Annotated in this window: 48 protein-coding genes and 1 pseudogene (2 of these 49 running past the window's edge); 21 read left to right on the top strand and 28 right to left on the bottom strand. The window is 56.1% G+C overall.

Features of this window, described 5'->3' with window-relative positions:
• From dnaE to rpsB, 16 genes are all read right to left on the bottom strand, one after another.
• On the bottom strand, nt 1-706 hold the 5' end (the start) of the coding sequence (dnaE, locus tag ACSIPU_RS21290) for a DNA polymerase III subunit alpha (protein WP_016807405.1). It extends 2,777 nt beyond the left edge of the window; the window shows 706 of its 3,483 coding nt (coding positions 1-706); its start codon is at nt 704-706; its stop codon lies off the left edge, out of view.
• A 38-nt stretch (nt 707-744) separates the two neighbouring features.
• On the bottom strand, nt 745-1,341 hold the full coding sequence (gene rnhB, locus ACSIPU_RS21285; protein WP_023320356.1) for a ribonuclease HII: 597 nt from the start codon (nt 1,339-1,341) through the stop codon (nt 745-747).
• Complete coding sequence (gene lpxB / locus ACSIPU_RS21280) at nt 1,338-2,486, bottom strand: lipid-A-disaccharide synthase (RefSeq protein ID WP_004107922.1); 1,149 nt, start codon at nt 2,484-2,486, stop codon at nt 1,338-1,340. Before lpxB ends, rnhB begins: the two co-directional genes overlap by 4 nt.
• A complete protein-coding gene (gene lpxA, locus ACSIPU_RS21275) occupies nt 2,486-3,274 on the bottom strand; it encodes an acyl-ACP--UDP-N-acetylglucosamine O-acyltransferase (RefSeq protein WP_004110721.1) in 789 nt (262 codons plus the stop codon). Before lpxA ends, lpxB begins: the two co-directional genes overlap by 1 nt.
• Nucleotides 3,275-3,277: 3 nt before the next feature.
• Complete coding sequence (gene fabZ, locus ACSIPU_RS21270) at nt 3,278-3,733, bottom strand: 3-hydroxyacyl-ACP dehydratase FabZ (RefSeq protein ID WP_004098761.1); 456 nt, start codon at nt 3,731-3,733, stop codon at nt 3,278-3,280.
• Between the two features lie 102 nt (nt 3,734-3,835).
• Nucleotides 3,836-4,861 carry a UDP-3-O-(3-hydroxymyristoyl)glucosamine N-acyltransferase gene (gene lpxD / locus ACSIPU_RS21265; RefSeq protein WP_004107927.1) on the bottom strand — a complete coding sequence of 342 codons (1,026 nt, stop codon included), beginning with the start codon at nt 4,859-4,861 and terminating at the stop codon, nt 3,836-3,838.
• Nucleotides 4,862-4,864: 3 nt separating this feature from the next.
• On the bottom strand, nt 4,865-5,350 hold the full coding sequence (gene skp, locus ACSIPU_RS21260; RefSeq protein ID WP_004098757.1) for a molecular chaperone Skp: 486 nt from the start codon (nt 5,348-5,350) through the stop codon (nt 4,865-4,867).
• A 130-nt stretch (nt 5,351-5,480) separates the two neighbouring features.
• Entirely contained in the window at nt 5,481-7,910 is a 2,430-nt protein-coding gene (gene bamA, locus ACSIPU_RS21255) for an outer membrane protein assembly factor BamA (RefSeq protein ID WP_032728922.1), read from the bottom strand.
• Nucleotides 7,911-7,941: 31 nt separating this feature from the next.
• The gene (gene rseP / locus ACSIPU_RS21250; RefSeq protein WP_004107932.1) at nt 7,942-9,294 is read right to left on the bottom strand and encodes a sigma E protease regulator RseP; all 1,353 of its coding nucleotides are present in this window, start codon (nt 9,292-9,294) and stop codon (nt 7,942-7,944) included.
• An 11-nt stretch (nt 9,295-9,305) separates the two neighbouring features.
• Complete coding sequence (gene cdsA / locus ACSIPU_RS21245) at nt 9,306-10,163, bottom strand: phosphatidate cytidylyltransferase (RefSeq protein WP_004107933.1); 858 nt, start codon at nt 10,161-10,163, stop codon at nt 9,306-9,308.
• A 12-nt stretch (nt 10,164-10,175) separates the two neighbouring features.
• Nucleotides 10,176-10,934 carry a (2E,6E)-farnesyl-diphosphate-specific ditrans,polycis-undecaprenyl-diphosphate synthase gene (gene ispU / locus ACSIPU_RS21240; protein ID WP_004107935.1) on the bottom strand — a complete coding sequence of 253 codons (759 nt, stop codon included), beginning with the start codon at nt 10,932-10,934 and terminating at the stop codon, nt 10,176-10,178.
• A 242-nt stretch (nt 10,935-11,176) separates the two neighbouring features.
• Nucleotides 11,177-12,376: a 1-deoxy-D-xylulose-5-phosphate reductoisomerase gene (gene ispC / locus ACSIPU_RS21235; protein WP_196558110.1), complete on the bottom strand. Its 1,200-nt coding sequence runs from the start codon at nt 12,374-12,376 to the stop codon at nt 11,177-11,179.
• Nucleotides 12,377-12,601: 225 nt separating this feature from the next.
• Entirely contained in the window at nt 12,602-13,159 is a 558-nt protein-coding gene (frr, locus tag ACSIPU_RS21230; protein WP_004107940.1) for a ribosome recycling factor, read from the bottom strand.
• Between the two features lie 206 nt (nt 13,160-13,365).
• Nucleotides 13,366-14,091, bottom strand: coding sequence for a UMP kinase (gene pyrH / locus ACSIPU_RS21225; protein WP_004098747.1), 726 nt, complete (start codon nt 14,089-14,091; stop codon nt 13,366-13,368).
• A gap of 146 nt (nt 14,092-14,237) precedes the next feature.
• Nucleotides 14,238-15,089, bottom strand: coding sequence for a translation elongation factor Ts (tsf, locus tag ACSIPU_RS21220; RefSeq protein ID WP_004098746.1), 852 nt, complete (start codon nt 15,087-15,089; stop codon nt 14,238-14,240).
• Between the two features lie 119 nt (nt 15,090-15,208).
• Nucleotides 15,209-15,934 (bottom strand): 30S ribosomal protein S2, encoded by a 726-nt coding sequence (rpsB, locus tag ACSIPU_RS21215; RefSeq protein WP_003856207.1) that lies wholly within the window; start codon nt 15,932-15,934, stop codon nt 15,209-15,211.
• A 323-nt stretch (nt 15,935-16,257) separates the two neighbouring features.
• On the opposite strand from rpsB, the gene map reads away from it, so the two are divergent.
• The 5 genes from map (at nt 16,258) to ACSIPU_RS21190 (ending at nt 24,354) form a co-directional block, all read left to right on the top strand.
• Nucleotides 16,258-17,052: a type I methionyl aminopeptidase gene (gene map / locus ACSIPU_RS21210; RefSeq protein WP_004107944.1), complete on the top strand. Its 795-nt coding sequence runs from the start codon at nt 16,258-16,260 to the stop codon at nt 17,050-17,052.
• Between the two features lie 119 nt (nt 17,053-17,171).
• Nucleotides 17,172-19,835: a bifunctional uridylyltransferase/uridylyl-removing protein GlnD gene (gene glnD / locus ACSIPU_RS21205; RefSeq protein WP_017144947.1), complete on the top strand. Its 2,664-nt coding sequence runs from the start codon at nt 17,172-17,174 to the stop codon at nt 19,833-19,835.
• Between the two features lie 33 nt (nt 19,836-19,868).
• Nucleotides 19,869-20,693 carry a 2,3,4,5-tetrahydropyridine-2,6-dicarboxylate N-succinyltransferase gene (dapD, locus tag ACSIPU_RS21200; protein WP_004107948.1) on the top strand — a complete coding sequence of 275 codons (825 nt, stop codon included), beginning with the start codon at nt 19,869-19,871 and terminating at the stop codon, nt 20,691-20,693.
• Nucleotides 20,694-20,800: 107 nt separating this feature from the next.
• Nucleotides 20,801-21,190, top strand: coding sequence for a DUF3461 family protein (locus ACSIPU_RS21195; protein WP_004098742.1), 390 nt, complete (start codon nt 20,801-20,803; stop codon nt 21,188-21,190).
• A 185-nt stretch (nt 21,191-21,375) separates the two neighbouring features.
• Nucleotides 21,376-24,354: a putative mucin/carbohydrate-binding domain-containing protein gene (locus tag ACSIPU_RS21190; RefSeq protein ID WP_196558111.1), complete on the top strand. Its 2,979-nt coding sequence runs from the start codon at nt 21,376-21,378 to the stop codon at nt 24,352-24,354.
• Nucleotides 24,355-24,391: 37 nt separating this feature from the next.
• Here ACSIPU_RS21190 and cdaR read toward each other — a convergent pair whose 3' ends face one another.
• The 3 genes from cdaR to dgt all read right to left on the bottom strand — a co-directional run bounded on the left by cdaR (nt 24,392) and on the right by dgt (nt 28,828).
• On the bottom strand, nt 24,392-25,549 hold the full coding sequence (gene cdaR, locus ACSIPU_RS21185) for a DNA-binding transcriptional regulator CdaR (protein ID WP_004098741.1): 1,158 nt from the start codon (nt 25,547-25,549) through the stop codon (nt 24,392-24,394).
• Nucleotides 25,550-25,739: 190 nt separating this feature from the next.
• A complete protein-coding gene (gene degP, locus ACSIPU_RS21180; RefSeq protein ID WP_004107952.1) occupies nt 25,740-27,179 on the bottom strand; it encodes a serine endoprotease DegP in 1,440 nt (479 codons plus the stop codon).
• A gap of 134 nt (nt 27,180-27,313) precedes the next feature.
• A complete protein-coding gene (dgt, locus tag ACSIPU_RS21175) occupies nt 27,314-28,828 on the bottom strand; it encodes a dGTPase (protein WP_016808888.1) in 1,515 nt (504 codons plus the stop codon).
• A gap of 84 nt (nt 28,829-28,912) precedes the next feature.
• On the opposite strand from dgt, the gene mtnN reads away from it, so the two are divergent.
• The 3 genes from mtnN to ACSIPU_RS21160 all read left to right on the top strand — a co-directional run bounded on the left by mtnN (nt 28,913) and on the right by ACSIPU_RS21160 (nt 31,208).
• Nucleotides 28,913-29,611, top strand: coding sequence for a 5'-methylthioadenosine/S-adenosylhomocysteine nucleosidase (gene mtnN, locus ACSIPU_RS21170; protein ID WP_004107960.1), 699 nt, complete (start codon nt 28,913-28,915; stop codon nt 29,609-29,611).
• Complete coding sequence (gene btuF / locus ACSIPU_RS21165) at nt 29,604-30,404, top strand: vitamin B12 ABC transporter substrate-binding protein BtuF (RefSeq protein WP_024273747.1); 801 nt, start codon at nt 29,604-29,606, stop codon at nt 30,402-30,404. The genes mtnN and btuF overlap by 8 nt, the downstream gene beginning before the upstream one ends.
• 180 nt (nt 30,405-30,584) lie before the next feature.
• Nucleotides 30,585-31,208 (top strand): TRIC cation channel family protein, encoded by a 624-nt coding sequence (locus tag ACSIPU_RS21160; RefSeq protein WP_004107962.1) that lies wholly within the window; start codon nt 30,585-30,587, stop codon nt 31,206-31,208.
• An 87-nt stretch (nt 31,209-31,295) separates the two neighbouring features.
• On the opposite strand, the gene erpA is transcribed toward ACSIPU_RS21160, so the two are convergent.
• Nucleotides 31,296-31,640, bottom strand: a complete 345-nt coding sequence (erpA, locus tag ACSIPU_RS21155; RefSeq protein WP_004098733.1) for an iron-sulfur cluster insertion protein ErpA — start codon at nt 31,638-31,640, stop codon at nt 31,296-31,298.
• Between the two features lie 81 nt (nt 31,641-31,721).
• On the bottom strand, nt 31,722-33,140 hold the full coding sequence (gene clcA / locus ACSIPU_RS21150) for a H(+)/Cl(-) exchange transporter ClcA (protein ID WP_032692291.1): 1,419 nt from the start codon (nt 33,138-33,140) through the stop codon (nt 31,722-31,724).
• 180 nt (nt 33,141-33,320) lie between these two features.
• Here clcA and hemL point away from each other — a divergent pair, with 180 nt between their 5' ends.
• The 3 genes and pseudogenes from hemL to ACSIPU_RS21135 all read left to right on the top strand — a co-directional run bounded on the left by hemL (nt 33,321) and on the right by ACSIPU_RS21135 (nt 35,341).
• Nucleotides 33,321-34,601, top strand: a complete 1,281-nt coding sequence (gene hemL / locus ACSIPU_RS21145) for a glutamate-1-semialdehyde 2,1-aminomutase (RefSeq protein ID WP_004107964.1) — start codon at nt 33,321-33,323, stop codon at nt 34,599-34,601.
• 211 nt (nt 34,602-34,812) lie between these two features.
• Nucleotides 34,813-34,935: pseudogene (locus ACSIPU_RS21140) on the top strand (Rpn family recombination-promoting nuclease/putative transposase); the annotation flags it as partial.
• Between the two features lie 40 nt (nt 34,936-34,975).
• Nucleotides 34,976-35,341, top strand: a complete 366-nt coding sequence (locus tag ACSIPU_RS21135; protein ID WP_224226636.1) for a hypothetical protein — start codon at nt 34,976-34,978, stop codon at nt 35,339-35,341.
• 59 nt (nt 35,342-35,400) lie between these two features.
• Here the strand turns inward: ACSIPU_RS21135 and fhuB are convergent, their stop codons facing one another.
• The 5 genes from fhuB to mrcB form a co-directional block, all read right to left on the bottom strand.
• Complete coding sequence (fhuB, locus tag ACSIPU_RS21130; protein ID WP_004107968.1) at nt 35,401-37,383, bottom strand: Fe(3+)-hydroxamate ABC transporter permease FhuB; 1,983 nt, start codon at nt 37,381-37,383, stop codon at nt 35,401-35,403.
• Nucleotides 37,380-38,270 carry a Fe(3+)-hydroxamate ABC transporter substrate-binding protein FhuD gene (fhuD, locus tag ACSIPU_RS21125; protein WP_024273746.1) on the bottom strand — a complete coding sequence of 297 codons (891 nt, stop codon included), beginning with the start codon at nt 38,268-38,270 and terminating at the stop codon, nt 37,380-37,382. Before fhuD ends, fhuB begins: the two co-directional genes overlap by 4 nt.
• A complete protein-coding gene (gene fhuC, locus ACSIPU_RS21120; RefSeq protein WP_004107972.1) occupies nt 38,270-39,067 on the bottom strand; it encodes a Fe3+-hydroxamate ABC transporter ATP-binding protein FhuC in 798 nt (265 codons plus the stop codon). Before fhuC ends, fhuD begins: the two co-directional genes overlap by 1 nt.
• A gap of 45 nt (nt 39,068-39,112) precedes the next feature.
• Complete coding sequence (gene fhuA, locus ACSIPU_RS21115; protein ID WP_032691939.1) at nt 39,113-41,317, bottom strand: ferrichrome porin FhuA; 2,205 nt, start codon at nt 41,315-41,317, stop codon at nt 39,113-39,115.
• A gap of 274 nt (nt 41,318-41,591) precedes the next feature.
• The gene (gene mrcB, locus ACSIPU_RS21110) at nt 41,592-44,144 is read right to left on the bottom strand and encodes a bifunctional glycosyl transferase/transpeptidase (RefSeq protein WP_004107974.1); all 2,553 of its coding nucleotides are present in this window, start codon (nt 44,142-44,144) and stop codon (nt 41,592-41,594) included.
• A gap of 572 nt (nt 44,145-44,716) precedes the next feature.
• On the opposite strand from mrcB, the gene pulS reads away from it, so the two are divergent.
• Entirely contained in the window at nt 44,717-45,094 is a 378-nt protein-coding gene (gene pulS / locus ACSIPU_RS21105; protein WP_004107976.1) for a GspS family T2SS pilot lipoprotein variant PulS, read from the top strand.
• Between the two features lie 29 nt (nt 45,095-45,123).
• Here the strand turns inward: pulS and gspB are convergent, their stop codons facing one another.
• Both gspB and pulA read right to left on the bottom strand, forming a co-directional pair.
• Nucleotides 45,124-45,648, bottom strand: a complete 525-nt coding sequence (gspB, locus tag ACSIPU_RS21100; RefSeq protein WP_004107977.1) for a type II secretion system assembly factor GspB — start codon at nt 45,646-45,648, stop codon at nt 45,124-45,126.
• 71 nt (nt 45,649-45,719) lie between these two features.
• Nucleotides 45,720-48,992: a pullulanase-type alpha-1,6-glucosidase gene (gene pulA, locus ACSIPU_RS21095; protein ID WP_004107978.1), complete on the bottom strand. Its 3,273-nt coding sequence runs from the start codon at nt 48,990-48,992 to the stop codon at nt 45,720-45,722.
• A gap of 355 nt (nt 48,993-49,347) precedes the next feature.
• Between pulA and gspC the strand changes: the two genes are divergently transcribed.
• The 9 genes in view from gspC to gspK are tightly spaced (at most 20 nt apart) and all read left to right on the top strand, a layout consistent with a single transcriptional unit that may run on beyond the window.
• The gene (gene gspC, locus ACSIPU_RS21090; protein ID WP_435322263.1) at nt 49,348-50,187 is read left to right on the top strand and encodes a type II secretion system protein GspC; all 840 of its coding nucleotides are present in this window, start codon (nt 49,348-49,350) and stop codon (nt 50,185-50,187) included.
• Entirely contained in the window at nt 50,188-52,170 is a 1,983-nt protein-coding gene (gene pulD / locus ACSIPU_RS21085) for a GspD family T2SS secretin variant PulD (RefSeq protein WP_004107980.1), read from the top strand. It begins immediately after the preceding gene.
• Nucleotides 52,167-53,660, top strand: a complete 1,494-nt coding sequence (gene gspE, locus ACSIPU_RS21080; RefSeq protein ID WP_023320344.1) for a type II secretion system ATPase GspE — start codon at nt 52,167-52,169, stop codon at nt 53,658-53,660. The genes pulD and gspE overlap by 4 nt, the downstream gene beginning before the upstream one ends.
• Before the next feature lies 1 nt (nt 53,661).
• Nucleotides 53,662-54,867, top strand: a complete 1,206-nt coding sequence (gspF, locus tag ACSIPU_RS21075; RefSeq protein ID WP_023320343.1) for a type II secretion system inner membrane protein GspF — start codon at nt 53,662-53,664, stop codon at nt 54,865-54,867.
• Between the two features lie 20 nt (nt 54,868-54,887).
• On the top strand, nt 54,888-55,310 hold the full coding sequence (gene gspG, locus ACSIPU_RS21070; RefSeq protein ID WP_004107983.1) for a type II secretion system major pseudopilin GspG: 423 nt from the start codon (nt 54,888-54,890) through the stop codon (nt 55,308-55,310).
• Nucleotides 55,310-55,822, top strand: a complete 513-nt coding sequence (gene gspH / locus ACSIPU_RS21065) for a type II secretion system minor pseudopilin GspH (protein WP_023329261.1) — start codon at nt 55,310-55,312, stop codon at nt 55,820-55,822. Before gspG ends, gspH begins: the two co-directional genes overlap by 1 nt.
• Nucleotides 55,819-56,184 (top strand): type II secretion system minor pseudopilin GspI, encoded by a 366-nt coding sequence (gene gspI / locus ACSIPU_RS21060; protein WP_004110668.1) that lies wholly within the window; start codon nt 55,819-55,821, stop codon nt 56,182-56,184. The genes gspH and gspI overlap by 4 nt, the downstream gene beginning before the upstream one ends.
• A complete protein-coding gene (gene gspJ, locus ACSIPU_RS21055) occupies nt 56,181-56,777 on the top strand; it encodes a type II secretion system minor pseudopilin GspJ (protein ID WP_004110660.1) in 597 nt (198 codons plus the stop codon). Before gspI ends, gspJ begins: the two co-directional genes overlap by 4 nt.
• Nucleotides 56,774-57,671, top strand: the 5' portion of a protein-coding gene (gene gspK, locus ACSIPU_RS21050; protein WP_032728914.1) for a type II secretion system minor pseudopilin GspK. 83 nt of this gene lie beyond the right edge of the window; only the first 898 of its 981 coding nucleotides appear in the window; it begins with the start codon at nt 56,774-56,776; the stop codon falls past the right edge of the window. Before gspJ ends, gspK begins: the two co-directional genes overlap by 4 nt.

The raw sequence follows: 57,671 nt of genomic DNA, 5'->3' as shown, positions 1-57,671 counted from the left end.
GCGAATAGTTGCGCGGACGCTTTGGATCGTCGAGGGTAAAGCCGTCGTGGATGGCCACGCGGATTTCATGAGCATCGAAGTCGCCCGGTTCAAGGAAACGAACGTCGTTGGTTGCCACCACCGGTAAGCCGCGAGTTTCCGCCAGCTTCACCGCCGCATGCAGATAAGACTCTTCATCCTGGCGGCCGGTGCGAATGAGCTCAAGGAAATAGCAATCAGGGAAATGCTGCGCATAAAAATCAACGCACTGATCCACCAGTGCCATATTGCCGCGCAGCAGACTACGGCCCACGTCGCCCATACGCCCGCCAGAGAGCAGAATTAAGCCTTCTTTTAATTCGATCAGCCAGTCGCGATCGATAATCGGGCCCGCTGCGCCATAGCCGCGCTGATAGGCTTTGGAGATCAGCAGCGTCAGGTTTTGATAGCCAGTATTATTCGCAGCCAATACCGTAAGCTGGCTCAGTTCATCGCCGAGCAGATCGCTCTGGACGTGGAAATCGGCCCCGACTATGGGTTTAATTCCGGCGCCGTGTCCCGTTCCGTAGAACTTCACCAGCCCGCAGAGGTTGGTAAAATCAGTGATCGCCAGCGCAGGCATGCCGAGCGCGGCCGCCTTTTTTACTAACGGTCCGGTTTTCGCCAGACCATCGATCATGGAATAGTCGCTGTGCACCCGCAGGTGTACGAAACGTGGTTCAGCCATCTTCAGATTCCGCGTTACTTTAGTGCTTGCGTGTCAGTTCAGGACGCCAGGCCCAGCGCGCGTTTCACCGGGCCAAAACTGCGCCGGTATTGCTCGATAACGCCATGTTCCAGCAGCTTTTGCAGATGAAAAGCGGTGGGATAACCTTTATGTTGTGCAAAGCCGTACTGTGGAAATTGCCGATCCAGCGCGGCCATTTCCGCATCGCGCGTCACTTTCGCCAGAATCGACGCGGCGCTGATTTCCGCCACCCGGCTATCGCCTTTGACAACCGCCAGCGAAGGTACGGGCAGCGGCGGACAGCGGTTACCATCAATAAGAACAAATTCCGGGGAGACGCGCAAACCCGCGACGGCGCGCTGCATGGCCAGCATGGTCGCGTGTAAAATATTCAGTTCATCGATTTCATGCGGCTCCGCCCGACCCAGGCTCCAGCACAGCGCTTTTTCTTTGATCTCGTCAAATAGCGCCAGGCGCCGTTTTTCGCTGAGCTTTTTCGAGTCATTAAGACCCACAATCGGTTTGGCCGGATCGAGTATCACCGCAGCCGTCACCACCGCGCCAACCAGCGGACCGCGTCCGACTTCATCGACTCCCGCAACCAGATGGGTATGCGGATACACGAATTCCATCATTTTGCTAACTCCAGAACTGCATCCGCCGCCTGCTCATCAGCGTTGCAGCGGATCTGCTGATGCAGCGCGCGGAAGGTTTCATGCATATCGTGGCTGGTTTTACCGTCGGCCAGCAGCGGCTTCAGCGCCTCCGCCAGCGCCTGCGGTCGGCATTCATCCTGCAGCAGCTCTTTAACCAGTTCACGCCCGGCCAGTAAGTTCGGTAACGACACGTAGTCGGTCTTCACCAGCCGTTTCGCCAGCCAGAAGGTAAAGGGCTTCATCCGATAACCAACTACCATCGGGCACTTAGCCAGCATACACTCCAGCGCAGCCGTGCCGGAGGCCAGCAGCGCAGCATCGCTGGCGATCATTGCATCGCGAGCCCGCCCATCCAGTAGGTGTACGGCCAGCTCCGGCGCCGTTTCCGCCTTGATACGCTCAAACTGTTCCCGCCGCTTCGCGTTGACCAGCGGAACGACCACTTCCAGATCGGGATAATATTCTCGCAGGATTTGCGCCGTTTTCAGGAAGTCGGCGCTGAGCATCTCGACTTCTGCCCCACGGCTACCCGGCAGCAGCGCCAGGCAGTGTACGTCACGCGCGATCCCCAGACGGTCGCGCGCCGCGTCTTTATCCGGGTCCAGCGGCATCGCATCCGCCATCGTGTGGCCGATAAACCGGCAGGGAACGTTAAATTTGTCATAAAACGCTTTTTCGAAAGGCAGGAATGCCAGAACCAGATCGGTGGATCTGCCAATTTTGAAAACGCGTTTTTGCCGCCATGCCCAAACCGATGGGCTGACGTAATGGATCGTTTTGATACCCTGCTTCTTCAGATTACCTTCGAGGGTGATATTGAAGTCAGGCGCATCAATACCGACGAACACGTCTGGTTTAAGCTCGGTAAAACGTCGGGTGAGATCGGCGCGAATGTGCAGCAGTCGACGCAGGCGTCCCAGCACTTCAACAATGCCCATCACCGCCAGCTCTTCCATCTCGTACCAGGCCTCGCAGCCTTCCGCCTGCATTAACGGCCCGGCAACGCCTACAAAACGAGCATCAGGCATACGGGCTTTGAGCGCGCGAATAAGACCGGCACCAAGAATATCGCCGGAGGTTTCTCCGGCGACCAGGGCAATCGTCAGGGGACGTGATTCAGCCATTAACGAATCAGGCCGCGCGTGGAGCGAGCAAAGAAGTCGGTAAATGTCTGCACTTCAGGATACTGTGTCGCCAGTTCGGCGATCTCGGCTTTCGCTTCATCCAGCGTTTTACCGCTGCGGTACAGTAGCTTATAGGCGTTACGAATCGCAGTGATCGCCTCACGGCTGAAGCCGCGACGTTTCAACCCTTCGATGTTAACGCCAAACGGCGTTGCGTGGTTGCCCTGAGCAATAACGAACGGCGGAACGTCTTGCGCTACGCCGGAGCAGCCGCCCACCATCACATGCGCGCCAATAATGCAGAACTGATGCACGGCAGTCATGCCGCCGATGATAACAAAATCATCCAGCGAAACATGACCTGCGAGGGTGGCGTTATTAGCCAGAATACAGCGGTCGCCAAGCGTACAATCATGCGCCACGTGGGCGTTGATCATCAGCAGGTTATCGCTGCCCACCTTCGTTAATCCACCGCCCTGTACTGTGCCACGATGAATGGTGACGCTTTCGCGGATGCGGTTGCGATCGCCAATTTCCACGCGGGTCGGTTCGCCAGCATATTTCAGATCCTGGTTAACTTCACCGATGGAAGCGAACTGATAGATCTCGTTGTCGCGGCCAATTTTGGTATGACCGTTGATGACAACGTGAGATTTCAGTACGGTGCCTTCGCCGATTTCGACGTTAGCGCCAACAATACAAAACGGGCCAATGTGGACGTTAGCGCCAATAACGGCGCCTTCTTCTACAATGGCGGTAGGATGAATAAAGGCGGTTTTATCAATCACGTATCAGGCCTCCCGGCTACGGGCACACATCATCGTTGCTTCGCAAACCACTTTCCCGTCCACCGTCGCAACGCCTTTGAAACGAGTCAGGCCGCGACGGGTTTTCTCAAAAGTGACTTCCATAATCATCTGATCGCCAGGCACGACCGGACGTTTGAAACGCGCTTCGTCAATCCCGGCAAAATAATACAGCTCGCCCGGTTCCAGTTTTCCAACGCTTTTGAATGCCAGAATGCCGGTAGCCTGGGCCATCGCTTCCAGAATCAGTACGCCCGGTAAAATCGGCTTACCAGGGAAGTGCCCCTGGAAAAACGGCTCATTTACAGAAACATTTTTTACTGCGCGTAGAAAACGACCTTCTTCAAAATCCAGCACGCGATCGACCAGCAGGAACGGGTAACGGTGAGGCAGCAGTTCCAGAATCTCTTCAATGTGCAGAGTATGAGTGTCAGTAGTCAAAATACTCTTCCTGTCTAAATATACTAAAAGGCAATAATAACACGGCCTGCGGCAATCTCATGAATGCAACAGGCCGAAAATTTAAATGTGGCTGGAGAAGCACTAATCTTGTTGATTAACCTTGCGCTCAATGGCTTTGAGACGCTTGCTCATATCATCAATATTCAGTACCAGCGCAGCGGTCTTGCGCCAGACCTTATTCGGCTGCAGCGGGATACCTGAAGAATAAACGCCTGGCTCGGTGATCGGTCGCATAACCATCCCCATACCCGTGACGGTGACTTTATCGCAGATTTCCATGTGGCCGTTGATCACGCTGGCTCCGCCGATCATGCAGTAGCGGCCAATCTTGAGGCTGCCCGCCATAATCACGCCACCAGCAACTGCGGTGTTGTCGCCAATTACCACGTTGTGCGCAATCTGACACTGGTTATCAATAATCACGCCGTTACCAATGACGGTGTCGTCCAGCGCACCGCGATCGATGGTCGTACAAGCGCCTATCTCCACGCGATCGCCGATAATGACGCGACCCAGCTGCGGGATCTTAACCCAGTTGCCGCGATCGTTCGCGTAGCCGAAGCCATCTGCGCCAATCACCGTGCTGGACTGAATCAGGCAATTCTCGCCGATCTCAATGTCGTGGTAAACGGTGACGTTGGCCCATAAACGCGAGCCGGCACCTATTTTCGTATTTTTCCCAACGAAGCAACCGGCGCCGATAACCACGTTATCACCGAGGATAACACCCGACTCAATAACGGCATTCGGGCCAATCGCTACGTGAGTACCCAGCTTCGCCGTGGCATCGATGACCGCGCTCGGCGCGATATCCTGCGCCGGCTGCGGCGTGGTATCAAGAATTTGAGCCATGCGCGCGTAGGTCAGGTAGGGATTACGCACTACCAGCGCGGCGCTGTGGGCAAAAGGCAAATCATCCTGCGTCATCACGACGGCAGATGCCTGGCAAGCGGCCAGGTGTTCACGGTACTTAGGATTTACCATGAAAGTAATATGGCCCGCTTTCGCGGACTGCATGGACGCAACGCCGGTGATGACGATATCGCCATCACCGTGTAATTCTGCATCCAACTGCTGGGCTAAATCAGCCAGTCGAATTGAAGGCATTACTTATTTAACCTGTTTCAGCACATCAGCGGTGATGTCTTTTACATCGCTGCTGTTGTATGCAACGGCATTAGAGTCAACAACCAGATCGATGCTCTGATCTTTAGCGACGCTCTGCACAGCGCTCTGGATACGAGTCACCAGCTTGCCGCGCTCTTCGTTAGAACGACGTGCACGATCCTGTTCAAAAGACTGCGCTTTCTGGGAGAAGGTCTGGCGCTGAGCCATCACGTCTTTTTCCAGTTTGGTACGGTCAGAGCCCGCTTTCATGGACTGCAGACGCTGCATTTTAGACTGCAGGTCGCCTTCCATACGCTGCAGCTCGCTCGCGCGGCCTTTAAACTCGTTTTCCAGCGTGTTCGAAACGCCTGTTTTCTGGGCAACCTGCTGGAACAGGCTGTTCATGTTAACCATTGCAATTTTATCTGCCGCCTGAGCGGAAGTTACCATTGCTAAACCCAGACCTGCAGCTAATAACCACTTTTTCACAATTAACTCCTTACCATCCCATGAGTACCCAGGGGTACCGTTATTTGCGTGGCCAGGCGATAACCTCAGTTATCGCCAATAGTCAGCGCTATACTGCAACTGCACTTACATTCCATTGTAGCCAACACAATTACCAGGTTTTACCGATGTTAAACTGGAACTGTTCAGCTTTGTCTCCATCGTACTTTTTAAACGGCTGAGCGTAGGAGAATACCAACGGTCCTAACGGCGACATCCACTGCACCGCGATACCCGCAGACATACGGATATTGCTCGGATCGCTATAGTCCGGGTAACCGCCATAAGCGCTTGAATCCCAATTCGTATCCCACACGGTACCCATATCCCAGAAGAAGGAAGTACGGACCGAGTTGGCATATTTATCGCTGATAAATGGCGTTGGGGTAATCAGCTCAAGGCTGGCCACCGCCATGGCGTTACCGCCCACCGCATCATCAGATTTACACGGTGCAGACTCGCTGCTCTTACATTCGTTATCGTAGCTGTCATCATCGTCATGACGGCTGCTGGCCGGGAAATACACTGCCTTCGGACCGATAGTGTTGGACTGGAAGCCACGCACGGTGCTTGAACCACCGGCATAGAAGTTCTCATAGAACGGCATCTCTTTGCCGCCCAGACCATCACCATAACCAAAGCGGGTTCGACCCAACATGACCCATTTATGATCGTCATCGATCGGGACATAAGTCGCGGTATCCAGCGTCGCTTTGTAGTATTCGTTATCCGAACCCGGAATCGTCACTTTACCGTTCAGGTTGACGCGTGAACCTTCGGTCGGGAAGAAGCCCCGGTCGAGCTTGTTATACGTCCAGCCGTAGTTGAAGGTGAAGTCGTCAGCACTGAACGAGTTTCTGTCGTTCGTGTTGTCCGGATACTGTCCCATCGAATTCAGGTAACGCCACATGGATACTTGAGGCTGCATATTGGACAGCTTGTTATGCACATAGCCAAGGCCCGCGCGCAGCGTGTTGTACTCGTTGACCGGGAAGCCCAGCGTAATATCTGTACCATAGCTCTTGTTGGTATAGTCAGACAGATCCGCATCGTTAGCATCGAAGTCGTTATAGAAGACACGACCGCCGAGGCTGACGCCATCCACGGTAAAGTACGGGTTCGTCACCGACAGTTCAGTATAGGTCTGGTAATCGTTTTTGGTGCCGTTAATTCCCACAGAATAGCCGGTACCGAGCCAGTTATCCTGCTGAACGCCGGCCTGGAAGCTTACGCCGCTTTCCGTACCGTAACCCACGCCGAAGTTAAAGCTACCGGTATTGCGTTCTTTAACTTTATAGACCACGTCAACCTGATCCGGGCTGCCCGGCACGCGCTGCGTATCGGTATCAACCGTTTCAAAGTAGCCCAGACGATTCAGACGATCTTTCCCCTGGTCGACCAGGTCGCTGCCCAGCCAGGCACCTTCCATCTGACGCATTTCGCGACGCAGAACGGCATCTTTCGAGGTATCGTTGCCTTCGAAGCGAATTTTACGCACGTAGTAGCGGTTACCCGCATCGACGTTTACGTGCAGCTTCACGGTCTTATCACTATCGTTGATTTCCGGCTGGGACTGAACGCGCGGATAGGCGTAGCCGTAGCGACCAAGGAGTTTCTTAATGTCATTCTCCATTTTGGTCACTTTGGTGCCGTTATACAGCTCGCCCGGCTCGACTTTAGTCAGCGCTTCAATTTCTGCCGAATGCCCTGCCAGGTCTCCCGTCACCTGCACGCCAGAAAGCTTGTACTGATCGCCTTCGGTAATGTTGATGGTGATGTAGATCCCTTTTTTATCCGGAGTCAGGCTAACCTGCGTGGAGTCAATGTTGAAACGAGCATAGCCGCGATCCAGATAGTAGCTGCGCAGCGTTTCGAGATCTCCCGCCAGCTTCTGTTTCTGATATTTGCGATCGCCGACCACGTTCCACCACGGCACTTCATCGCGCAGCTGGAAGGTAGAAATCAGTTCATCGGTGCTGAATGCATGATTGCCGACGATATTGATCTGCTGGATTTTCGCTGAGACGCCTTCCTGGAATACCAGTTTCAGGTCGACACGGTTACGCGGCAGCGGCGTCACGACAGCTTTAACGCTGGCGCTATACTTACCGACGCTATAGTAGAAATCCTCCAGCCCCTTTTCGATATCAGCAAGCGTGGTGCGATCGAGAGATTCCCCTACGCGTACGCCGGATGCCTCAAGGTTTTGCTTGAGCATGTCATCTTTAACCGACTTGTTGCCGGAGAAAGTGATGCTGGCAATCGTTGGACGCTCTTTCACCTGCACCAGCAGGGTATCACCATCGCGCAGAACGCGAACGTCCTCAAAGTTGCCGGTGGCAAACAGGGCGCGGATGGTATTACTGATATCATCATCGGTTACGGTATCGCCAGGACGCACTGGCATACTGAGGAGGGCCGCACCAACAGCGACACGCTGAAGGCCTTCGAAATGAATGTCCTTCACCACGAACCCGTCAGCACCGTATACGGTTGCGCTGCTAAACAGCAGCGACGCTATGAGCAACTTTTTCATCGCCATCGTTATTATGCGTTCTTCCTAACAAACTCTCTTACAACCGAGAGAAATCATTGAAAAGTGCAAGCCCCATTAACAGCACCAGCAATATTGAGCCAATGCGATAACTAAAGTCTTGAACTCGCTCGGATACCGGTCCGCCTTTCAGCTTTTCAATCGCCAAAAACAGCAGATGTCCCCCGTCAAGAACGGGAAGCGGGAACAGGTTGATTATTCCGAGGTTCACGCTGATGAGCGCAAGAAACATCAGATAATAAATCAGCCCAAACTCCGCTGACATCCCAGCCCCCTGGGCGATAGAAATCGGCCCGCTGAGGTTGTTCAGTTTGACATCACCGGTTATCAATTTGCCCAGCATCTTGACCGTTAACGACATCAGCTGCCAGGTTTTATCCGTGGCTTCAGCGATGGCGGCAAACGGCCCGTACTGACGCACTGTCTTATATTCATCAGGCAGCGGGATGACCTTAGGTACGACCCCTGCAAACCCCTCAGCTTTACCTTTGGTAGACTTCGTATCCGGCGTCAAGGTTACCGACAGGGGGCTACCCTGCCGCTCGATGTCCAGAACTAACGCCTTACCCGGATTATCACGCACCAGATTAACAAACGTCATCCACTGCGTTAACGGTTGACCATCGACTTTAACGATCCTGTCGCCCGCTTGCAAACCCGCCTTCTGCGCCGCCGAGTTAGATTGTACTTCAGCCAGAACGGTATCAATCTGCGCGCTGCGGGGCTGAATGCCTAACGAAGCAACCGGATCTTGTTTATCCGGCTCAAACGCCCAACGCTGCAGATCGAGGATTTTATCCTGGCGTTGATTGGTCCCGAAAGGGGCGACGGTAACTATTGTTTGCCGATCGCCAATCTTTGCCACCAGCGCCATACGTACTGCATCCCAATCAGGCGTTTCGATGCCATCTATCGCTTTAAGTTCCATTCCTTTTGCAATTTGTGCTTGCGCGGCAATAGAGTCAGGAGCGATATCGGCAACGACCGGTCGCACGCCGGGGACACCGATGATAAAGACCAGCCACCAGGCAAAAATGGCAAAAAGGAAGTTGGCAATCGGCCCTGCGGCAATTACCGCGGCACGCTGACCCACGGTTTTGTTGTTGAACGCGCAGTGGCGCATCTCGGGCGCCACCGGCTCAACGCGCTCATCGAGCATTTTGACATAACCGCCCAATGGGATAAGGGCGATAATAAATTCCGTTCCCTGCTTATCAAAACGGCGCCACAGCGCTTTGCCAAAGCCAATAGAAAAACGCTCAACGCGGATACCGCAGCGGCGAGCTACCCAGAAATGGCCAAACTCATGGACGGTGATCAGCACGCCCAGCGCAATAATAAAAGCAGCCAAATTCCAGAGAACGCTCAGCATAAAACCTTCCGTCAAATCGTCCTGAAAACCAACAAGAGTAGACAAGCAAACACGGGTACCGCAGCCGTCAGGCTATCGATACGATCGAGGATACCGCCGTGTCCGGGAATCAGATTTCCGCTATCTTTGATGCCAGCTTCGCGTTTAAACATGCTTTCGGTCAGATCGCCCAGTACCGAGGCCAGGGCCGCCACAACCGAACACACCAGCAGGACCGTCGGCGTCACGTCCAGATGGGCCCACCAGCCGTAAGCCCAGGAGATAACCGCAGCCGTTAACAGCCCGCCGAAAAAACCCTGCCAGGTTTTACCCGGAGAAACCTTCGGCGCCAGCTTATGCTTACCGAACATTTTCCCGAACATATAGGCGCCGGAATCCGCGCCCCAGACCAGAATCATCACGTAAAGTAACCACAGCGCACCGCTGTAATGATCGTCGGCGTAATGCCACGCTCGCAGCGCCAGCATGCCCCAAAAAAACGGGACAATGGTCAGGATGCCGAATATCAGACGGAGCGTTTTTGAATTGCGCCAGAAGGCCGCAGAAGCGGGGTAAGTCAGAACCAGAAGCAGCGCGACTATCCACCAGCCGAATGATGCCCACAGCGCTCCCTCAACCAGCGGTTGATGAACGTCATAATGGTATTCCGGCATCAGGAATAGCATCAGCGCCAGCAGCAGACCGCAAAGCACCGACAGCCAGACTCGCTGCGTCGTTGAAGTGAAACCGCTAAATTGCCCCCACTCCCATGCGGCGAGCATACAGACCACCAGCGTGACTATGGCAAAGCCCGCAGGCGGCAATAGAAAAAGCGCCGCAATAACGACGGGGATTAAGACGAAAGCAGAAATCAGGCGATACTTCAGCAAAAGTGACCCCCATCAGGCATTGCTGCCACCCGGCTCAGTGCCGCCGAAACGACGCTCTCGATTAACAAAGGCATGGAGTGCACCTTCAAAGTCCTGTTCAGCGAAATCGGGCCAAAGAACATCCGTAAAGTAAAGTTCGGCATAGGCAATTTGCCAAATCAAAAAGTTACTAATGCGGTGCTCTCCCCCGGTCCTAATAACTAAATCTACGGGAGCCAGTTCATGCATGCACACCTGCTGGCTCAGCATCTCTTCCGTGATTTGTTCGGGCTGGAGTAACCCGTCTTGTACCTGTTTGGCCAGATGACGAACGCCCTGAACGATATCCCAGCGGCCGCCGTAATTGGCGGCAATGTTCAGAGTCAAACCGGTGTTGTTCTCAGTAAGCGCTTCCGCTTTGCGAATACGTTCCTGTAAACGCGCATTGAATCGCGTGGTCTCGCCGATGATACGCAGGCGCACATTGTGCCTGTGCAGACTTTTTACTTCGCTATCCAGTGCCCAGACAAACAGCTCCATCAGCGCGCTGACTTCCTGCGCCGGGCGATTCCAGTTTTCACTGCTGAACGCGTATAACGTCAACGCTTCAATACCATTATTAGCCGCGAATGAGACGGCGCGACGAACAGACTTCGCGCCGGCTTTATGGCCAAAGGCGCGGATTTTTCCTTGCCGTTTAGCCCAGCGACCGTTGCCGTCCATAATAATGGCGACATGACGACAGCCATGCGCAGGCAACATTTCGCTGACAGTTTGATTAGCAGACAACATAACGCGTTTTAAGTCCATAATAAGGATTAGCTAAGCTACTAAACACGGGCCACCGGTCAGCGCTGGATACGCATTTTTATCCGGTGCCGGAGCTACGGCCAATCGCAGAGAACAACCAAAAGCTTTACGCAAAAAAGCCGTGTCTTGCCACGGCCACCGTAATCTTTCACACCAAAATGCAACGATCGGATGGCGCAGACTATATCACCGAAGCCATGCGCCCACAAATATCACAACGAGTATCAGAATTTGCGCTGCGCCGCTAGCAGCCGACCTGCGCTTGCCCGGGCCATAGCGTCAATAGCCAGTACTTCATCAATACTTTGCGGTTCATTTAGCGTCTGTTGATCCAAGACCGACTGATTGATTGCCGCAATATCGGTAAAGCGAATATCACCGTTGAGGAATGCCGCGACCGAGACTTCGTTTGCCGCATTCAGCGCGGTTGTCGCCGCCTGCCCCACATCAAACGCGTCCATTGCCAGCTTCAGGCAGGGATAACGCGCATAGTCCGGCGCGGAGAAGCTCAGGTTGCTCAGTTGACAAAAATCCAACGGTTTTGCTCCTGAGTTGAGACGCTTTGGCCAGCCCATCGTATGGGCAATCGGCGTCCGCATATCCGGCTCGCCGAGCTGCGCCAGCACGCTCCCATCCTGATAGCGCACCATCGAATGAATCACCGATTGCGGATGAATCAGAACTTCCATCTGCTGCGCAGATGCATTAAACAACCAGCGGGCTTCGATATACTCCAGCCCCTTGTTCATCATGGTGGCGGAGTCGACAGAAATCTTGCGCCCCATGGACCAGTTTGGATGCTTACATGCCCGATCGGGGGTCATCGCCGCCAGTTCCGAAATCGCCGTTTCGCGGAAAGGACCACCGGAGCCCGTTAGCAGAATCGACGACACGCCGTTTTGGGTTAAATCAGCGTACCCCAGATCCTGTTGAACTGTTTCCGGCATACTCTGAAAAATCGCATTGTGCTCGCTATCTACCGGTAACAAACGCGCTCCGTATCTCTGCACGGCCTCCATAAACAGACGGCCGCAGGTCACCAGCGACTCTTTGTTCGCCAGCAACACCGTTTTACTCGCGCGAATAGCTGAAAGCGTCGGTACCAGGCCCGCTGCGCCGACAATCGCCGCCATGACCTGGTCAACGTCGTCGAGCGCTGCCACTTCCGCGGCAGCCTGCTGGCCGCTCATGACCTCAGTCCGGCTACCCTGCTCGCGCAGTTTTGACCGCAGCAGTTCAGCGCTGCACGCATCATCCATTACCGCGTAACGAGGGGAGAATTCCAGACATTGTTCAACCATACGGTCGACATTTTTCCCGGCGACCAGCGCAGTGACAGAAAAACTATCTGGATTATGGCGCACCACGTCCAGCGTGCTGCAGCCGATAGAACCGGTCGAACCGAGAACGGTTAATTGCTTCATGAGGCGTCCAGAAAAGGTAGACAGGATTAAAAGCAAAACGCCGCCAGCAAACCCTTGTGCATCAATGATCGGATGGCAGAGCGGAGGCGCAGCGCCTTTGACATGGTGCCAAAGGCTACAAGGCCAGCCGTCTGAACGCAATCCCGAAAATTGAGCGTACGGTCTCCTGTACGGCGTTTCAGATTTTACGCAGGTCGATAGTCAGACCCGCGTGTCGGCAGAGAATCAGAACTGCATCAGTTCCGCTTCTTTATCCGCCAGCGCCGCATCGACTTTTTTGATAGCAGCATCAGTCATTTTCTGCACATCTTCCTGAGAACGGCGATCGTCATCTTCGCTGATCTCTTTCTCTTTCAGCAGTGCTTTTACTTTGTCGTTGGCATCGCGACGAACGTTACGTACGGCAACGCGCGCCTGTTCAGCTTCACCACGCACGATTTTGGTCAGATCTTTACGACGTTCTTCGGTCAGCGGCGGCAGCGGAACGCGGATATCGCTTCCCGCGGAGCTTGGGTTCAGACCGAGGTCGGAAGCCATAATCGCTTTTTCAACGGCCGGGCTCATGGAGCGATCGAAAACGTTGATCTTCAGCGTGCGGGAGTCTTCTACCGTTACGCTAGCCAGCTGGCGCAGCGGGGTCGGCGTGCCGTAGTATTCCACGATAATGCCATCCAGCAGGCTGGGAGAAGCACGACCCGTGCGTATTTTGCTGATTTGGGTTTTGAACGCTTCGACGCATTTCTCCATGCGTACTTCAGCATCTTTTCTGATATCGCTAATCACGTTACGAATCCTTGAAAACTTGTCTCAGACAGACCAGACGGTCGCCCACTGCAAAAGTGAGCTAAGTATAGTCATGTTTATGCTCAGCGTCCTTCAGGCTGAGGAATCAGCCGCAGCATTCCGTCCACCGAGCATGTTGAAAACCATCGGGTCAAAAACCCGAAAAAGTAAGGCCGAATATTACCCGTATTTGGCGCCGACGGGAATTACTCCGTAATTAATGTGCCTTCTTTTTCGCCCATCACCACGCGACGCAGCGCGCCAGGCTTATTCATATTGAATACGCGAATCGGCAATTTGTGGTCGCGGGCCAGGGTAAAGGCAGCAAGATCCATCACTTTCAGCTCTTTATCCAGCACTTCGCTGTAGGTCAGCTGATCGTACATGGTTGCAGAAGGATCCTTGGCCGGATCGGCGGTAAAGACCCCGTCGACTTTGGTCGCTTTCAGCACCACATCGGCTTCAATTTCAATACCGCGCAGGCAGGCAGCGGAATCGGTAGTAAAGAATGGGTTACCGGTACCCGCGGAAAGAATCACTACGCGGTTGTTACGCAGCAGGCTAATTGCTTCTGCCCAGCTGTAGTTATCACACACGCCGTTCAGCGGAATCGCTGACATCAGGCGGGCGTTCACATAGGCGCGATGAAGTGCATCACGCATTGCAAGGCCGTTCATGACCGTTGCCAGCATGCCCATGTGGTCGCCCACAACGCGGTTCATACCTGCTTTCGCCAGACCAGCACCACGGAAAAGGTTACCGCCACCAATCACTACGCCAACCTGAATACCCAGCTCAACCAGTTCTTTAATTTCCTGAGCCATGCGGTCAAGTATGCTCGCATCAATACCGAAGCCTTCTGAGCCTTGCAGAGCTTCGCCACTTAACTTAAGCAGAATACGTTTGTAGACGGGTTTTGCATTGGTAGCCATGTTTCTTTCCTGAGACTGTCAACGAATGAGATGAGTTAATTCCGGCGACATTGTACGTCGCTTTTCAGCGTGCCCACTATAGCGGTTGGCTGAATTTACACATTAGGCGCAAAAAGAAGCCGCCCTCAGGCGGCTCCTTTTGAAAATTAAGACTGCTTGGACATCGCAGCAACTTCTGCTGCAAAGTCAGTCTCAACTTTCTCAATGCCTTCGCCCACTTCAAAGCGGATGAAGCCAGTCACGTCAGCGTTATGCTCTTTCAGCAGCTGAGCAACAGATTTGCTCGGATCCATAACGAACGGCTGACCGGTCAGAGAAACTTCGCCGGTGAATTTCTTCATGCGGCCTTCAACCATTTTCTCTGCGATTTCTTTCGGCTTGCCAGACTGCATGGCGATATCCAGCTGAACCTGGTACTCTTTTTCTACCACTTCAGCGGAAACGTCTTCCGGCTTAACGAATTCAGGCTTGCTTGCAGCGATGTGCATAGCCAGCTGTTTAACCAGCTCTTCGCTCGCGCCTTTAGCAGCAACCAGAACACCGATACGCGCGCCGTGCTGGTAAGAACCCAGTACTTCGCCTTCTAGGGAAGACACGCGACGGATGTTGATGTTCTCACCGATTTTAGCAACCAGCGCAACGCGTTCTTCTTCGAACTGTGCTTTCAGAACTTCAACGTCGGTGATTTTGCCAGCAACTGCAGCATCCAGAACTTTGTTAGCAAATGCCTGGAAGCCACCATCTTTAGCAACGAAGTCAGTCTGGCAGTTAACTTCCAGAATGATGCCGTAGGTGCCATCGATTTTGGTAATGATGACGCCGTCAGCTGCAACGTTGCCTGCTTTTTTCGCTGCTTTAATAGCACCGGATTTACGCATGTTTTCGATTGCCAGCTCGATGTCGCCGTTCGCTTCAGTCAGCGCTTTTTTGCAATCCATCATGCCTGCGCCAGTACGCTCGCGCAGCTCTTTTACCAGGGATGCGGTAATTTCAGCCATTCTTTAATCCTCGGGAGATGTGATCTGCCCGGTTCCAGGAACCAGACAGATTTGAAAGTGAAAAAGGGGCCGCTAAGAGGCCCCTATTTATACACGGTACTAAATAAGGGTATGCCTTATTATTCAGCTTCTACGAAGCTTTCTTCCGCCTGAGAAGCCAGATCCTGAGAACGGCCTTCACGAACGGTAGCAGCAACAGCGCTCAGGTACAGGCTAACTGCACGGATTGCGTCGTCGTTACCCGGGATAACGAAGTCAACGCCGTCCGGATCGGAGTTAGTATCAACGATAGCAAATACCGGAATACCCAGGTTGTTTGCTTCTTTGATTGCGATGTGCTCGTGGTCAGCGTCGATAACGAACAGCGCGTCCGGCAGGCCGCCCATGTCTTTGATACCGCCCAGGCTGTTTTCCAGCTTGTCCAGCTCACGAGTGCGCATCAGCGCTTCTTTCTTGGTCAGCTTGTCGAAAGTACCGTCCTGGGACTGAGTTTCCAGGTCTTTCAGACGTTTGATAGACTGACGAACGGTTTTCCAGTTAGTCAGCATACCGCCCAGCCAGCGATGGTTCACGAAGAACTGGTCGCAGCTGTTAGCAGCGTCTTTTACCGCTTCGCTTGCAGCGCGCTTAGTACCAACGAAAAGGATTTTACCTTTGCGAGAAGAGATCTTGTTCAGTTCAGCCAGCGCTTCGTTGAACATCGGTACAGTTTTCTCAAGGTTGATGATGTGAACTTTGTTACGCGCGCCGAAGATGAAAGGCTTCATTTTCGGGTTCCAGTAACGGGTCTGGTGACCAAAGTGAACACCAGCCTTGAGCATGTCGCGCATGGAAACAGTTGCCATGTTTAAAACCTCTATAGATAAAAGTTGGGGTTATGCCTCCACGTATCCCATATTACCGACCCCAAAGGGCACCCCGGAATATGTGCCGATACGTGTGTGTTGTTACACAAAGTGAGATTTGTCGCTTCAGTCCATCTTGTGTATCTGAGAATGGAACAGAAGTCCGGCGCGCTTTATATCACAAAACAGGACCGGACACCAACTGTTGTTGACGTCGCGTGCTGTTAATGATTCTCAATTTGGCAGCAGGACGCCCGGACTGTTAACATTGCTCAGACATAATCTATTATTGTCGAAAAAATCGACACTGCTGGACACAATCCATGGCTATTTCTATTAAGACATCTGAAGACATCGAAAAAATGCGCGTTGCCGGCCGCCTGGCCGCTGAAGTGCTGGAAATGATCGAGCCCTACGTGAAACCGGGCGTCAGCACCGGCGAACTGGACCGCATCTGCAACGATTACATCGTTAACGAGCAAAAAGCCGTTTCTGCCTGCCTGGGCTATCACGGTTTTCCCAAATCCGTCTGCATCTCTATTAATGAAGTGGTGTGCCACGGGATCCCGGACGACGGCAAGCTGCTGAAAGATGGCGATATCGTCAACATTGACGTCACCGTCATTAAAGATGATTTCCACGGCGATACGTCAAAGATGTTTATCGTCGGCAAGCCGACTATTCTTGGCGAGCGCCTGTGCCGCATTACCCAGGAAAGCCTCTATCTGGCCCTCAAAATGGTCAAACCGGGAATCAATCTGCGCACCATCGGCGCAGCTATTCAGAAATACGTTGAAGCCGAAGGTTTCTCCGTGGTGCGCGAGTATTGCGGACACGGTATCGGCCGCGGTTTTCATGAAGAGCCGCAGGTGTTGCACTACGATTCTCCGGAAACCAACGTGGTGCTCAAGCCAGGCATGACCTTTACCATTGAGCCGATGGTCAACGCCGGCAAAAAAGAGATCCGCAGCATGAAAGACGGCTGGACGGTAAAAACCAAAGACCGGAGCTTGTCTGCGCAGTATGAGCATACTATTGTGGTGACAGACAACGGCTGTGAAATACTGACGTTACGCAAGGATGACACCATCCCGGCGATAATCTCGCACAACGATTGATGAAAAGCCGGCGCCAGCCGGCTTTTTTATGACGAGCACCCTGTGGGCCGCCGCAAGCGACGTTAAAAATCGCTCCCGGCGATTTTTTATGGGCGATAGTTTTTTCTTATGGTGGCGCGATGAGCAACTCTTTATCTGATACTGTCTCCCCTTCCCTGGCCGGACAGCCCGCTAATCCGGGCCGCTGGCCGCAGAGTGATTTCAACTGCGCGGCTATCAAGACGCATATCGACGCTTTCCAGCGCTGGCTGGGCGAGGCTTTTGACCAGGGCATCGTCGCAGAGAAGTTGATTGAGGCGCGGACCGAATTTATCGATCAACTGCTCCAGCGGCTGTGGATTGAGTACGGTTTCGGGTCAATTAACGACATCGCGCTGGTCGCCGTCGGCGGTTACGGTCGCGGCGAACTCCACCCGCTGTCAGATATCGATCTGCTTATCCTGAGTCGTAAAAAGCTGCCCGATGAGCAGGCCCAGAAGGTCGGCGAGCTGCTGACGCTGCTGTGGGATATTAAACTGGAAGTTGGCCACAGCGTGCGCACCCTCGAAGAGTGCCTGCTTGAGGGGCTATCAGACCTCAGCGTCGCCACCAACTTGATCGAATCGCGTCTGCTTATAGGCGACGTCGCGCTGTTCCTTGAACTGCAAAAACACATCTTCAGCGATGGCTTCTGGCCATCGGAAAAATTCTTTGCGGCAAAAGTTGAAGAACAGAATGTCCGCCATCAGCGCTATCACGGAACCAGCTATAACCTGGAGCCGGATGTGAAAAGCAGCCCCGGCGGCCTGCGCGATATTCATACTCTGCAGTGGATCGCGCGCCGCCATTTCGGCGCCACCTCGCTTGATGAAATGGTCGGTTTCGGCTTCCTGACCGAAGCCGAGCGCAACGAGCTTAATGAATGCCTGCATCAGCTGTGGCGGATTCGTTTTGCGCTTCATCTTGAGCTCAACCGCTACGATAACCGCCTGCTGTTCGACAGGCAATTCAGCGTCGCCCGTCGCCTGCGCTATGAAGGCGAAGGCAACCAGCCGATCGAACATATGATGAAGGATTTCTTCCGCGTCACTCGTCGGGTCAGCGAGCTGAACCAAATGCTGATCCAGCTGTTTGAAGAAGCGATTCTGGCGCTCACCGAAGATGAGAAACCGCGGCCGATTGATGATGATTTTCAACTGCGCGGCACGCTTATCGATCTGCGCGACGACACGCTGTTTATCCGCGAACCGCAGGCGATTCTGCGCATGTTCTTTATGATGGTGCGCAACAGCAGCATCACCGGTATCTACTCCACCACGCTTCGCCATCTGCGCCACGCCCGGCGCCATCTGACGCAACCGCTTTGCTATATTCCCGAAGCGCGGACCCTGTTCCTCAGTATGCTGCGCCATCAGGGCGCGGTTAGCCGGGGACTGCTGCCGATGCACCGCCATAGCGTGCTGTGGGCCTATATGCCGCAATGGTCGCATATTGTTGGTCAGATGCAGTTTGACCTGTTTCACGCCTATACCGTCGATGAACACACTATCCGCGTACTGCTCAAGCTGGAGAGCTTCGCCAAAGAAGAGATCCGCAGCCGTCACCCGCTGTGCGTTGAGCTGTGGCCGCGCCTGACGCATCCGGAGCTGATCTTTATCGCCGCCCTCTTCCACGATATCGCCAAAGGGCGCGGCGGCGACCATTCAATTCTCGGCGCGCAGGATGTGTTGAAATTCGCCGAGCTCCACGGTCTTAACTCTCGCGAAACCCAGCTGGTCGCCTGGCTGGTGCGCCATCATCTGCTGATGTCGGTCACCGCCCAGCGCCGTGATATCCAGGATCCGGAAGTGATCAAGCAGTTTGCCGAAGAGGTACAGACAGAGAATCGTCTGCACTATCTGGTCTGCCTGACCGTTGCCGATATCTGCGCCACCAACGAAAACCTGTGGAATAGCTGGAAGCAAAGCCTGCTGCGCGAGCTCTATTTCGCCACCGAAAAGCAGCTGCGCCGGGGAATGCAAAATACGCCGGATATGCGCGAGCGGGTGCGTCATCACCAGCTACAGGCGCTGGCGCTGCTGCGAATGGAAAATATTAATGAACAGGCGCTGCATCAAATATGGAACCGCTGCCGCGCGAACTACTTCGTGCGCCATACGCCAAACCAGCTCGCCTGGCATGCGCGCAATCTGCTGCAGCACGATCTCAGTAAGCCGATGATCCTGCTCAGTTCCCACGCCTCGCGCGGCGGCACCGAGATTTTTATCTGGAGTCCGGACCGCCCTTATCTCTTTGCCGCCGTTTGCGGCGAGCTGGATCGACGTAATCTTAGCGTTCACGATGCGCAGATCTTTACTACCCGCGACGGTATGGCGATGGATACCTTTATTGTTCTTGAGCCGGACGGAAGTCCGCTTTCCGCCGACAGGCACGAAATGATCCGCGTGGGCCTGGAACAGACCATCACCCAGCGCAGCTGGCAACCGCCGGCTCCCCGCCGTCAGGCGGCAAAACTGAGGCATTTCTCCGTCCCAACGGAGGTTAATTTCCTGCCGACGCATACCGACCGCAAATCTTTTCTGGAACTGATTGCTCTCGATCAGCCGGGTCTGTTAGCGCGCGTTGGTCAGGTGTTTGCCGACCTCGGAATTTCGCTCCACGGCGCGCGAATTACGACAATTGGTGAGCGAGTAGAAGATTTATTTATAATCGCCACCGCAGACCGGCGTGCCCTTAATAATGAGCTGCAGCAAGAAGTGCAACAACGGTTGACAGAGGCCCTCAATCCAAACGATAAAGGGTAACGTATTTTTTTAAGTAAATGGAAAGAGTAAACAATGCAGCAATTACAGAACGTTATTGAGTCCGCCTTTGAGCGTCGCGCCGACATCACGCCGGCAAACGTGGATACCGTAACCCGCGAAGCGGTTAACCAGGTGATTTCTCTGCTTGATTCCGGCGCGCTGCGTGTCGCTGAAAAAGTCGACGGCCAGTGGGTCACCCATCAATGGCTGAAGAAAGCGGTTCTGCTCTCTTTCCGTATTAACGATAACCAGGTTATCGATGGTGCGGAGAGCCGCTACTTCGATAAAGTCCCAATGAAGTTCGCGGATTATGATGAAGCGCGCTTCCAGAAAGAAGGCTTCCGCGTCGTTCCGCCAGCGGCCGTTCGCCAGGGGGCGTTTATCGCTCGCAACACGGTTCTGATGCCGTCCTATGTGAACATCGGCGCATACGTTGACGAAGGTACCATGGTTGATACCTGGGCGACCGTCGGCTCCTGCGCGCAGATCGGTAAAAACGTTCACCTGTCCGGCGGCGTCGGCATCGGCGGCGTGCTGGAGCCGCTGCAGGCTAACCCTACTATTATCGAAGATAACTGCTTTATCGGCGCGCGTTCTGAAGTGGTTGAAGGCGTGATCGTTGAAGAGGGTTCCGTGATCTCCATGGGCGTCTATCTCGGCCAGAGCACCAAAATCTACGATCGCGAAACCGGTGAAGTGTTCTACGGCCGCGTGCCGGCAGGCTCCGTTGTCGTCTCCGGCAACCTGCCGTCGAAAGATGGCAAGTACAGCCTGTACTGCGCGGTCATCGTGAAGAAAGTTGATGCCAAAACCCGCGGCAAGGTCGGAATCAACGAACTTCTGCGTACTATCGACTAAGCAGTATAAAAAGCGGGAGGCATCCCGCTTTTTTTATATATTGAGCTGGCGAAGATGGATTTTTTCGTTAATTATTCAAAGATTACGATGATATCAAAGGTACCGTTATGTACGATAATCTGAAAAGTCTTGGTATTACCAATCCTGATGAAATCGATCGCTATAGCCTGCGGCAGGAAGCCAATAACGATATTCTGAAAATCTACTTTCAGAAGGACAAAGGCGAGTTCTTCGCCAAGAGCGTCAAGTTTAAATATCCGCGTCAGCGTAAAACCGTGGTCGCCGACGGCGTGGGCCAGGGCTATAAAGAAGTTCAGGAGATTAGCCCTAACCTACGCTATATCATCGACGAGCTGGATCAAATCTGTCAGCGCGATCGCACCGAAATCGATCTGAAACGTAAGATCCTGGACGACCTGCGTCACCTGGAAAGCGTTGTCACGAATAAGATCAGCGAAATTGAATCCGATCTGGAAAAACTGACGCGAAATAAATAAGCCTGATACGGGCCAGAGTCTGGCCCTGTTTCCCTCTCTTCTCTCACTCATGCCTCATCTGCAAACTCAGTGAACCTCAGATTTTCGTCTCTCATCTCATTTCATCTCATTCTGCTATCCACATGAATTACATAATAAAATAATGACATGTATGTTCATTTTCCACCTAAAAAGGAGGTCATACTATGACACTGGAAATTGAACAAACATGTTATACCCTGCAATCTGCGCCCTGGCTGGATAATGCCGGTTTTGAAAAAGGACGCCGGCACGATCGTCAGCCGCTGGGCTTTATTCTGCCCGCCAATACGGTGCTGCAAATCCGCCAGCCGGATATGAGTAACGGTAATGCGACGCTGCGCCTGCTCTGCGACGATACCGCGGCAGAAAAAACCTGTACGCTGGCCACCGGCTGGAAAACGGTCAGCGCAGCCGTTGATACCGTCCCTTTTATCGATACGTTGTTTACCGACCAGCCCTGCGAGTTCACCGTCATCTATCAGCAACCCGCGGCAACTAAACCCCTACCCTGCTGGAAAGCGGGCCAATCTGAGGATGAATTTTTCCTTAACTGGGAAAAAAATAGATCGTCATTCGCGCTGCTTGATTTGGATGTTATCAATCTGCTGCTGCCCTATGCCGACCGCGATAATGCGATGAAAGCGGGCTTACCCGCGTTACACGCTTATTACACTCACCTTTTTAAATGCTATAACGACTGGGCTGGGTTAAGCGATAAGCCGGATTCTCCGTTGAATCAGGATATTGCCACCCGCTATTTTGTAAGAGCCGATAAACATGGCGTCGGTGCGGCTTATTACGATACCGGATGGTGCGGGCATACTTCCGCAACCATCGGCGAAGGCTGGCTGGATAACGTCACCACACAGTGGGTGATCCTGCACGAGATTGGCCACGGCTATCAGGGCAAATTTATGCAGGACACAACGCTGCCCGTCAACGAAGTGTGGAACAACATTTACGCTTCTTTCTACCAGCAGCTCACGCTGAGCCAGGACGATCATCTCTATATTGATGGCTGGCTCTATGACTATGGTCAGCAGGCCGTGCAGGAAGTTCAGCTGATGACCTGTATTAAAGACCAGACGCCCGTCGCCCGCTGGGGCCTGCGTCCGCGTCTGCAATTTCTGATGCTGATGCTGCTCAAAGCGGGAACTAAAGCCTTCCGCGCCTTCAACCAGAACTATCGTGTACTGGCCAATAGCAATGGCTTCCAGCCATCCGATCACCAGCTTGCCGATATGCTGGCTACCGCCATTGCTACCGCCGCAGGGTATGATGTCACTCCGTTCATTGCGCTAGGCGGTCTCCCCCTGGAAAACGCCACTCGGGAATATATCGCTACGCTGGCGGCAAAACCGCTTTATCCGCTATATCTTCTTCTGCCACAAAATGAATGGGATAGCGCACGTCGTCAGCTGGGGCTGGACTCTTTCGTCTGGCTGGTGGATAACAGCGAACTGGCGGCTTTAGGCAAAACAGGTACGCTATCTCTGACGCTCAATATCGACCAGCCGGATCAAATCTATGGTCGGACGCTGACTATTAAGGATAATTGCGGCACGCGTTATTCACTGATAGTCGATGATAACACCTTGACCCTGAATGACCTTCCCATCGGCGTTTACCAGATCGATCCACCGAAAGGCCGTTCACAAAAATATCGTCCGGACATCAGCCATATCGTCGTCAAAGAAGGCATCAATACGGCTACCGTCAACTACACCCGACAAAGCGATACCAGCGCGCGTAACGTGAGAATGGACTTTCTAGGTCTTGGCGATGCGCCATTTGCCCGCCTTGATATCGATTGCGAAAATCAGCAGCTTATTCTAAACGTCATCAGCGCCACGCCGCATAGCTACTACCCTGATACGCTGTATGCTAGCGTATGCGTCCTTTCCGCCAGCGGAGAAAAAGTATTTGAGCGCAAAATGAACGGCACGAAATGCGCCACCGGTAAGGAAATTATTCCCTTCGGTCCTCACTATCACTTATATATTACTCACGTCGAGCCTGGACGACTAAAAGCCTCCCCGGGATATTTAACGCTGGTCGCAGGTGAGAAATTCCAACTGATGCGCATTGATGATAATGGGCTTTATAACTTTATCCTCGACAATAATCCGGCGGATGACTTACAGGCTATTTTCGAACACAACGCTCAGACGATACGTAGCCAGCCTTCACTGCTGGCGCAGGAAGAGAGCGTAAGTAAAAACGATCTCTGGCTGCTGCTCTCTCGTATGGAAGAGCCTCAGCGCAGCAAATTGCTCAAAGAGTATGCCGACGTCCTGCCTCAGGATAATAGCGAACCGGGCGAACTGACGGGCAAAAGCGTTACCCTCAATCTCAGAGGGCAAGGCAATAAAGATTTTTGCCAGATCGTTATCGATAATCAGCAGCACGCAATGACGGTCGCCACGCGTACCGGCGCGCCGCACCCGTATTATGTTTCCCATACCTATGCCAGCATTACGGTAACCGGAGCAGACGAAACGGTGGTTTATCACCGCAGCTATACCGGAGCGACCAATAACCTGGCAAACAGCGAGACTATCGCGCTCGCTGAAAATATGATCATTGAGGTTTTCCATGATGAGCCATTCCGCTCCAGCGCCTGCAATGATACGACTCATCGCGCAGTTACGCTGAAGCAACACAACCGCTGGCGGGTAGTGAAGGATGGGCTGACGACCTGTTCGCTTATACCCGAGGAGCAGGATGAGGAAACCCCTGATGCTGAGGAGGGGGCAACAGAGCTTTACGGCGATCTCTTCACCTGGCAACTGCTCGGCGAAAATAATACCCGTTTCGCGACGATGGAGATGGATATTGGCGGCGGCGCGCTGACCTTTACCGCCAGCCCTGGGGTGCCGAATAAGCAATTTACGACGACCTATGCCACGGTAAATGTCTACAATACGCGCGGCTCGGTGGTTTATCGCCAGTCCATTAAAGGCTCATCGCAGCTTGGCGATTATATAGATACGGCAATACTCGATGAGGGCTATATCGTCGAAGTCTTTCATGCCGAAGCCGGAGATCGCTCCGTCATCATCAATCCGTTAAATGGTTATTCCTGGCCACAGCCTAATACCGTCTCCTGGCAAGTCACGACCCGCGGACTGCAGCGCCTGTAATCCGCCATCCCCACTCCCGCCTGCGGCGGGAGTGTTTTTAACGCTGCTCATCCAGCTGGAGCGCAATATACAGCAGCAGACGATCGTCAAAATTTCCTAAATCCAGCCCCGTCAGTTCAGAAATACGGTTCAAGCGATATTCCAGCGTATTACGATGGATAAATAGCGCTTTGGAGGTCGCCAACGGCTGCACGTTATGACGAAACCATGCCTGTAAAGTACGGCGCAGCAGGCCGTTGTTATCCATCGCCTTCAGGCGAACCAGCGGGCGCGCCAGCTCATTGGCCTGCCAGCCACCGCGCAGGCTATCCAGCAGGACCGGCAGCATCAAATCCTGGTAGAAATAGCTACGGCTTTCGGGCATCCGCTGCTTGCCGACCATCATCGTGGTTCGGGCGGTGCGGTACGAGCGAGCAATGCTGCCCGGCCCGGTAAAGAAATTGCCCAGCGCCACGCGAAAACGCAGCTGACCGTTCTCTTTCATCCGGCTAATTAGCTGCTCAACGCGTTTGCAGTGATCTTCTGCATCCCAGCGCCCAAAGGCATTCAGCGCGGGCTTCAGCACCACCATCTCGGTCAGCGAGACAATGGCCACCAGATTATTACGATCCGGCGTGGTCAGCGCGGTTTGCAGCTGCTGCAGTTCCGCCATCGCGCTATCGACGCCCAGCTGGCCGCTATCTACTTCAATCATCGCCACGACGCGCGGTTGATTGAGATCGATCCCCAGACGCTGCGCCCACTCAGTCAGCGCCGGCGTGTTCTCTTCCGCCTGAATCAGGTTCATGACCAGCTCTTCACGCAAACGGCTATCCTGGGCCAGGAGATGCATCAGCCGCGATTGTTCCAGCATCATCTCGGCGGTCATACAAACCAGTTCCCCGTATTTGCGCAGCGACTCCGGTTCTCCGGTCAGACCGATTACGCCAACGATCTCCCCTTCCAGACGCAGCGGCAGATTGATCCCCTGACGCACGCCGTGCAGGTGGCGGGCAACAGCATCATCAATGTCGACAACCCGTCCCTGAGAAAGCACCAGCAGCGCCCCTTCGTGCAATTCACCAATTCGCTCGCGGTCACCGCTGCCGATAATGCGCCCTCGGGCATCCATCACGTTAATATTGGTATCAATGATGCGCATCGTGCGCGCCACGATATCCTGCGCCATTTTGGTATCAAGATGCCAGCCAGCCATGTAACCCTCCCGTGAGCAGGCTACCAGCATAGAAGAGTTGGCAAAACGCCGCATTGTGCATTCGCCCAAAGCCGGGGAGAGAAGTATGGAGTTGTGGAAGATGTCACAGAACCAAAAATGGAACCCTCAGCAGAAAGAAAAAGCCCCTTCCCTCCACAAGGAGAGAAGGGGCTTTGCAGACGGCGACGAATTACTGCATCAGCAGATAAATAGTCGCATCGCCGCGCTGAATGTTCAGCGCCAGAACAGAGGGCTTGGCATCAAAGATTTTGCGCAGGTCGGCAATATTTTTCACCGGTTGCTGGTTAGCGCCAACGATGATATCGCCTTTTTTCAGGCCAATCTGCGCCGCCGGAGTGCCCGCTTTCACGTTGCTCACCACGACGCCTTTGTCCTGGCCTTTGTTGCTCATTTCCGCACCTTCAATACCGTTGAAGATCGTGCTGGAATCAACCTGATTCTGGTTGCTCTGCTGCAGCTCAACGGTCACCGTCACCGGCTTACCGTCGCGCAGCAGGCCAAGCTCGACTTTGCTGCCGATCGGCATGGTACCCACCTGGGCACGCAGAGCGGCGAAGCTGCTGATCGATTTACCGTTCAGCGTGGTAATCACATCGCCGGCTTTAATGCCCGCCTTAGCGGCGGCCGAGTTTGGCATGACCTGGCTGACGAACGCGCCGCGCTGCGCATCAACTTTCATCGCTTTCGCCAGCTCGGAATTCAGCTCGGTACCCATGATACCCAGCTCACCGCGCTTCACCTGGCCAAACTTAACCATCTGATCGGTCAGGTTTTTCACCATATTGCTCGGAATAGCGAAGCCGATACCAATGTTGCCGCCGTCCGGCGCCAGAATCGCGGTGTTGATACCGATCAGCTCACCGTTCAGGTTAACCAGCGCGCCGCCGGAGTTACCGCGGTTAATAGCCGCATCGGTCTGGATAAAGTTCTCATAGTTTTCAACGTTCAGGCCGCTACGACCTAACGCGGAGACGATCCCCGAGGTCACGGTTTCGCCCAGACCAAACGGGTTACCGATCGCTACGGTGTAATCGCCGACGCGCAGAGCGTCAGAGTCCGCCAGTTTAATCGCGCTCAGGTTTTTCGGATCCTGAATTTGAATCAGCGCAATATCAGAACGCGGGTCTTTGCCGACGACTTTCGCGTCGAACTTACGGCCATCGCTCAGCTGAACTTTAATGGTTGTCGCGTTATCCACGACGTGGTTATTGGTGACGACATAGCCTTTAGCGGCATCAATGATGACCCCGGAACCGAGGGCCATAAATTTCTGCTGCTGTCCGCCGTTACCGCCCGGCGCGCCGCCTTGTCCGCCGCCCTGACAGAACGGAGAGCTCTGGAACGGCGAACCATCCTGGCAGAATGGTGAATTATCGCCAAAGAACTGCTGGAAGTTTCGCGGCATCCGCGGCGTATTAACGGTGGTGCTCCCCTCAACGTTAATGCTCACGACCGACGGCATCACTTTTTCCAGCATCGGCGCCAGGCTTGGCATCTGCTGCGCATTAGTTGCCGAAGAAGCTGTTTCCGCCGCGCTCGCAGAGAGAGGGGACAACGCCAGACCTAAACTCAGAGCCAGGGCACTCATTGCTAACGTGGTTTTTTTCATATGTTTCAATCTCGATTTCAGATAACGAATAGTTGCTGTGTAGGTGACTATCAGAGTCATTTTATAGCGCGAAGTTCCGGAATGAAGTTTTGGTAAAAGTAAAAATTTATTGTCCGTCTTTACAAAACTCAGCCTTATTCTACGGCCATCAGGCGACGATATTCATCCCATGCATACAAGTCGGTCATTCCGCTGATATAGTCCTGAATGAGACGACAGCGATAATAATATTCCATCACCGGAAATTCCGGATTACTGCGTGAAATCTTATTTACGGCCTCGACGTAAGCCAGCCGATGGCGAGTCGAAAGTTTCTGGAACAGACGCGAAGCAATCGGTAAACTCCGCACCCGCTCTTTTTCCACCAGCAGACTAAACTCATCGAGCGATAATTTTAGCAACGGCTGGTATATATCTAACAAACCACTAATCACGCGATAACCTTGCAGTTCCAGCTGCTCAACGTCAGGATGGCTAAACACATGTTTTACCGCAACATTTTTGTATAGTTCAAGCAGCTGACTGCAATCGCTATCGTCTTCAAGCAGCGCGTGATTAAAATCGCCGCTGAAAATCTTCTCCAGGTTATCAATAAACCGACGCGCCGCGTACGGTACCAGCCTATTGAGCGTATTCACCCGTAAATACATAAAAAACTGATCTTCAGTGCTGCGACTCAGAGAATTCGCACGCGATTTCTCCCAGGCGTTTTCGACAACTTGATTAAACAAGGAGCCTTTTTCGTGAACCCCCCAGGCCTCATAGAGATGCTGATAAAGCTGCTCTACGCTGAAGATGCGTTTTTCTACCGCATCCTCAAGGTCGGCAACGCAATATGAGATATCATCCGCGGCTTCCATAATCCACGTTAATGGGAATCGATTGTAAGGAGCCAGATCCAGTTCTTTACGCAACCTCGCAACATAGCCTTCTTCGGCTAAATAATAACCAGGTTTCTTCATTAAATAATTGTGGCTGGCCGGCGGTTCCCCGCGCCACCATGCCGGACGGGTATATTTTAAAATACAGCCCACCTGCGCCCAGGTCAGATTCATTCGCATCAGCGTATGCACTAACCGAATGCCCTGCGCATTTCCCTCAAACCAGCACAAATCCTGACGAACCTTACGGCGAAGCTCATTCAGTTGGCTATCGCCTTCCTGCAGGCGCAACGCCGCAACCACGCAGCGATCGTCGGTTAACGGCTGGCTGGCCGCATCGCCGGGAAAAAGCCGCTGGCTGAACCAATCGTTAATCGCCGCCTCGCCAAAATGACCAAATGGCGGATTGCCGATATCGTGCATCAGGCAGGCCATTTCAACAATGCTCTCAAACGGCCCGGTGAGCTCATCCAGCCCGTAGCGTTCGAGCAGCTTCTGCTCTTTCAGCCGGCTCAGCACCTCTTTAGCGATATAGCGGCCCACCTGCTGAACTTCCAGGGAGTGGGTCAACCGCGTACGCACCGCAGCGTTGCGCTCCAGTGGGAAAACCTGAGTTTTTTGCTGCAGCCGGCGGATCGCCGGCGAGTTAATGATGCGCCCGCGATCGCTTTCGAAAATTCGCAGGATTTCTCGCTCCGTCTCAACGCCCTGCGGTGAACGGTAGCGGCGACGCCAGTTAATCTTGTTGCGAAAATCGATCTTAGCCATGATCTCCCCCGAGCGAGCAATAACGTTTCCTTCTAAGCGCATGATAGACTATGCCGCTAAAACCCACACATCGCGAGTAAATCTATGAAAATCGGCATTATTGGCGCAATGGAAGAGGAAGTTACCCTTCTGCGCGACAAAATCGACAACCGCCAGACTATCACTATCGGCGGCAGCGAAATCTACACCGGCCAGCTTCAGGGTATTGACGTCGCTCTGTTGAAATCGGGTATCGGCAAAGTTGCCGCCGCCATGGGCGCGACCCTGTTGATGGAACACTGTAAGCCGGATGTGATTATCAACACCGGTTCTGCGGGCGGTCTGGCATCAACCCTGAAGGTCGGCGATATCGTCGTTTCCGACGAAACGCGCTATCACGATGCGGACGTTACCGCGTTTGGCTATGAGTATGGTCAGCTGCCGGGCTGTCCGGCCGGTTTCAAAGCCGATGAGAAGCTGATTGCCGCCGCAGAGACCTGCATCAAAGCGCTCAACCTTAACGCGGTACGCGGGCTCATCGTCAGCGGCGATGCTTTCATCAATGGTTCCATTGGTCTCGCAAAAATCCGTCACAACTTCCCGCAGGCCGTCGCGGTAGAAATGGAAGCTACGGCCATCGCGCACGTCTGCCACAACTATGGCGTACCTTTTGTAGTCGTTCGCGCCATCTCCGATGTTGCCGATCAGCAGTCGCATCTCAGCTTCGACGAGTTTCTCGCCGTTGCCGCGAAACAATCCACCCTGATGGTGGAAAACCTGGTGCAGCACCTGGCCCGTGGCTAAGTCGTTTATAACGGCGCTTACCGCCCTGCTGCTGCTCGCCCCGGCGTGGCTTTTCGCCGCGCCGCGGGTGGTGACGCTCTCTCCCGCCAATACAGAACTGGCGTTTGCCGCCGGCATTACGCCAGTTGGCGTCAGCAGTTATTCCGATTATCCCCCTGAAGCCGCAAAGATAGAGCAGGTCTCCAGCTGGCAGGGGATGAATCTGGAACGTATCGTCGCCCTTAAACCCGACCTGGTGCTGGCCTGGCGCGGCGGTAACGCTGAGCGGCAGGTCAATCAGCTAAGCTCGCTCGGGATAAAAGTCATCTGGGTCGAAACGTCGACCATTGAAGACATTATCGCGACGCTTCGCCAGCTGGCGCAGTGGAGCCCGCAGCCGGAAAAGGCGCAGCAGGCGGCGCAGAATATGCAAAGTGAGTACCAGAAGCTGAAAGTCCGCTATGCCAACGTGCCAAAAAAACGCGTTTTTTTACAGTTCGGCGCCAACCCTCTCTTTACGACCAGCAAAGGCTCGATTCAGGATCAGGTTCTTACGCTGTGCGGGGGAGAAAACATTTTTGCCGCCAGCCGGGTTCCCTGGCCGCAGGTTAGCCGTGAACAGGTGCTGGCAAGGCAGCCGCAGGCTATTGTTATCGCCGGCGATGCCAGTAAACTTCCCGCCGTTGAGCGCTATTGGCAGAATCAGCTAAAAATTTCTTTTATTGCGCTACATGGCGACTGGTTTGAACGCGCGAGCCCACGTATTATCCTCGCCGCAAAACAACTCTGTACTGCGCTCGAACAGGTAAAATAATCACCTGATAACCCAGGTGCTCAGAACCTATCCCACCAGGCGCAATTGTTGCAGACAGTCTGGAACACAGCGAGGAACAACCGCAGCGTACACGCAGTACGTGAGGTTCGTCAGCGCTGACCAGGGTCAAACTGGCAAATGAAATAGCCTGATGGGGTAGACTATAAGTGGGAACTGACGATGCTTGTCTATTGGCTGGATATTATTGGCACCGCCGTGTTTGCCATCTCTGGCGTCCTGCTGGCTGGAAAGCTGCGCATGGACCCTTTCGGCGTGCTGGTATTAGGCGTGGTGACCGCAGTGGGCGGCGGAACCATTCGTGATATGGCCCTTGCTAACGGCCCGGTATTTTGGGTTAAAGATCCTACCGATCTGGTAGTGGCGATGGTCACCAGTATGCTGACTATCCTGCTGGTGCGCCAGCCGCGTCGGTTACCGAAATGGGTGTTGCCGGTACTGGACGCCGTCGGCCTGGCTGTATTTGTCGGGATCGGCGTCAACAAAGCCTTCCTTGCCCATAGCGGACCGCTGGTGGCCATCTGCATGGGCGTCGTCACCGGCGTCGGTGGAGGGATTATTCGCGACGTGCTGGCGCGCGAAATCCCGATGATTCTGCGTACGGAAATCTACGCGACCGCCTGCATCGTTGGCGGTATCGTACACGCAACGGCGCACTATACCTTCCAGGTTCCGTTAGAAAACGCGGCGATGTCAGGGATGGTGGTTACGCTGGTGATTCGGCTGGCGGCAATCCGCTGGCACCTGAAGCTGCCAACGTTTGCGCTTGATGAGAATGGACGGTAATAAAAGCAAAACGGTAACCTGAACGTTACCGTTTTTAATGTTTGCTCCCTCTCCCTGTGGAAGAAGGGGCTCACGATCGCACTATCTTTAGACGCTGAATGAGGAGCCGCAGCCGCAGGTGCTTTTCGCATTCGGGTTGGTCACGATAAAACGCGAACCTTCCAGTCCCTCGGTATAATCGACGGCGCCGCCGACCAGATACTGCAGGCTCATTGGGTCAACCACCAGGCCGACGCCCTGCTTCTCGATAGTCATATCGCCTTCGTTAACCTGATCGTCAAAGGTGAAGCCGTACTGGAAACCGCTGCAGCCACCGCCGGTGATGTACACGCGCAGTTTCAGGTTCGGATTGTCTTCATCCGCAATCAGGTCTTTTACTTTAATCGCTGCGGCTTCGGTAAACTCCAGCGGCAACGCTACGTCATCACTCATTTTATGCTCCCATTGATACTTCTGACCGGTTAAAGAATAACCCGACCTTTTGAGCCATTATCTAATACCCGAGTAAATCGTTCAAGTATTCTCCCCGCCGACAGGCTGCGCCCTGGCTTCCTGTTCCGCTTTTTGTTTTGCGAGAGTACGCTGCAGAATAGTCGAGTATAAAGGCTTACCGCCGAGGAATTGTGCCAATAGTGTTGCGCCGAGGCAGGTAATAATCATTGGCAAAATGAGCTGATAATTATCGGTCATCTCCAGCACCAGCACGATACCGGTCAACGGCGCGCGGACCGAGGCGGCAAGCAGCGCCCCCATACCGGCAATGGCAAAGGTTCCCGCATCCAGATGATACGCCGGAAACAGCGGCGTCGCTGCCATACCAAACGCCGTACCCAGCAGCGTCCCCAGCGCCAGCATCGGGGCAAAAATTCCGCCCGGCGCGCCGGAAGAGAAGCAGAGCAGCGTGGTAATCACCCTCGCGATAAAAATAAATAGCAGCAGGCCAACGGAAAAATTGCCCGCCGCGGCGATGGGGATCAGGTTAAATCCGCCGCCGGACGCTGCCGGCTGAATCAGTCCCAGCACGCCGCAGCTACCGCCGATCAGGCCGCCAATCAGCACCCATTTCTTGATGTTGCCGCCGTGAATCCGCTGGAACATATCCTGGGTACGCAGCACCAGCGTATTAAATAACGGACCCACGCAGCCAAAAATCATCCCAAGGATCAAATACAGCCACAGCGTGTTGACCGGCGCATTGCTGAGCTTACCGACCTCGATAACCGCTTTATCGCCATTGAAGATACGGAAAACGATGGTTGCCATAATCACGCCGGTAAACACGGCTTTAATGGAGATCAGGTTGTAGCGAAACTGCGGGCGCATCTCTTCAATAATAAACAGAATCCCGGCCAGCGGCGCGTTAAAAGCGGCGGAGAGCCCCGCGGCGGCGCCGGTCGCCAGAAGCGTATGACGCGCTTCCGGACTGCGCATGCGGAAGACGTCCACCACCATGCGCCCAAGATTGCCCCCAAGCTGCACCATCGGCCCTTCGCGCCCCAGCACCATCCCCGCGCCCAACGTGCCCATGCCGCCGATAAACTTCACCGGCAGCACGCGCCACCAGCGAACGGGACGCAATTCCTCCAGCGCGCCTTCAATTTCCGGGATCCCGGAGCCGCCTGCTTCCGGCGCAAAACGACGGACGAGGAAATAGCCCACCATCGCCAGCAAAGCGGAGAGGATAAAAGCCAGCGGCCAGACCAGAAACCAGTGGTCTGCCACCTCTACCAGCGCGCCAATGCGCACGTTTTGCACCCAGTTGACGCTTTTCTCAAACGCGACGCCAACCAGCCCCGCCAGCGTTCCGACAACGGCCGCCATCAATAACACCGCCAGCGGCGTTTTATCACGCTGAATCAACCGACGCACGGCATCGCTGCGGCGAACGCGTACGAACTGATGTGCTGAAGAAGAGGGATTTTCTGCTTTCATGCCATTATCAATGATTAGTAATACAAATAGAAAGAAGGGCATTCTAGCCAACCGGACAGGCTCCGTCGTCAAAAAAATGCGCTGCGCCCCCATTGTTTCAATTGGGCAAAACTTTCATAACCTTCCTGGAATAACTTAGAATAGTCGACAAAACATTTTTCACGAACCAGGACTCCGGTAATGAGCAAATCTGAAAATCTGTATAATGCTGCGCGTGAACTTATCCCCGGCGGCGTGAACTCTCCGGTACGCGCCTTCACCGGCGTCGGCGGCACACCGCTGTTTATTGAGCGCGCCGACGGCGCATATCTCTACGACGTCGATGGTAAAGCGTATATCGATTATGTCGGCTCCTGGGGCCCAATGGTGCTGGGCCATAACCATCCGGCAATCCGCAATGCGGTTATTGAAGCTGCTGAGCGCGGCCTGAGCTTTGGCGCGCCAACGGAGATGGAAGTTAAAATGGCGGCGCTGGTCACCGAACTGGTCCCGACCATGGATATGGTCCGGATGGTGAACTCCGGTACCGAAGCCACTATGAGTGCCATCCGCCTGGCGCGCGGCTTTACCGGTCGCGACAAAATTATCAAGTTCGAAGGCTGCTACCACGGTCACGCCGACTGTCTGCTGGTGAAAGCCGGTTCAGGTGCGCTGACGCTTGGCCAGCCGAACTCGCCGGGCGTGCCGGCGGATTTCGCCAAACACACCCTGACCTGCACCTATAACGATCTGGCCTCGGTCCGCGCTGCGTTCGAACAGTATCCACAGGATATTGCCTGCATCATCGTTGAGCCGGTGGCCGGTAATATGAACTGTATTCCACCGCTGCCGGAGTTTCTGCCGGGCCTGCGCGCGCTGTGCGACGAATTCGGCGCGCTGCTGATTATTGATGAAGTCATGACCGGCTTCCGCGTGGCGCTGGCGGGCGCGCAGGATTACTACGGCGTGGTGCCGGATTTGACCTGCCTTGGCAAAATCATCGGTGGCGGTATGCCGGTTGGCGCATTCGGCGGTCGCCGCGAGGTGATGGATGCTCTGGCTCCGACCGGCCCGGTTTACCAGGCAGGTACCCTCTCCGGCAACCCCATCGCCATGGCGGCAGGTTTCGCCTGCTTAAGCGAAGTGGCGCAGCCCGGCGTACATGAGACCCTAACTGAACTCACCAATCAGCTGGCACAGGGCCTGCTGGACGCCGCTCGCGATGCCGGTATTCCGCTGGTGGTGAATAACGTCGGCGGCATGTTTGGCATTTTCTTTACCGATGCGCCAAGCGTGACCTGCTACCAGGACGTGGTGAAGTGCGATGTAGAACGGTTTAAACGCTTCTTCCACCTGATGCTGGAAGAGGGCGTCTACCTGGCGCCGTCGGCGTTTGAAGCGGGCTTTATGTCTATTGCTCATAGCGAAGAGGATATCGACAATACCGTCGCCGCAGCGCGTAACGCCTTCGCGAAGCTGTAACCCTGATTGCCGGGACTGCCCAGTCCCGGCAATATCTCTGTCATCTCGCCGCAAAGCCTCAATTTGCGTGGGTTCACGCATAACAATCTGCAAGCGCGATCGCTTCGAAAGATTGTCATCATCACGCCTCGTAGAAGTCAAAATCGTCAGCGGACAAAATGAAGCCCGAAGCCGATGCTGAGCGCAAAATTAGCCGCAGGGATCGCTCAGGATGACAACGCAATCTTCTCCCACCCCGCATGATGCTATCTTCAAACAGCTACTGGCGCATACCGACACCGCCAGAGACTTTATCGATATCCATCTTCCGGCAGATCTGCGCGCGCAGTGCGATACTGGAGCTCCTGCAGAAACATATTCGGCAACGGGATCTCATGCTGCTGCTGGAGCAATTGGGGGCCCTGCTGAACACGGGATATACTACCGCCGAACAGCTAAAAGTGTTATTTAGCTACATGGGGCAGCGCGGTTATACCGCAAACCCTAAGGCTTTTTTCAATGGACTGGTAAGTCATATACCGCAGGAGGAGTCAATGGAAACGCTGAACGAATGGCTGGAAAAAAACGGCAAAGAGCTTTTTATTGAATGGGGCATTGAAAAAGGTGAAGCAAAGGCCCGACTAAAAATTGCTAACCGGATGCTGGAAAACGGAATGGAACAGTCGCTGGTCATCCAGCTCACCGAATTAACGGAAAGCGAAATCAAACAGCTGCAGGACGCCGCTATAAATCCGGCCTGAATACGTACAAAAGCGACTTATCACATCGCGATGCCCGCCGGCATCGCGATGATGAAAAGCTACCGACTCTGCTTTCTCAACAGATAGATAAAGTACGGCGCGCCGATAAACGTCGACAGCAATCCCGCCGGGATCTGATACGGAAACATCAGCATCCGGCCGCACCAGTCGGCGAACACCAGCAGCACCCCGCCAATCAGGCCGGAGATCGCCATATGCGGCATCGTACGCCGGAATCCCATCATACGCGCAATATGCGGTGCCATTAACCCCACGAAGCTGAGGGGGCCAATCGTTAGCGTTGCGGCCGCGGTCAAACATGCCGCCAGCAGCAGTAGCCCGATACGTGACGGCGTCAGCGCCATGCCGACCGCCCTCGCCGCCTCGCCGCCCAGCGGCAGAATCGTCAGCCAGCGTCGGCAAAATGGCGTCAGCGTAAGCAGAACAAGCATCACCGCGCCGCTGCGCATCACGAGTTCCGGCGTGGCGCTGTAGGTTGAGCCGGAAATCCACGTCAGGATTTGCGCCATTCGCGGATCGCCGCTGGCCTGCAGCATCATCAGCAGCATGGTAAACGCCGTGCTCAGCGCCATCCCTGCCAGCAGCATGCGATGCGGCGAGAACCCGCCGCGTCCGGCGGCAATCAGGATGATCAGCAGCGTCGCCGCCGCTCCGAGGCTACCGGCGGGCAGCAGCCAGCCAAAGGCATTCCCCGGCACAAAGAACAGCATCACCACCACGCCAAACGCCGCGCCTGAGCTGATGCCGAGCACTTCCGGACTGGCCATCGGATTACCGGTCAAACGCTGGATAATGCAGCCCGCTACCGCCAGCATTACGCCAGCGAACAGCGCCGCCAGAATGCGCGGCCAGCGCCAGGGCATTAGCTCATCCAGTAGCGTACCGCTGGCCCAGTGCCAGCCCTGCGCATCGCGGCCGAAAGCCAGCGCAGCGACGATGGCCAGCAGCAGCAGCGCCAGCCCGCCCAGCGCGAACCACAGCACATGTTGCCGTTCAGCCTGCACCCTGGCGCCACCGTTCATCACCGGCGCGCTAATGCTGCGCAGGCGCGGCAGCAGCCATAGCAGCAGCGGCGCGCCAATCAGGGCGGTTACCGAACCGGTGGAGACTTCCATCCACACCCGGGCCAGCCAGAGGATAACCTGATCGGAGAGCCACAGCAGCAGCGCGCCAATCAGCGCCGCCAGCAGCAAGCGCGATAGCAGACGACGAGCGCCCAGCATCTTCGCCAGCAGCGGCGCGAACAGGCCGATAAAGCCAATAATCCCCACCGCATTCACCAACAGGGCGCTGATGACAATCGCCAGGGTCAACGCCCCCAGCCGTGCCAGCGAGAGCGCCAGTCCGAGGTTGCGCGCCACGCCGTCGTCCAGCCCCATCAGGGTCAGCGGACGCAGCAGCAGCAGCGTTAAAATGGCTCCGCCCAGCAGCTGCGGCCACAGTCGCTGCGCCACGCTCCAGTCGGTCTGGGTCAGGGTTCCGGTGCTCCACAGGAACATACTTTGCAGCTGATCGTGATGGAAGATCGCCATCAGTTGATTAAGCGCGCCGCAGTACAGGCTGACTACCAGCCCAGCCAGAATCAACGTCACCGGCGAGAGGCGTTTGCCCCACGACACACCAAACACCAGCGCGCCGACAATGCACGCTCCGGCAAGCGCGGCGAACTGCGACGCCAGCACGCCAGGGATCGCCCACAGCGTGGTGACCGTCATGCCCAGCTGCGCCCCGGTCGCTACGCCGAGCGTCGTCGGTTCCGCCAGCGGGTTACGTAGCACCTGCTGGAACAGCACGCCCACCAGCCCCAGCCCGGCGCCGACGAGCAACGATATAACCAGCCGCGGCAGCAGGCTGTAGTGGAACAGCATCTGAGCGATATTATCGATATTAGGCTGCCACAGCGCCTGCCCCCATTCGCTTCGCGGCAGCACCACGTTGAGGTTGAACAGCGTCAGCGCAGCAGCGACGATAAGCAGAGTTAACAGCAGAGATGTCGCCAAAGGCGAAATACGCGATCTCACACCGGGCCCCCCTGAGCGTCGGCCAGCACGCGGGCAAAATGCATCGCCGATAGCGTCGCGCCATAGAACCACACCGCCGGGACGCTCTGAAAACGCCCTGCGCGAACAAACGGCATCGCTTGCCACAGCGGCGTCGCCGTGAGCTGCGCCATCTCCCGCGCATTGCCGTGATCGAAGCAGATAACGTCGGCATCTCTGTAGGCCGCCAGCCGGTCAATACCGACGGTGACGCTGCCCCAGAAGGTGGTCTCGCCCTGCCAGGCATTTTTGATGGCAAAGCGGTCGAGCACTTCCTGGAACAGACAGTTCTGCGCAAAGACCAGCACGTGGCGGGTATCAAGCAGGGTAATCATCAGCAGCGGGCGATCGCCGCGGCGGGCAAAGCGCGGACGCAGGCTCTCCATCAGCGCGTCAAATTCTGCCAGATGGCGCTTCGCTTCCTGCTGCCTGCCGATCAGGTCAGCCATTTCGCTAAGCGACTGCTGAGCCATCATCAGCGGACGCTTGCCGTCGCTGAAGGTGAATCCTCGTCCGGGCGCAATACGCGCCAGCTTTTCCGCCGCCGGGCCGTACCCTGCCGACCAGACCAGAAACGACGGCTTCATCTGCGTCAGCAGCTCCAGATTGGGTTCGGTGCGCAGCCCAACATCAATCACCGAATCAGGCAGCGCCGGTTCATTGACCCACAGCCTGTAGTTAGGGATATCGGCAACGCCGTAGGGCGTGACGCCCAACGCCAGCAGCAGCTCTACCGGCAGCCATTCGAGCGCGACAATACGCTGCGGATCAACTTCCGCCGCCCGCGCGCCGCGCATCTGCCACAGCAGCGGCGACAGCGCCATCGCGGTCAGCAGGCGCCGCCGCGTGATGAGTGTGAGGTTTTCCATCAATAGACAAAACTTACCGGCGCTGCGCCAGCCGGATGCGGCAGGATCCCCATCGGGATACCGTAAATTTGTTCCAGAGTTTCGCTGCGCATCAGCTCTGCGGGCGTTCCCTGAGCGATCATTTCACCGCCGCGCAGCGCAACCAGATAGTCGCAGTAGCGCGCCGCCATATTGATATCATGCAGTACGGCGATCACCGTCAGCCCGCGCTGCTGGCTCAGGCGATGAACCAGCGCCAGCACATCCACCTGGTGGGCGATATCCAGCGCCGAGGTGGGTTCATCGAGCAGCAGGCAGCGGCTATCCTGGGCCACCAGCATGGCAATCCACGCGCGCTGGCGTTCGCCGCCGGAGAGGCTGTCCACCAGTCGATGGGCCAGCGGTTTTAGCCCGACCAGCGCAATCGCCTCTTCCACTTTTTCCCGGTCCGCCGCGCCAAAACGCCCCAGAGCCCCGTGCCACGGGTAGCGGCCGATAGCCACCAGTTCGCGCACCGTCATGCCTTCCGCCGGGGGCAACTGCTGCGGCAGATAAGCCACCTTGCGGGCAAAGGCTTTACTGCCCCAGCTATCGAGCGGCTGACCGTCAAGCAAAACCTCCCCGTCCGAAGGCGGCTGATGGCGGCCAAGCATTTTCAGCAGCGTCGATTTGCCGGAGCCGTTATGGCCAATCAGGCCCGTGACTTTTCCCGCCGGGAAGGTTAACGACAGAGGATGCAGCAGCGTTCGGCCGGGCACGCGGAAGGTCACGCGGTCCAGTGAAAACGTCGTATCGGAGTGCGGAATGTTTTCCTGCATAACGGAACCTGGTAAGAGGCGCGGCGAACCGCGCCCGTTAAGTGGTTAGAAACGGAAAGTCGCGGTCGCCACAACCTGACGCTCAGCGCCCCAGTAACATGCGTATTCGCTGTAGCAGCTGGAAACGTATTCACGATCGAACAGGTTATTGACGTTGACTCCGATCGACGAGCCCGGCAAACCAAAGCGCGCGAGATCGTATTTCACGGTGGCATCCATTAACGCGTAGCCCGCGACGTTGAAGGAGTCGTCTTTTTTCCCGGTCGAAGTATCGTTTTTGTAATAACTTACCGTTGAACCGACATAGCGAGCACCGGCGCCCACTGTCAGACCGCTCAGCGCGGTTTCGTGGAAAGTATAATCTGCCCACAGCGAGGCCATATTGCGCGGGACTTCTGCCGGACGCTTGCCGTTAAAGGTGGTGTCGTGCTGGTACTGAGCATCCGTATAGGTGTAAGAAGCCGTCACGTTAATATTGGCATTAACCGCCGCTTTCGCCTCCAGCTCAATCCCGCGAGAGCGGATTTCGCCCGTCTGGATACTGAATGAGGCGTTGTTCGGATCCGCCGTCAGGTTTTTATCTTTGGTCAGCTGATATACTGCGGCGGTCAGCACCACCGGCATATCCTTCGGTACGTACTTCACGCCGGCTTCATACTGCTCGCCGTGGGAAGCATCGAAAGGTTTGCCATCCCGCGACGATCCGGAAACCGGCTCAAAAGACTGGCTGTAGCTGAAGTATGGCGAGATACCATTATCAAACAGATAGTTAATGCCGCCGCGCCAGGTGAATTGCTGATCGTGATTTTTGGCGAGGGTATTCGCAGGGCGCGTCAGGGTTGAAGCCATCGCATAGTCGTAGCGGCCCCCCAGCGTCATCACCCACTTATCCCACGCCATCTGATCCTGGGCATAGAGACCGGTCTGCTCCATACGGTTCAGCACTGAATAGGGGAAGTTAACGCTCACGTTTGCATTGCCATACTGCGGGTTCTGCATATCAATCGCGGAAGCCGTCCCGTAATCCGCGTTCACATCATTGCGCATGCGCGAATAGTCTACGCCGGTTAACAGGGTGTGCCCTACCGCGCCGGTAGCGAAATCAGACTGCAACTGGGTATCAACGGTAAACGTATTAAGGTTCTCATCGGAGCGAACATACGCACGGTTGATTTTGCCTGTCGGCGTATATCCGTTGCCATAGACTGAACGATACAGAGTATGGGCGTTGGCATAACGCAGGTTCTGACGCACGGTGAAAGTGTCATCGAACTGATGCGAGAAGCTGTAGCCAACCATCTGCTGACGGCGAGACATCTTATTGTTCGCTTCGCCTTCGTTAAAGTCCGTCGGCAGCTTATGCGCCTTACCGTTGGCGTCGTAATAGGGCACCACTGTCCCTTCACGCGGCAGCCAGCCGTAATACCCGGCATACGGATCGCTCTGGAAATTACTCAGGAAAGTGAAGTCCGTTTTGTCATCCGGACGCCAGCTAAAGGAAGGAGCGACCGCATAGCGGGTTGATTTCGCCATCTGCTGCTGAGCATCCTGGCTGCGGCCTAAACCGGTCAGACGATATGACCACACGCCGTCTTCATCAATGGCATCGCTGAAATCAAAGCCCGTCTGCCACAGGTTATCGGTACCCATTTTAAATTGGATTTCTTTCAGCGGTTCAGTCGTCGGACGCTTGCTGACCATGCTGACGATGCCGCCAGGGTTGCTGTTGCCGTACAGCACCGACGTTGGCCCGCGCATCACTTCCACGCGTTCGAGGAAATAAGGGTCCATTGAGACTTCAGAATAGTTATTACCCTGCAGCTTCATCCCATCCAGATACTGGTTGGTATTCACCGTCGTTGAGGTGGTGAAACCACGAATCGTCACCACATCATAGGTGGTTGAGCTGCCGCGGGTCGAGAATACGCCAGGGGTATAGGCCAGCGCTTCTTTGACCGTCGTCGGCTGCTTCATCTCCATTTCCTGGCGGGTCACCACGGAAATAGACTGCGGCGTTTTTTCGATGGGTGTATCGGTTTTTGTTGCGGTAGCCGAATGTTTCGCCGCGATGGTCGCTGCCGGTCCCCAGGCGCTCTCCTGCGGAGCCGGAGCGGCGGTTACGGTAATGGTTTCTTCTTTCGGTTCAACTGCCGCCTGTGCATAAACAGACATGCCGCTAACCGCCGTGGCTACTACAGCTGCGATTTTACGCAGCGAGTGATTTGGCTGAGCAGTTTTAAGACGCGCCATGGGTATATCTCTGATAGAAGTTAATGATAACGTAAACGAGAATTATTATTATAACGGCTGACATAATAGGCGAAACGAGCGCGGCAAGGCAAGAAATATGCCCCCTGCGGGCTATCAAAGGATGAATAAATAACCAGACGGTAATTGTGGGGTTATAAGGCTGTTAATTAATTTACAGATATAAAAAGGCCCTCTAATACTGAGGTATTAGAGGGCCACTATTCCTGCACCCACTCAACCAACAAGGCGCCGGCTTTCAGGATGCAACGACGAGTTAATTACCGCCGAACATATCTTTAATCCAGCCCGCTACGCCATCGCTCTTCTCCTGCTTCGGCGGTTGCTGCTGATTTTGCTGCTGTTGCGGCTGTTGCCCGGACTGATTGAACGGATTATTCGCCTGCTGCTGCTGGAGCTGCTGCTGTTGAATCAGTTCGCCCTGGCGACAAAGCGCGTCCGGCGAGGTCGTCCATACCGGAAGCGAACGCATGCCGCCGCTGCAGACAAAGTTACCGCTGCTATCGACGCCCATATCCACCACATCTTCCGGCGGAGTCAGGACCAGCGGAGTCGGCGTCTGGTTAGCCAGATAGCGCTGGTAAATCGACATTGCGCCGCTGGCGCCGTACAGCTTAGTCGGCTGGTTATTATCGCGTCCCACCCAGGTAATGGTCACCTGACCGCCGTCAATACCGGCAAACCAGGTATCAACGTTGTTGTTGGTGGTCCCGGTTTTACCCGCCAGATGCAGGCCCGGATACTTCGCGCCCAGCTGACGACCGGTACCGCGCTGCACCACCTGCTGCATAGTCCAGAGCGTCATATAAGCCGCCTGCGCCGGTACCGCCCGTTCCGCCTGCGGATAGCTTTGATAGAGTACGGTACCATCTTCAGCGATCACCGAACGCAGCGCTGACAGCGGCGCGCGGTTGCCACCGCTGGCAATGGTCTGGAACGCCTGCGCCACTTCAATCGGCGTCAGGTTCAGCGCCCCCAGCAGCATAGAAGGAACCGCATTCAGCTGATTCCTGGGCGCGCCCAGCTTAGTCCAGGTATCAACCACCGCCGGCAGGCCCAGCGCCATCCCGAGATTCACCGTCGGCACGTTCATTGAACGCGTCAGCGCGTCAACCAGCATCACCTTCCCGCTCTCGCTGTAGCGACGATCGTCGTTCTGCGGCGACCACGTCTGACCGTTAGACAGACGAATCGAGATAGGCGCATCGGCGATCCAGGTATTGAGACGATACTGATTCGGCTGACTTAGCGCGGTCAGATAGGTCGCCGGTTTTGCCAGCGAGCCAATCGAACGGCGCGCCTGCATTGCGCGGTTATAGCCAGCAAACTGCGGCTCCGCCCCGCCGACCATCGCCCGTACTTCTCCGGTGAAGCGGTCGACAACCACCATCGCGGTTTCCAGATCCGGTAGCTTACGCTGTTTCTTCAGCGCCGGAATACCCTCTATCGCCGCTTTTTCCGCCGCATCCTGCGCCACGGAATCGAAGGTGGTAAAGATCTTCACGCCGGAGAGATCTTTGACTTTATCGCCCAGTTTCGCCTGCAGCTCCTGACGCACCATCTGCATAAACGCCGGCTGCGGAGAGATCACCCCACCGCGCGGCTGTACGCCCAGCGGACGCGCGCTGAGCATGTCATACAGCTCCTGATCGATAACCTGCTGCTGCTGCAGAAGACGCAGCACGAGGTTGCGTCGCTCCAGCGCCAGCTTCGGGTTACGCCACGGGTTGTAAACCGACGCGCCTTTTACCATCCCCACCAGCAGTGCCTGCTGATCGAGGCTGAGCTCTTCCACCGGACGACCAAAGTAATAGAGGCTCGCCAGCGGGAAGCCGCGGATCTCGTTATCGCCGCTCTGACCGAGGTACACCTCGTTCATGTACAGCTCAAGGATACGATCCTTGCTGTAGCGGGCATCGACGATCAGCGCCATATAGGCTTCGTTAATCTTGCGCCAGTACGAACGTTCGCTGGAGAGGAACAGGTTCTTCACCAGCTGCTGGGTCAGCGTACTCGCCCCCTGCACCGTACGACCGGCGGTCAGGTTAGCCAGCACCGCACGGCCAATGGAGTAAAGGCTGATGCCGTCGTGTTCGTAAAAATGGCGGTCTTCCGTCGCCAGCAGAGTATCCACCAGCAGATCCGGGAAGCCGTTGCGCTTCACAAACAGACGCTGTTCGCCGTTAGCCGATTGCAGCATGGTGATCAGGCGCGGATCGAGACGGAAGAAACCGAACTGGCGGTTATTATCCATGTTCTCGATGGTGTCGAGACGATCGCCATTAAAGGTCAGACGCGCGCGCACCTGGCCTTCTTTACTGTCCGGGAAATCGAACGGACGGCGGATCATCTCGATACTGTTGGCCTGTACCGTATATTCCCCCGGACGCGTCATCGCGCTCACCTGGCGATACTGCGTCGCGTTGAGCAGGCGCACCATTTCGTTTTTGCTGATCTGCATATCCGGCTCAAGGTTGACCATTCGGCCATAAACCGCCGCGGGCAGATCCCAGACTTTCCCGTCAATGCGGCTGCGGATTTTCTGGTCAAGGTAGACGCCATAGGCGGCAATCAATACCGCACAGACGACCCCAATTTTAATCAGCAGCCACAGCCAGGTGCGTTTACGACGAGGGGGTTTACCGCCTTTGCCTTTTCCTTTCCTCGGCATCGGTTTTTCATCCTCATAGTCATCATCGTAATCGTCGTCGTAGTCCTCTTCCCGAACCCGACGGCGAGTTACCTTTTGTTTTGCCGGGCGCGAGGGTCTCCCCTTACGTCCGATCGGCTCGCGGTCATCTCCCGCCATGCTTTTTCTCCGCAACTTACAGGCGTAAAGGCCTGATTCTCAATGTTTCCCCGGATGGGGGAAAGAAGAAATCTCTCAAATTGCCGCCCGAAGGTGTTGTTTTTCAGGCAACCATTTATGGACTGCGCGACGCATTATCATGTCGCTCGCATGATTTTCACTTTAAAAATTCACCATACAAATCACATTGTTACACGCTTCATCGACAGAATTATTCGGGACACGGAACGGATTGTCCAGGGAATACAGGATAGCACTAAACCGCGACATTCTTAACCAGCATTTTACATCCTAGCCGGACAACCTCAGGGAAATTGTGATGTTTTTTAACAACATAAAAATGTGCGCCCGTAACGTTCTGCTGGCCGCAGAAACAAACCGAAGCAGTAAGGCCGGAAAATATTATTTCCGCCGGAAAACAGAAACGACCCAGATGAAAGAAAATGAGATTTAAAAGAGCGCAATGATAAAAACGCGAGCCACTTAACATTTATAATTTGGCAGATTTTCTGATGACTGCCGAAAAATATTTGTTAAACTGTCAGCCAATTAATTTTTCTGCTTAATAGATTATGCGCAACTTTATTATATTTCCGCTTATGGCGGTTGCCCTGCTCTCAGGCTGTCAGCAAAATCGTCAGACAACCCTGAGTCCTGCGGTTAGCGGTGAGGCTCAGCTTGAGCAGCTTGCCTCCGTCGCCGCCGGGGCGCGCTATCTGAAGAATAAATGCAACCGCAGCGATCTGCCTGCCGATGACGCAATTAACCGTGCGGCAATAAACGTCGGTAAAAAACGCGGATGGGCAAATATTGATGATAATCTGCTGAGCCAGCGCAGCGCGCAGCTATATCAACAGCTCCAGCAGGATAGTACCCCGGAAGCCACAAAATGCAGCCAGTTTAATCGCCAGCTGGCGCCATTTATTGATAGCCTGCGCGGCAATAAATAGCGGTTATTTTAATTCCGCTCGCGCTATTTTTATTCTCCCTGCGGACTCTCCTCAATCGTCCCGCCCGGCCAGTCATCCAGCGCCGCGAGGGTAAACGTTTTACCGTTAAAGCTAAAGACGGTGAGATCCTGCTGGATCTGCTCGATAACCAGATTCGCCAGCGGCGAGTCGCCCTCCTTCCAGGATTGTCCGTTTAATACAATGCTGCGTTTCTCCGCCAGGGTGGCGTAGACGTGCGCGCTGTAGCGCAGAGGCGGCAGATGATCTTCATCGATCGGCGCCTCCGCAACGGCCTGCGTTTCTGGCCCGGCTTTAACCGGCTTGACGGCAGTTTCGACCGCCGGTTGATTCAGCGGCACTAACGCCGCATGGGCTACCGGCTGCGTTATCGGCTGCGGGACGGGTTTATTCCGCCACTGCTCGCCGCCAAACCAGCCGAGCGCAATCAGCAGCGCGGCATACAGCGGTACGGTCACGCAGGGAATTTGCACCATTTTCCCGCCCCCCGCCGGGGGACTGGACGGCGGGTACGGTTCTTGCTCACGAACAAGCACGGATTTCTCCTTAATCAGGACACGCCATCCCGGCCCGCGGTTTGTACGCCGCGGGCCGGGAGGTTAAGGTCTTACTTGCTGCTGACCGGCAGCCCCGCACCCTGAGCATCGCCCTGCGGCATTTCCAGCACCGCCACCGACCATGCCGGCAGGGTGACCGCGCCGTCTGCGGCAATCTGCACGCCGTGAGCCAGCGAATTTTCGCCCGCCGCCTGCTGGATCGCGCTCAGCTGCAGCGTCTCACCGGCAAACTCATTTAGCGTACGGCTTTCCGGCGCAGCGTTGATCGCCACCACCAGGCCGTCAAGACGGCTATCCAGACTGGCGCCCGCTTTCACCCCGTCATCCACGGTCATAATCAGCAGACCGGCCTGCTGGTCTGAACCGGTATTACGGAAATCAACGCGCTTCATCACCGCGCTGCCCTCACCTAAGGTGAACAGCGGCGAGGATTTACGCAGCTCGGTCAGCTCCTGGTAGAAGGCGGTCATCTGCTTCAGCTCCGCTTCGCCCGGAGCGGCAACCATATCTTTGACGCGTGAAATCACGTCATAGTTACTGCCGTCATCGCTGATGCGCGGCATACCAACGTTGTAGTTATTGTCCTGCAGAGAATAATCCACGCGGTTGAACCAGTCGCCGGAGTCGTAGGAGTCGCGGGTAAAGGATTTCGAGCGCAGCAGTTCAGAACCCTGCTGGTCGAAAGCGATCCCCTGCCCGAGCATCACCGTCGCCAGCGAAACAGCCTGCATGCGAACGCGGGTCGCCAGGTCGGCTTCCTGGGACGCTTTATAGCTGATCATATCCCACAGCGTCTGGTTGTCGTGCTTCGAAACATAGTTGACGACTTCCGTCGGATCTGCGGCATAGCCGCCAGGCGCGCCGTTATAGTCAATTTCGCTGCCTTTCTTCACCGCGCCGTCTTTGTCGATCATCACAAAGTCAGCAAGGTTACCGGCCATCCCCAGACGGGTCAGATCGGCCAGATGACGGACCTGATCATCGTTCAGGCTGGTGAGCTCGTTTGGTAATACGCCAGCGCCGCTGCCAACGCCCTGGTTTTGACGCAGCGCATCGCCGGAATCAAACGGGCCGCCGCCGCGCACGGAGTCGCGCAGACGATCGGAGAACGTCCCGATACCGGTGCCTTTCAGATTGATCTGCGAGGCGATTTCAAAGCGGTCGCTCTGGTTTGAATCCCAGCCTTCACCAAAGAAGTAGATGTCCGGATTCAGGGCTTTAATGCGCTCCCACGCCGAGAGAATTTGCGCTTTCGGGTGATAGCCCATCAGATCGAAGCGGAAACCATCGATTTTATAATCCTTGGTCCACACCGCCAGCGAGTCGGCGATCAGCCTGGCGAACATCCGATGCTCCGGCGCAGAGTCGGAACAGCAGGTGGCGGATTCAACGCTGCCGGTGGTTTCATTCAGACGCTGATAGTACCAGGGCACGATCTTATCCAGCACCGACGTGCGGTCGGTCGGACCCGCGGCATTGGTGTGGTTATATACCACGTCCATGATCACGTTCATCCCCAGATCCTGCTTGATCGCCTGAATCATGGTACGGAACTCTTTGATGCGCGTCGTGCCTTCCGGATCGGTCGCGTAGGATCCTTCCGGAACCGTGTAGTGGAACGGATCGTAGCCCCAGTTATAGGAGTCGGTCTGCGCCACCAGCGTATTCAGCGCCTGTACCTGCGGATTATCCTGGCTATCGCTCTGCCTGAGCTGGTTCAGCACCTCCTCCACGGTGGAGCCGCTGTCGCAGTATCCGGCGAACTCGCTGCTTTTCACCGCGCTGTTCACTTCGCACAGGCGGCTGAACGGCTGCTGAATATCGGCGACTTTGTCACTGAACTCGTTCACCGTCGCCAGATCGAAGACCGGCAGCAGCTCGATGTGCGTGACGCCTGAGGCGGAGAGCTTCTTCAGATGCTGTACCATATTGCTGTCGCCGGCGGTCAGCGCGAGATATTTACCGCGCAGTTCGGCCGGAACGGTCTGGTCCCAGGCGGAGAGATCGCGAATATGCGATTCATGGATCGTCATCTTCGCTAACTCCGCTTTTGTCTTCTGGGCATGCGGCATCGTCAGGCTATCCCAGCCGTCAGGCTTCAGGGCGCTGTCGTTGAGATCGACCACCTGGCTGTACTCCGAGTTGGTCGACAGGCTATGCGCATACGGGTCGGTGACTTCATACTGTTCAACCTTGCGCGACTGCGGGTGATAAACCGTCATCGCATAGCGGTAGAACGCGCCTTTCAGATCGCTGCCCCCCTGCCACGACCACGCGCCGGAAGCGCTGTCGCGGGTCATAGGATGGCTGCCAATCACTTTTTTGTCCGCGCTGTAGACCACCACATCCACCTGCTGAGCAGTCGGCGCCCAGACGCGGAATGTGACGCCGCCGTCGGTCAACTGCGCGCCGTAGCTCAGCGCTTCCGCCGCTTCGGCATAGGTGTCATCCAGGACGCCCGCCGTCTGCACCTGGGTGGCGGAAATCAGGATCCCGTCCTCTGCGGCGGCAATGGCGACCGTTTCGCCCTGCAGCAGCTCGTCAACGTTCGCATTGTCCGGCAGCTTAAAAGCCGCATAGCTGGAAAGATGCGGGAAACGCATGCTGACCTGCTGATTGACCGTAGTCGGCGTCAGTTTCAGGTAACGGTCGGTAAATTTGCCTTCGCCATCCGCCGCCACTTTACTGCTGTGGCTGTAGTAGAGGCGCACAATGGGCTTGTCCTGTCCGCCCGGCCACAGCAGCGTATTTTTATCGACCCAGTGGGCTTCGGCCAGCGCGACGCCAAAAGCGGCGCGGAAAGCGTTGGCGCGGGAGTCATAGACCGCGCTGTTACCGGCGATCACCGATACGGTACGATCGGTGAAGTCGCCAAACGCCACCCGCAGATCGCTATCGATCAGTTTATTGGTGCCGTCGCGAACGATGACGTTGATACAACCGCTCTCTTTGTTGAGCGGAATCACCCAGTACGGGCCATATTTATCGCTGCCGCTCGGGGTGGTGCTGACGTCATTCCAGTCCGCTACCGGCGCGCTGAGCGCATCGCAGGTTTCGTTATTCCACAGATAGAGGTTTTTGCTGCTGTAGTCCGCCGCGTTGTTGCTGGTGATGCCGGCAATATCCACCAGGTGGATGACCGCCTGGTTTTCTGCCGCCGTGGCCGCTTCGCCGGGTACGGCAACGTCAGGTAAACGTACAACGACATCCTGATTACCAGGAGTGTCGGGATTTCCAGAGGAAGAAGAAGAGGATCCGTTATCGCAGCCGCTAAGTAAAACCAGCGATCCCAGAACCAGGGCATTACGGGTATATCTGAGCATTCGATAGTCCCTATACATGCTGATTAAATTATATGAAGTGATATATACACGAAACTATTCCTGGCGCATTTAAGCACCATAAAAAAATAACGAGCATATCTTTAAAGCGTCGATAATTAGATATTCTTGCTCTCTCCGGTTCAATCATCCGTTCGCTCATTGTGTGGGGGCGTAGGCGGCCGGAGGAGAAAAAATAAAAAGGGAATGACGACCGCAATAGCCAAACTCTTTATCATTCGCAGCGACCTACGCAGATTCCCGCAATAAGCACGCTCACCATAAAAAAAAAATCCCCACCAATATCGGTAGGGCGGTACCTTTTACTGAGGGAAACAGAATGAGCAAAGGAATAAAAATGCCTAATTCCGTGATGAGATTAACAATATCAAATAAAAAAATAATTAATTACGTGCCTCATATTGTGACGTTCATCATATTATTTTTTATCTGCCAGCAGCTCGCCCAATTAACCTGGAAAATAATTCTCCCGGTAAACTTTACGGATGACGCATTAAACTCTGCCGATACGACGGTGCCCGCCGCGCCCTCCCCGGAAACGGCGCTGCCGCGCTTTACGCTATTTGGCGTGGCGGAGAAAACGCCCTCCTCCGCAAACGGCGACAACCTCGAGCAGGCGCCCGTTTCGGCGCTCAAACTGCGCGTAACCGGCCTGCTCGCCAGTACCGTTCCCTCTCGCGCCATTGCTATCATGATGCAGGGGAATCAACAGGTTAGCCTCGGGATTGGCGATAATACGCCGGGCGGAGAGGCGAAAATTGTCGCCATTTTCCCCGACCGCCTGATTGTTAATTACCGCGGCACAAATGAGGCTATCCCGCTGTTTAACGACCCGCCCGCCGCCGGCAAAAATAGCGCCGCGCCGCCAGCCGGCCAATTGGCGCAGGAGCTCCGCGCGCAGCCGCAAAATATTCTTCATTACCTCAATATTTCGCCGGTCATGGTCAACGACAAGCTCAGCGGATATCGCCTGAATGCGGGAAAAAAACCGGCGTTATTTCGCCAGGCGGGTCTCAAGGAAAACGATCTGGCGATTGCCCTGAACGGCCTGGATCTCCGCGATAAAGAACAGTCTCGCCAGGCATTAGCTCAGCTACCGGAATTAACCGAAATAACCCTTACCGTTGAACGCGACGGCCAGAAACAAGATATTTCTCTAGATCTGAGGGATGAATAATTGATCATCACCAACGTTACCCGCCCATTTTTCCTGACGCTGCTGATATTCGCCGCGCTGATATTCAAACCGGCCGCGGCGGAAGAGTTTTCCGCCAGCTTTAAGGGCACCGATATTCAGGAATTTATCAATACGGTCAGTAAAAACCTGAATAAAACGGTCATTATCGATCCCAGCGTACGCGGCACCATTACCGTACGTAGCTACGATATGCTCAACGAAGAGCAATATTATCAATTTTTCCTCAGCGTCCTCGATGTCTATGGCTTCGCGGTGATTAATATGAATAACGGCGTCCTGAAAGTCGTTCGTTCGAAGGATGCGAAAACCGCCGCGGTGCCTGTGGCGAGCGATGCCGCACCGGGTACTGGCGATGAGGTCGTCACCCGCGTCGTGCCGCTGACTAACGTCGCCGCCCGCGATCTGGCGCCGCTGCTGCGCCAGCTTAACGATAACGCCGGCGCGGGCAGCGTGGTGCACTATGAACCCTCCAACGTCCTGCTGATGACCGGCCGCGCGGCGGTGATCAAGCGTCTGTTGACCATCGTCGAACGCGTCGATAACGCCGGAGACCGCAGCGTGGTGACAGTTCCCCTCTCATGGGCCTCCGCCGCCGATGTGGTCAAGCTGGTGACTGAACTCAACAAAGATACCAGCAAATCGGCCCTGCCCGGCTCGATGGTCGCCAACGTGGTGGCCGACGAGCGCACCAACGCGGTGCTGGTCAGCGGCGAGCCCAACTCTCGCCAGCGGATCGTCGCCATGATTAAGCAGCTCGACCGCCAGCAGGCGACGCAGGGCAACACCAAAGTGATCTATCTGAAATACGCCAAAGCCGCCGATCTGGTCGAAGTGCTGACCGGCATCAGCAGCACGATGCAGAGCGAAAAGCAGGCCGCGAAGCCGGTGGCGGCGCTGGATAAAAATATTATTATCAAAGCGCACGGACAGACCAACGCCCTGATTGTCACCGCCGCCCCTGACGTGATGAACGATCTTGAACGGGTAATCGATCAGTTGGATATCCGCCGTCCACAGGTGCTGGTGGAGGCGATCATCGCCGAAGTGCAGGACGCTGACGGTCTTAACCTCGGCATCCAGTGGGCCAATAAAAACGCCGGGATGACCCAGTTCACCAACAGCGGTCTGCCAATATCTACGGCCATCGCCGGGGCCAACCAGTACAACAAAGACGGCACCGTCAGCAGCTCCCTGGCCAGCGCCCTTAGCTCCTTCAACGGCATTGCCGCCGGCTTCTACCAGGGCAACTGGGCAATGCTGCTCACCGCACTCTCAAGCAGCACCAAGAACGATATTCTCGCCACGCCGAGCATTGTCACCCTCGACAACATGGAGGCCACCTTTAACGTCGGCCAGGAAGTCCCGGTGCTGACCGGCTCGCAAACCACCTCCGGCGATAACATCTTCAATACCGTCGAGCGTAAAACCGTCGGCATCAAGCTGAAGGTAAAGCCGCAAATTAACGAAGGCGATTCGGTCCTGCTGGAGATCGAACAGGAGGTTTCGAGCGTGGCGGATGCCGCCTCCAGCACCAGTTCGGATCTCGGCGCGACCTTCAATACCCGTACGGTGAATAACGCCGTACTGGTCGGCAGCGGCGAAACGGTGGTCGTCGGCGGCCTGCTGGATAAAAGCGTCTCCGACACCGCCGATAAAGTCCCTCTGCTCGGCGATATCCCGGTGATTGGCGCGCTGTTCCGCTCCACCAGCAAAAAGGTCTCCAAGCGCAACCTGATGCTGTTCATTCGTCCAACGGTGATCCGCGACCGAGACGAGTACCGTCAGGCTTCATCCGGGCAGTACACCGCGTTTAACGACGCCCAGAGCAAACAGCGCGGCAAAGAGAACAACGACGCGATGCTGAGTAACGATCTGCTGGAGATCTACCCGCGCCAGGATACCGCCGCGTTCCGCCAGGTCAGCGCCGCCATCGACGCGTTCAATCTGGGAGGCAATCTATGATGCCCGCCGCTGAACGACGTCCGCTGCTCCCCTTCAGCTACGCCCGCGCGCACAACGTGATGCTCCTGAGCAACGGCGCAAGCTGCGAGGTTTTCTGCCTTGCCGCCACCGCGCCGCAGGCGCTGCTGGAAGCTCGCCGGGTGGCCGGGATGCCGTTCAGCCTGGAACGACTGGAAGCAGAGGCGTTCGAAAAGCTGCTGGTGCTGAGCTATCAGCGCGACTCCGCCGAGGCGCGGCGCATGATGGCGGATATCGGCAACGAGCTGGATCTGTACACCCTTGCCGAAGAGCTGCCGGACACCGACGATCTTCTGGATAGCGAAGACGACGCGCCGATTATCCGCCTGATTAACGCCATGCTCACCGAGGCTATCAAAGAGAAAGCGTCGGATATTCATATCGAAACCTATGAACGCCACCTGCAAATTCGCTTTCGCGTCGACGGCGTACTGCGCGAAATCCTGCGCCCCCAGCGCCGCCTCGCCGCGCTGCTGATCTCGCGCATTAAGGTGATGGCGAGCCTTGATATCGCCGAAAAACGCATTCCTCAGGATGGGCGCATGGCGCTGCGTATTGGCGGACGCGCCGTCGATGTCCGCGTCTCCACCCTGCCGTCGAGCTACGGCGAACGCGTGGTGCTGCGTCTGCTCGATAAAAACAGCGTTAATCTCGACCTGCTGACCCTCGGGATGCCGCCCGCGCTGCTCCAGCAGGTAGATGGACTGATCGCCCGCCCGCACGGCATCGTGCTGGTGACCGGGCCGACCGGCTCGGGAAAAAGCACCACCCTCTACGCCGCGCTAAGCCGCCTCGATGCCCGCGAGCGCAACATCATGACCATTGAAGATCCTATCGAATATGAGCTGGAGGGCATCGGTCAGACTCAGGTTAACGCGAAAGTCGATATGACCTTTGCCCGCGGGCTGCGCGCCATTTTGCGCCAGGACCCTGACGTGGTGCTGGTGGGCGAAATCCGCGACGGCGAAACGGCGCAAATCGCCGTTCAGGCCTCGCTAACCGGCCATCTGGTGCTCTCAACGCTGCATACCAATAGCGCGCTGGGCGCCATCTCGCGCCTGCAGGATATGGGCGTCGAGCCTTTTCTGCTCTCCACCTCGCTGCTGGCGGTGATGTCGCAGCGGCTGGTGCGCCGGCTCTGCCCGCACTGTCGCCAGCAGGAGCCGGCCAATGCCGATACCGCCCGCCAGATGGAGATCGCCCCCGGCACGGCGCTCTGGCAGCCCCGGGGCTGCGCCGAGTGCGGTTTTACCGGCTATCGCGGACGTACCGGCATTCACGAACTATTGCTGGTGGACGATCGCGTGCGCATGGCTATCCACCGCGGCGAAAACGAGGTGACGCTGATCCAACAGCTGGGAACGGACTATGTCACCCTACGCCATGCCGGGCGGGAAAAGGCGCTGGCGGGGATCACCAGCTGGCAAGAGGTCCTGCGGGTCACCGAACAGCAGATCGCGGAGGCCTCCTGACATGGCGCTTTTTCGCTATCAGGCCGTTGATGAAAACGGTAAAACCCGGCGCGGCGTCCAGCAGGCGGACTCCGCCCGCCACGCTCGCCAGCTGCTGCGGGAAAAGGGCTGGCTGGCGCTGGACATCGCCCCGGCAGCCGGCAGCGGCGGACAACCGCGCTTTATCCGCCGCACCAGCGCCCGCGATCTCGCCCTCGTCACCCGCCAGCTGGCGACGCTGGTCGCCGCCGCCATCCCGCTGGAAAAAGCGCTCGACGCGGTGGCCCAGCAGTGTGAGAAACCGCAGCTGAAAACCCTGATTGCCGGCGTGCGCGGCAAAGTGCTGGAAGGCCACGCGCTGGCGGAAGCGATGCGCGGCTACCCTGGCTGCTTCGACGCGCTCTACTGCGCGATGGTCGCCGCCGGCGAAGCTTCCGGCCATCTTGATGGCGTACTGAACCGGCTGGCGGACTATACCGAACAGCGCCAGCAGCTGCGCGCCCGGCTGCTGCAGGCGATGATTTACCCCATCGTGCTAACCCTGGTGGCGGTCAGCGTGATCGTCATTCTGCTGTCGACGGTGGTGCCGAAGGTTGTCGAGCAGTTTATCCACCTTAAGCAGGCGCTGCCGTTTTCTACCCGTCTGCTGATGGCGATGAGCGATATGCTGCGCGCCGCCGGTCCGTGGCTGCTGCTCGCCGCCATGCTCATGGCTCTGCTGCTGCGCTACCTGCTGCGGCAGCCGGCAAAGCGGCTGGCCTGGCACAGACTGCTGCTGCGCCTGCCGTTGATTGGCCGGGTCGCGCGCAGCGTTAACAGCGCCCGCTACGCCCGTACCCTGAGCATTCTCAACGCCAGCGCCGTTCCGCTGCTGCTGGCGATGCGCATCAGCGCGGAAGTATTAAGCAACGCCTGGGCTAAGCGCCAGCTCGAAGCCGCCAGCGACGCGGTACGCGAAGGCGTCAGCCTGCATCGCGCGCTCGAAATGACCCAGCTTTTCCCGCCGATGATGCGCTATATGGTCGCCAGCGGCGAACAGAGCGGCGAGCTCAACGACATGCTGGCGCGCGCGGCAGATAACCAGGACCGGGATCTGAGCGCGCAAATTCAGCTGGCCCTCAGCCTGTTTGAACCCCTGCTGGTAGTGGCGATGGCCGGCATGGTGCTGTTTATCGTCCTCGCCATTCTGCAACCGATACTGCAACTCAATACCCTGATGAGTATGTAATTGTTCTAATGGAGAAAAATATGCAACGACAGCGCGGCTTCACCTTACTGGAAATCATGGTGGTGATTGTTATCCTCGGCGTACTCGCCAGCCTCGTGGTGCCCAATCTGATGGGCAACAAAGAAAAGGCCGATCGGCAAAAAGTGGTCAGCGATCTTGTGGCGCTCGAGGGAGCGCTGGACATGTACAAACTGGACAACAGCCGCTATCCCACCACCGAGCAGGGGCTGCAGGCGCTGGTCAGCGCGCCATCGGCCGAGCCGCACGCGCGCAACTATCCCGAAGGCGGCTATATCCGCCGTCTGCCGCAGGATCCCTGGGGCAACGATTACCAGCTGCTAAGCCCCGGCCAGCATGAACAGGTCGATATTTTCAGCCTCGGGCCGGACGGCGTGCCGGAGAGCAATGACGATATCGGCAACTGGACGATTGGGAAAAAATAGTGCGACAGCGCGGCTTTACGTTGCTGGAGATGATGCTCATTTTGCTGCTGATGGGGGTCAGCGCAGGCATGGTGCTGCTGGCCTTCCCCTCCTCGCGCGATGATAGCGCGGCGCAGACCCTGGCGCGCTTTGAGGCGCAGCTGCGCTTTGTCCAGCAGCGAGGTCTACAAACCGGTCAGTTTTTTGGCGTCTCGGTGCATCCCGATAGATGGCAGTTTCTGGTCCTGCAAGCCCGCGAAAGCCATGAGCCCCCCTCTGTCGGCAACGACTGGAACGGCTATCGTTGGCTGCCGCTAAGCGCCGGACGCGTCGCCACTTCGGGCAGCGTCGTCGGGGACAAGCTACGCCTCGCTTTTCCGCAGGGCGAGGCCTGGACGCCGGGCGACAACCCCGATGTGCTGATCTTTCCCGGCGGGGAGATGACCCCCTTTCGGCTGACCGTCGGCGAAGCCACGGGTATCGCGTTTAATGCGCGCGGCGAAAGCCAGCCTCAACCGCAGGAGGCGCCATGAAAAAGCAGGCCGGCATGACGCTAATAGAAGTGATGGTCGCGCTGGTGGTCTTCGCCCTTGCCGGGCTGGCGGTGGTGCAGGCCACGCTCCAGCAAACCCGCCAGCTGGGGCGAATGGAGGAGAAAATTCTGGCCGGCTGGCTGGCGGATAATCAGCTGGTGCAGCTACGGCTGGAAAATCGCTGGCCCGCGCTGAGCTGGTCGGAAACCACGGTGCAGACGGCGGGCGTCAGCTGGCACATTCGCTGGCAGGGCGTGGAAACCGACCTCCCGCAGCTGCGGGCGCTGGACGTCGAGGTCCGCCATGCCAAAAGCGAAAAGATGCCCGTCTCTTCGCTGCGCACCTACGTGACGCCGCCATGATCCAGCGAGCTCGCGGATTTACCCTCGTTGAAATGCTGCTGGCGTTGGCCATCCTCGCCGCGCTCAGCGTCGCTGCGGTCACGGTGCTGCAAAATGTGATGCGCGCCGATACGCTCACCCGCGATAAAGGCGAGCGCATCCAGACGCTGCAGCAAACGTTCAGCCAGATGGCGGCGGACTTTAGCCAAATCATTCCCCGCCGCAGCCGCGACAGCGCGAGCCTGTTTTTTGCCGGACGCTTTCAGCTCGGCAGCGACGACTGGGCGATCGCTTTTAGCCGCAACGGTTGGCCCAACCCTCTGGGGCTTCTGCCGCGTTCGGAAATTCAGAACGTCAGCTACCGCCTGCGCGGCAGCCACCTGGAGCGCCTGAGCTACGACCAGCAGGACCCGCTGCCAGGTAGTCTGCCTACGGTGACCGTTATGCAGCGCAACGTGCAGGCGTTTCGTCTGCGCTTTTACGCCAGCGGCCGCTGGCTGGATGAATGGCAGCAGCCGCAGAGGTTGCCCCAGGGGCTGGAGGTCACCCTGACGCTGGAGCCATACGGCGAGATCCGAAGGCTGTTTCTGCTTACGCCGGGAGGCAGCCAATGAATACCCGCCAGCGCGGCGTCGCCCTGCTTATGGTGCTGCTGATCCTCGCTCTGATGATGGTGCTGGCGAGCGCCATGACCGAGCGCAGCGTGCGGATGTATCAGCAAACCGCGACGACCCTCGATAACCTGCAGGCCAAATGGTACGCGCTGGGGGCGGAAACCCTGGCGGCGGCGTTGCTACAACGCGACGCGCTCGACTCGCCGAACCAAACCCATCTGGCGCAGAACTGGGCCCAGCAGGGGCGACGTTTTACGCTCAATGACGGCGAGATCTACGCCACCCTAAGCGACGCGCAGGCCTGCTTCAACCTCAACGCCATTAACCAGCTCAGCGGCGACGAAAGCGTTGAAATCCCTTATCCCGCACAGGTTTTTACCCGACTGCTGGAGAATCTCGGCAGCGAGCCGCTGCGCGCCTTACAGCTGACCGCCGCCCTGCGCGACTGGGTGGACAGCGATCGCCAGCCGCTGCTGAACGGCGCGGAAGATGAAGTCTATATGGCGCAATCCCCCGGCTATCTGAGCGGCAATCAGCCGCTGCAGGATGTCAGCGAACTGCGCCTGCTGGCCGGGATGGACGCGACGCTCTATCAGCGTCTGCTGCCCTACGTCTGCGCGCCTCCGGACGAGACGCTGCAGGTGAACGTCAATACCCTGCAGCCCGCTCAGGCCGCGCTACTGTCGGCGCTCTTCCCGGCTGAACTCACCCTTGCCGAAGCCCGGCAGCTGCTGCAGGCGCGCGCGGCCACCGGCTGGAGCAGCGTCGCCGCTTTCCTGTCGCAGCCGATACTACAAAAAACCGATACCGCCGCCGCGCGTCCGTGGCTGACGGTGCGCAGCGAGCGTTTTATCGCCACCTTCAGCGTAGTGATGGGCAGCGCCCGCTATCAGC

It is taken from the genome of Klebsiella sp. HN106 (assembly GCF_051209435.1).
Taxonomy (GTDB): domain Bacteria; phylum Pseudomonadota; class Gammaproteobacteria; order Enterobacterales; family Enterobacteriaceae; genus Klebsiella; species Klebsiella oxytoca.
Note: the sequence above shows the minus strand (reverse complement) of the source record. Positions and strands in the feature narration are given on the sequence as shown.

Bases quoted from the DNA above. Each gene is read 5' to 3' on its own strand.
- rnhB (WP_023320356.1), bottom strand. From the start codon at position 1,341: ATGATGGAATTCGTGTATCCGCATACCCATCTGGTTGCGGGAGTCGAT.
- lpxB (WP_004107922.1), bottom strand. From the start codon at position 2,486: ATGGCTGAATCACGTCCCCTGACGATTGCCCTGGTCGCCGGAGAAACC.
- lpxD (WP_004107927.1), bottom strand. From the start codon at position 4,861: ATGCCTTCAATTCGACTGGCTGATTTAGCCCAGCAGTTGGATGCAGAA.
- bamA (WP_032728922.1), bottom strand. From the start codon at position 7,910: ATGGCGATGAAAAAGTTGCTCATAGCGTCGCTGCTGTTTAGCAGCGCA.
- rseP (WP_004107932.1), bottom strand. From the start codon at position 9,294: ATGCTGAGCGTTCTCTGGAATTTGGCTGCTTTTATTATTGCGCTGGGC.
- ispU (WP_004107935.1), bottom strand. From the start codon at position 10,934: ATGTTGTCTGCTAATCAAACTGTCAGCGAAATGTTGCCTGCGCATGGC.
- ispC (WP_196558110.1), bottom strand. From the start codon at position 12,376: ATGAAGCAATTAACCGTTCTCGGTTCGACCGGTTCTATCGGCTGCAGC.
- pyrH (WP_004098747.1), bottom strand. From the start codon at position 14,091: ATGGCTACCAATGCAAAACCCGTCTACAAACGTATTCTGCTTAAGTTA.
- tsf (WP_004098746.1), bottom strand. From the start codon at position 15,089: ATGGCTGAAATTACCGCATCCCTGGTAAAAGAGCTGCGCGAGCGTACT.
- rpsB (WP_003856207.1), bottom strand. From the start codon at position 15,934: ATGGCAACTGTTTCCATGCGCGACATGCTCAAGGCTGGTGTTCACTTT.
- map (WP_004107944.1), top strand. From the start codon at position 16,258: ATGGCTATTTCTATTAAGACATCTGAAGACATCGAAAAAATGCGCGTT.
- glnD (WP_017144947.1), top strand. From the start codon at position 17,172: ATGAGCAACTCTTTATCTGATACTGTCTCCCCTTCCCTGGCCGGACAG.
- dapD (WP_004107948.1), top strand. From the start codon at position 19,869: ATGCAGCAATTACAGAACGTTATTGAGTCCGCCTTTGAGCGTCGCGCC.
- ACSIPU_RS21195 (WP_004098742.1), top strand. From the start codon at position 20,801: ATGTACGATAATCTGAAAAGTCTTGGTATTACCAATCCTGATGAAATC.
- ACSIPU_RS21190 (WP_196558111.1), top strand. From the start codon at position 21,376: ATGACACTGGAAATTGAACAAACATGTTATACCCTGCAATCTGCGCCC.
- cdaR (WP_004098741.1), bottom strand. From the start codon at position 25,549: ATGGCTGGCTGGCATCTTGATACCAAAATGGCGCAGGATATCGTGGCG.
- degP (WP_004107952.1), bottom strand. From the start codon at position 27,179: ATGAAAAAAACCACGTTAGCAATGAGTGCCCTGGCTCTGAGTTTAGGT.
- dgt (WP_016808888.1), bottom strand. From the start codon at position 28,828: ATGGCTAAGATCGATTTTCGCAACAAGATTAACTGGCGTCGCCGCTAC.
- mtnN (WP_004107960.1), top strand. From the start codon at position 28,913: ATGAAAATCGGCATTATTGGCGCAATGGAAGAGGAAGTTACCCTTCTG.
- ACSIPU_RS21160 (WP_004107962.1), top strand. From the start codon at position 30,585: ATGCTTGTCTATTGGCTGGATATTATTGGCACCGCCGTGTTTGCCATC.
- erpA (WP_004098733.1), bottom strand. From the start codon at position 31,640: ATGAGTGATGACGTAGCGTTGCCGCTGGAGTTTACCGAAGCCGCAGCG.
- clcA (WP_032692291.1), bottom strand. From the start codon at position 33,140: ATGAAAGCAGAAAATCCCTCTTCTTCAGCACATCAGTTCGTACGCGTT.
- hemL (WP_004107964.1), top strand. From the start codon at position 33,321: ATGAGCAAATCTGAAAATCTGTATAATGCTGCGCGTGAACTTATCCCC.
- ACSIPU_RS21135 (WP_224226636.1), top strand. From the start codon at position 34,976: ATGCTGCTGCTGGAGCAATTGGGGGCCCTGCTGAACACGGGATATACT.
- fhuD (WP_024273746.1), bottom strand. From the start codon at position 38,270: ATGGAAAACCTCACACTCATCACGCGGCGGCGCCTGCTGACCGCGATG.
- fhuC (WP_004107972.1), bottom strand. From the start codon at position 39,067: ATGCAGGAAAACATTCCGCACTCCGATACGACGTTTTCACTGGACCGC.
- fhuA (WP_032691939.1), bottom strand. From the start codon at position 41,317: ATGGCGCGTCTTAAAACTGCTCAGCCAAATCACTCGCTGCGTAAAATC.
- mrcB (WP_004107974.1), bottom strand. From the start codon at position 44,144: ATGGCGGGAGATGACCGCGAGCCGATCGGACGTAAGGGGAGACCCTCG.
- pulS (WP_004107976.1), top strand. From the start codon at position 44,717: ATGCGCAACTTTATTATATTTCCGCTTATGGCGGTTGCCCTGCTCTCA.
- pulA (WP_004107978.1), bottom strand. From the start codon at position 48,992: ATGCTCAGATATACCCGTAATGCCCTGGTTCTGGGATCGCTGGTTTTA.
- gspC (WP_435322263.1), top strand. From the start codon at position 49,348: ATGCCTAATTCCGTGATGAGATTAACAATATCAAATAAAAAAATAATT.
- gspE (WP_023320344.1), top strand. From the start codon at position 52,167: ATGATGCCCGCCGCTGAACGACGTCCGCTGCTCCCCTTCAGCTACGCC.
- gspF (WP_023320343.1), top strand. From the start codon at position 53,662: ATGGCGCTTTTTCGCTATCAGGCCGTTGATGAAAACGGTAAAACCCGG.
- gspG (WP_004107983.1), top strand. From the start codon at position 54,888: ATGCAACGACAGCGCGGCTTCACCTTACTGGAAATCATGGTGGTGATT.
- gspI (WP_004110668.1), top strand. From the start codon at position 55,819: ATGAAAAAGCAGGCCGGCATGACGCTAATAGAAGTGATGGTCGCGCTG.
- gspJ (WP_004110660.1), top strand. From the start codon at position 56,181: ATGATCCAGCGAGCTCGCGGATTTACCCTCGTTGAAATGCTGCTGGCG.